Raw genomic sequence first — 57,019 nt, 5'->3', positions numbered from 1 at the left:
TGGTCGATGACGTGGATCTGCGTCATCTCTTTGCCTTCCTCCACCAGACCTACGGCCCCTTGCCAGGGCCAGCAAAAGACCCGGACATTCTCCAGCGCTTCCAGCAGACGATCCTGATGATCGCTGACCGGCTCTTTACCGCAGCAGGCACCGGCGCAGCGGCGCAGTGCCGAACGGAAGCAGCCTCGTCCCGCACTCAGCGCTTCCAGACCCAGCAGGCCATGACAGAGCTGATACTCATCTGCAAGCTGCTTCAGCCGTTCAAGGGCGGCAAAGCGACTGCGATAGAGGCCAAACAGGTTGGGAGACTGGCTGAAATCGAGATCTTTTGCGTAAACCACATTTGGTTTGCCATCGGTAATCTGCAGCGAACAGAGCTGCCGGTTTTTGCGCAGTCGCTTATTAAACAGCGGTTGCTGTGTTTTTATCATCTGCGCTTCCAGCAGCAGTGCGCCGAGATCGCCTGCGGTAGGGATCCAGCTAACACGCCGCGACTGACGCAGCATTTTCGCCTCGTCCGGGGTGCGAAAATGGGACATCACCCGTGAACGCAGATTCACACTTTTACCGATATAGAGCGGGAGTGACTCACTCTCGCCATGAAAGGTATAGACGCCAGGATGATTCGGCAGGCCTTCCAGCCATTCACGCAGGTGTTCAGGATATTGATAAATTGTATTCGCGTCGGGTTCGGGGCGAAGAATGGCAGTACGTCTGGCCAAAATGGACTCCACTTACTGGTTGTCCATACAGCATAACAGGCAGGTGAAATGATCGCCAGCCGTCTGGTTAAAGACGCCGTGTTGCCAGCCAGCAGATCAGCGAATCCAGGGTAATCATCGCGGCCCCCTGCCAGAAGGCCAGTGCCGGCGTCAGGCCGAGCCATAGCGACCCCTGCAGGGCCGACAGCACGGGTGTGAAATACGAGGCAGTGGCCAGCAGCGTCAGGTTGCCCTGCTGAATCCCATGGTTCCAGGCGGAGTAGGCGATGGCGGTAGAGAGGCCGACAAACAGCATCTCCAGCAGTGGTATCAGTGCAAATGTCATCGGCGCAGAATGACCGCTGAAGGCATATTTGATCCACAGCGCCAGCACGGTCAGAATAAAAAACAGCGTAACGCCGTTCGAGTCCCGGGCAAAGCGGCGGGTAACGTTGTTGTAGAGCGCCCAGGTCAGGGCGACAATAAAGGCGAGTGCATAGGCGACAGGATTACGCAGCATGTTCTGCCATAGCAGCGCAGGCGAGCTGCTGCCGCTACCTTTCATCACCCAGACGATCCCCAGCAGCGACAGTAGCAGTCCGGGCCAGAGCCAGACGCGGAAGCGTTGCTGATTAAATGGAATAGCCAGCACGATGGTGAGGCAGGGCCAGAGATAGTTAATCATTCCCAGCTCCAGCGACTGACTGCGATCGCTGGCCAGCCCGATAGCCAGCGCCAGAGAGATTTCGTAGCCCACGAAGAGAGTGCCGCTCAGCTATAAATAGATTGCAGGCATTGCGCCGGGCTTTGGCAGGCCGCGGGTCAGGCAGAGCAACATGGCGGTGGTGCTGTAGATCAGCGCCGCACCGCCAGTGGCACCAAAAGCTTCACTGACGCTGCGCAGCAGGCCAACGGTGGTGCTCCAGAGCAGAATGGCGATAAGCCCGATAAGGGTGGCGCGCGAAACGGTGGCAGGCATACAGCGATCAACATGGTGAGTGAGAGAAGCCTCCCTTGCCGGGGCAAAGGAGGCGCGGGATTACTTCCAGAAATCGTCAAATACCGTGATCGGCGGGCGACGTTTGTGCTCAGTTTTCAGATACCAGCCTTCGATGATGCGGGCGTTATCAGGATTGATGGTTTTCCCTTCCAGATAATCATCTATCATCTCGTAGGTGACACCCAGCGCCACTTCATCCTGCAGGCCGGGACGATCATCTTCCAGATCGGCAGTCGGCTTCTTCAGGTAGAGATGTTCCGGACAGCCAAGATGCTTCAGCAGCTGTTTGCCCTGACGCTTGTTCAGGCGAAACAGCGGGTTGATGTCAGTGCCGCCATCGCCATACTTGGTGAAGAATCCGGTGACCGCTTCCGCCGCGTGATCGGTCCCAACCACTACTCCTTTGGTCATGCCGGCGATGCTATATTGCGCTTTCATTCGCTCGCGCGCTTTTTCATTGCCGCGCACGAAGTCGGAAAGCGTGATACCCGCGTCTTTTAGCGCGCGCTCACTGGCCAGCACTGACTCTTTAATATTGACCACCAGCGAACGGTCAGGCTTGATGAAAGCCAGCGCGTCCTGACAATCCTGCTCATCCGCCTGCACACCATAGGGCAGACGCACGGCAATGAAGGTATAGTCGTTGTCACCGCTCTCCTGACGCAACTCGCTGATCGCCGTTTGCGCCAGCTTACCCGCCAGCGTTGAATCCTGACCGCCGCTGATCCCCAGTACCAGCGTTTTCAGTCCGCTGTGGCGTTTCAGGTAGGCTTTAAGAAAATCGACGCTGACACGCACTTCCTGGTCGGCGTCGATAGCGGGTTTCACACCCAGTGCTTCAATAATTTCCTGCTGCAGTGACATGAACTTCTCCTCAGGTCAGTGGCCTGTCGGCTCGATGCGAACGTTTTAATAAAGCTAACGTGCCTTCGTCAAAACAACAAGCTTAAGCGGCAACTGATTACGGCTTAACGTTGCGAAATCAGTGAGTTTTTACCTGCGGCAGCGGTTTTTTTGCCAGCAGGCTGAACATCAGAATTGCCATCATAAAGCAGCCGAAAATGGTGGCACACATGCTCAGTACCGAGGTGCCGCCGATGCCGGTGATCGGCACGGTAATCGCGCCCAGCGTGAACATGGTGACGCCAATCACTGCAGAGGCGCTGCCCGCGCGGTGGCCCTGACTCTGCATCGCCAGTGATGAGGCGGTGGTGGCGATCACGCCATTACTGGCGATGGTGAAGAACAGTGCGACCAGCAGCAGTGCCAGCGGTGCATGGAACAGCGCGGACAGCAGCAGCAGGCTGGAGGCGACAAAGGCCAGCGTCAGTCCGCCTTTCAGCACCCGATACTCGCCCCAAAGCGGACAGAGACGGGCGCTGGTCTGCGAGGCAATGATCAGACCAAATCCGTTGGCCGCAAAGCAGAAGCTGAAGGCCTGAGGTGACAGACCATAGAGCTGCTGCAGCACAAACGGTGAGGCACCGATGTAGGCGAACATCCCGGACATCATAAAGCCCTGCGTCAGGCAGAAGCCCATAAAGGGGCGATGGGTTATCACCTGACCCAGCGCGGCGTAAGCGGAGAAAATCGATCCTTTACTGCGCCGCTCTTCTGGCAGCGTTTCATGCAGCTTCCAGCGTGCCAGCAGGATCAGCAGAATGGCAATGCCGCCCAGAACCATAAAGATGCCGCGCCAGTTGACTATCGTCATCAGCACACCGCCCAGTACCGGTGCACCAATCGGGGCCAGACCGTTGACCAGCATCAGCAGCGCGAAGAAGCGCGTCAGTTCATGACCGCTATACATGTCACGCGCAATCGCCCGTGACAGCACGGCGCCGCCCGCACCCGCTAACCCTTCAAACAGTCGTGCCAGCAGCAGCTGGTTAATATCCTGCGCCAGCGCACAGCCCATCGAGGCGATAAACAGCAGCACCAGTGACAGGGTCAGCGGGCGCAGGCGACCAAATTTATCGCTCATCGGGCCAAACAGCAGCTGGCCAACGCCCAGACCCAACAGACCGGCGGTCAGACTCAGCTGCGCGGTTGCGGTTTCAGTGTGCAGGTCCTGTGCCATTTGTGGCAGTGCAGGCAGATAGAGGTCGATGCAAAGCGGGCCCAGTGCGGCCAGCAGGCCGAGCGTAATGGCGTAAACCAGGCGGTTAGAGTGTACAGGGGTCATTTATCCTCGAAGTCGTCAGCGGTGGGGTGAACAGAAAGCGGGCAAGGCAGTAAATTTCAGAGACCCGTAACACCGCTATCACACTGATCAACGCCCTGACTGATGAGGGCCGATGAGTCTGAAAACGAATCGCTACAGGGTGTCTGTTTTGCAGGGAAGTATACGTCTGCGTTGACAGCAAAACAGCCTTCTTTACGATATCCTGACATTTGCCATGCCACAAATTGTTGCTCATAAACTTGATAAATCAGCATTTATGTTCCAGGCTTGTTCCCACATGGACAATCAATGAGGAACAACAAGATGAATAAAGTGATGGGATGTATCGCTGCAGCGCTGACGCTGGCTGCACTGTCTGGTTGTACGACTTACGATCGTGCTGAAAGCTACGTGACTAAGCCAGTCGTTAAGGATGTTAAAAAAGGTATGACCCGCGATCAGGTTCGTCAGATCGCCGGTACGCCGTCTACTGAAATCACCATGGTTCACGCGCGCGGTACCTGCCAGACTTACGTACTGGGTCAGCGCGACGGTAAAGCACAGACTTACTTCGTGAGCTATAACGACACTGGCCGTGTCATGAACTACGGCTTCCAGAGCTGTGCGGAATATGACACCGATCCGCAGGTTCAGCAGTAATATGTAGCCCTCCTGAATAGCAAACGGCCCGTCTTCATGACGGGCCGTTTTTCGTTGCGGCGCGGACTACAATCCCGCCGGACGCGGCACCTCAACATAATCACCGTCTATCTGCCGCTGGTAGTAGTGGCCGTCCTGCACATAGAAACGTTTACCATTAAAGTCGAGTACGCGCATTTCACTGCTGACCCGCGACTCTGCTGGCGGCTCGACCACCACATACTCTTCGCCATGACGCTGATAATAACTGCCATTCAGCAGGTAGTAGGTCAGTCCGCCAATCAGCACCGCGGTAGCGGCTTCAGGTAGAAAACGCACCGGGCCAGGACCGCCCCAGTGGGGACCGGGTCCGCCATGTCGGCCCCATCCATCCGGGCCCCAGTCGCCAGGGTGGGCGAAAGCCAGCGCGGGCGTCAACAGCGCCAGCGTCAGAAGCGAGGCAATAATTTTTTTCATCGGATGTCCTCCTCATAAGACTGGATGCAGAATTCGCTTTTTACCGGGTAAAGACAAGCACTAAAGCGGCAATTTTTCGCCTGTTTACCATGCTTAACGCTTTCTTAACGGCGTCGCCATCAATGGGGCGGATTATGGAGAGGAAGGGCGGAAATAACCTGGCGCGGGCGCGCCAGGTTTACAGCAGATTAACGGTGCACCAGCTCGGGGTTGTTGTCACTTTCCAGTACGCGCTTATCGGTCAGACTTAACCAGCGGCTGGTCAGGGAACCGGCGGTCATGGAACCGTTGACGTTCAGTGCTGTACGACCCATATCAATCAGCGGCTCAATGGAGATCAGCAGCGCCACCAGGGTAACAGGCAGGCCCATCGCAGGCAGAACAATCAGGGCGGCAAAGGTGGCACCGCCGCCGACACCCGCCACACCTGCAGAGCTTAGCGTGACGATCCCGACCAGGGTTGCAATCCACAGCGGGTCAAACGGATTGATCCCGACGGTTGGCGCAACCATCACGGCCAGCATGGTCGGATAGAGACCGGCACAGCCGTTCTGACCAATAGTGGCACCAAAGGATGCCGCGAAGCTGGCAATCGACTCCGGCACGCCAAGACGACGGGTCTGCGTCTCTACGCTCAGCGGAATGCTCGCTGCGCTGGAGCGGCTGGTGAAGGCGAAGGTGATAACCGGCCACACTTTACGGAAGAAGCGCAGCGGGTTGATGCCATTCACCGACAGCAGCAGGGCATGAACACCGAACATGATGGCCAGACCGAGGTAAGAGGCGACCACAAAGCTGCCCAGCTTGATGATGTCCTGCAGGTTTGAACCGGCAACCACTTTGGTCATCAGCGCCAGCACACCATATGGCGTCAGTTTCATCACTAAACGCACCAGTTTCATAACCCACGACTGCAGCGTGTCGATTGCGACCAGCACGCGCTGACCTTTCACTTCATCATCTTTCAGCAACTGCAGGGCAGCCACACCCAGGAAGGCGGCAAAGATGACGACGCTGATAATTGAAGTTGGATTAGCGCCGGTCAGATCGGCAAACGGGTTTTTCGGGATAAAGGAGAGCACCAGCTGTGGCACGCTCAGGTCAGAGACCTTGCCAACATAGTTGCTCTGGATCGCACTCAGACGCGCGGTTTCCTGCACACCCTGTACCAGACCTTCCGCGCTCAGACCAAACAGGCCGGTCACGAAGACGCCGACCAGCGCGGAAATCGCGGTGGTAAACAGCAGTACGCCAATGGTCAATATACTGATTTTCCCCAGCGAAGAGGCGTTATGCAGACGGGCTACCGCACTCAGAATAGAAACGAATACCAGCGGCATCACCACCATCTGCAGCAACTGGACATAGCCATTACCGACGATGTTAAACCAGCTGATAGACTCTTTTACCACTGCGCTGTTTTCGCCGTAGATCAACTGCAAAACCAAGCCGAACAGCACGCCGATCACCAGACCGGTCAGCACTTTTTTCGACAGGCTCCAGTTCTGACGGCTGAAGCGAGAGAGCAATACCAGCAGCACCACAAAGGCCACGATATTGAGCGTAAGAGGAAGGTCCATACTGAAACTCCGGAGTAATGCGGCTTTCCCACCCGGGAAAGCCGCATAATGTTAATCACGAATTAAGGCAGCGGGAATGGTAACAGCAGGCGGAGAGGGTGCCTTATATCCAAATGGCATGGTTTATAACTTAATGGCGTTTTGTGCGGCTTTATTGCGCAGTATGACTGGAAATTAACCGTCCTACGCCATTTTGTAGCGTATCAAACAGTTGAGCCGGCCAGCCGTTTGCACCAAAAGATGGCATGCCGACCGGGAACCACAGCGCATAGCCTACCAGTCCCAGACACAATGCCCGCTCAAGCTGATTTCCTTTCTGACTGCGCAGAATCGGCAGACGGAAGCGCCAGCGGCATGGCCACAGCAGCGGAACACCGGCGGGCGTCAGCATATCGGCCACAATATGACTGAGGTAGCCTAGCGTCAGACCCTGCAGTACGTCTGCCGGTATCGGCGACGACTGGGGCAGGTTTAACTGAAAAAGCCATAAACCGGCCGCCACTGCCAGCAGACTATGGGTAAAGCCCCGATGGCCGAACGCGCGCGCAATAGGATGAGAAAGCCAGCATAATCGTTGTCCCAGCAGAGATTTAGGGTGATCGATATCGGGCAGAAGGCATGTCAGCAGGGCTGATGGAACGAGATGCCACCAGTCGGCCTGCGCCAGTACGGGTGTCAGCTCAGCACGTTTGGCAAAAATAGCGCTGGCAATGGCAAAAATGATGTGGCCTTCGCCCGTCATGATAGAACCTGGTTGCAAAGAAAGCTGTCGATGCATCCAGTATAGGGATTTATCCAGTAAATGAGAACATGTGACGCTGTAACGAAGCATGAATATTTTTAACAAGGCGAACAGCGTTGAAACACTCTCCGCCCCTGCTGCCAGAAGGATTAACGAGCCAGCCAGCCGCCATCTACCGCCAGCGTATAGCCATTGACGTAGTCAGACGCGGAAGAGGCCAGGAAAACCACCGGGCCCATCATGTCTTCCGGCACGCCCCAGCGTCCTGCCGGGATACGCCCCAGGATCTCATCGCTTCGGGCCTGGTCTTTACGCAGCTGTTCGGTGTTATTGGTAGCCATATAGCCTGGGGCAATTGCATTAACATTAACGCCATGCTGCGCCCACTCGTTCGCCATCAGTCGGGTTAAACCCATGACTGCGCTTTTTGACGCTGTATATGAAGGCACGCGGATGCCACCCTGGAACGACAGCATAGAGGCGATATTGATAATCTTGCCGCCGTTACCCTGAGCAATAAACTGCCGTGCTACCTGCTGTGACAGGAAAAAGACCGTTTTACTGTTGATGTTCATCACATCATCCCAGTCCTGCTCGCTGAAGTTCAGTGCATCTTCACGACGGATAATCCCGGCGTTGTTGACAAGAATATCAATTCTGCCCGCGGCTGCGACCGCCTGCTCAACAACCTGCGACGCAACTTCAGATTTCATCAGGTCAGCCGATATCGACCAGAAACGGCGGCCTAATGCTTCAACTTTACGCTGCGTTTCGTCAGGTTCGAAACGGTTAACGCCGACAATGTCGCAGCCAGCCTGAGCCAGCCCCAGAGCCATACCCTGACCCAGACCGGTATTACAACCGGTCACCATTGCCACTTTGCCTTTTAAATCAAACGTATTCAGTACCATTTATGCTTCTCCTCTGCTTAACGCAGTTCGCTGATTTTGACGTGGTCCATGTCATCAAAGACCTGATTCTCACCCACCATGCCCCAGATAAAGGTGTAACGCTGGGTGCCGACGCCGGCATGGATTGACCAGCTGGGTGAGATGACCGCCTGCTCGTTATGTACCAGCAGATGGCGGGTTTGCCGGGGTTCTCCCATCATGTGGAAGACCGCGCTCTCTTCGCTCATATCGAAGTAGAAATAGACTTCCATGCGCCGTTCATGGGTGTGACAGGGCATGGTGTTCCACAGGCTGCCTTCATCCAGTCGGGTTAAGCCCATGGTGAGCTGGCAGGTGGGCAGCACATCCGGCACGATAAATTTGTTAATGGTGCGACGATTGGCAGTAGCAGCATCACCCAGCGTGGCGGTTGCGGTTTCCTGTAACGTGATCTTCTTATCCGGGAAGGTGCAGTGTGCGGGTGCGCTGTTGTAATAGAATTTAGCGGGCTGGGCCGGGTTCAGGCTGCGGAACAGCAGGTTGCGCGCACCTTTGCCAGTATAAAGCGCCTCTTCATGACCGATCTCCCAGGCTTTACCGTCGACCTCAACCAGGCCCGGGCCGCCAATGTTGATCATGCCCAGCTCACGGCGTTCAAGAAAGTAACTGACGCCCAGCTGCTTTCCCATCTCATTACCGATAGTGACTGGCTTAGTAACCGGCATCACGCCGCCAATGATGATGCGGTCGGTGTGGCTGTAGGTCAGGGTGTAATTGTCAGCGGAAAAAATCGTCTCAATCAGAAAGTCGCGGCGCAGCGCGTCAGTGTCGAGCTGTTTAGCGTGATCGCTGTGAATGCTTTGGCGAACGTCCATCTCAGGCCTCTCTGCAGGTCAGGTTATTCATGCCCCGAATGGGGACGCTTCGGGCATCTTAGGCAGAGCGGGATGGGAATTCAATAAAAATGAAACGATGTTTTATTTTTATGCAGAATAGATCAATCGGCAGACGCAGCGGGCAAAAAAAAGCCCGCTATGTGCGGGCTGTTTATCATCCCTGCAGATGCTGCAGGCTAAGCTGGGTCAGATTGTCCAGCCGGACATCCGCCAGCGCCCAACGCGGGTCGTCGCGATGCTCAGCGGCGGGCACCACAATCGACCGCATGCGGGCCGCTTTGGTCGCGATCATGCCATTAAATGAGTCTTCCAGCGCGACGCAGTTGAGTGGATCAATCGACAGGCTGGCGGCGGCGTTAAGGTAGACCTGCGGATGGGGCTTGCTGTAGGGCAGTGATTCTGCTGAAGCCAGCACATCGAAATAGTGGCGCAGGTTGAAGATCTCCAGCACCTGTTCCAGCATCCTGAGCGGCGATGCAGAGGCCAGGCCGATTTTCATTCCCTGCTGCTGGCAGAGCTGCAGCGCCGTTTCCACGCCAGGCAGAAGCGGCCGCGTCTGATCCACCAGCGTCATGGCGCGCGCAATAATACGGTCAGTAACCTCCTGCTGAGAGGGGCCCTGCCAGGGCAGCGTTTCGTACCACATCCGCACAGTCTGGTCGATACGCAGGCCAAGGGTATCGGGCATTTCACGGCGTCGTGACAGGTCGACGTCCAGCGTTGAAAAGATATCCAGTTCAGCCTGATCCCACAGCGGTTCCGAATCGATCAGTAAGCCATCCATATCAAACAGGGCAGCAAGGACAGGGCGGTGCCAGGTCATCAGCGGTCTCCTTATCAATAAAGTCGGTTTAACCATAACATCATTCTCTGCTGAGGCATGCTTCATCCGATTGACCACGCTTTATTTGGGAAATTTCTTCGTTGGCAGGTAGACTGACGGCAAATTGGATTCCAGGTTCAGGAGATATTATGACCTATCAACAGGCTGGCCGTGTCGCCATCCTTAAGCGCGTGGTGGGCTGGGTGCTCTTTTTAGTGGCACTGCTGTCGACCATTATTTCGTTATTGAGCTTTATGTTTAAGCACAGCGAGAAGCAGCCGGGCATTGACGCCGTCATGCTTGATTTCGTCCATGTCATTGTCGATATGCTGCGCTTCAACACGCCATTCCTGAACGTTTTCTGGCATAACTCGCCGGTACCGGAATTTAATGGTCAGATGAACCTGGGTTTCTGGCTGATCTACATTCTGATTTTTGTCGGGCTGGCGCTGGAATCATCAGGCGCGCGGATGGGACGGCAGGCACGTCACGTCAAAGAGGGCATTGAAGATCAGATGATTCTGGAGCAGGCAAAGGGAAGTGAAGGACGCAGCCGTCAGCAACTGGAAGAGAAGGTGCGCGTTCCTCGTCACACCATCCTCCTGCAGATCTTCCCGCTTTATGTCCTGCCAGTGGTGATAGCGATAGCCGGATATTTTGCGCTGTCGCTGCTGGGCTTTATCTGACCGTGAGCCCCGTCAGGCCGGTCTGGCCTGACGGGTGCCGAGCGCATCCTCATCCAGCAACTGGCCAATAGCGAACTGCGCATCGCCAGGCCAGTGCCCGCCAAACACGTTAGCCCGGTTCAGCAGATAGTAGAGCTGGTAGACCGGCAGACGCTGCGAAAAACCATCCGGCAGGGGCCACACAGCCTGATAACCGTCATAAATCTGGCGGGGCAGGTCAGGGTACCAGCTCAGCATGGCTAAATCGCACTCACGGTCGCCCCAGTAGCAGGCGGGATCGAACAGCCAGGGGCCATTGTCACTGCTGGCGCAGTTAGCGGGCCAGAGATCGCCATGCAGCAGCGACGGCTGCGGATGATGTGACGCAAGCACCCGCTGCACGGAGGCGATAATCAGCTCGGTATCCCCGTACTGAATTCCCTTTTCGGCCGCCAGCTGCAGCTGCCAGCCAATGCGCTGTTCGGCAAAAAAGACCGACCAGCGTCGCAGCCAGCTATTGGGCTGGGGCGTGGTGGTGATGTTGTTGTCGAAATCGAGGCCGAACTGCGTCTGTTCGCTCCACTGGTGCAGGTGCGCCAGCTGCTGACCCAGCTGATATGCACTCTGCTCATCAAGCGGCTGTGGCCTGATGTATTCCAGCAACAGAAAGCTCTCCTCGCGATGATGACCCACACCATACACTTCTGGCACCCGAACCGTGCCGGTGCGCGCCAGCAAGGCGAGCTGGTCCGCTTCCCAGGTAAAAAGCGACAGCATCTCGCGGCTGTTACTTTTGACGAAGACATCGTGATCACCGTAGCGAATATGCCAGGTGGGATGGATATCACCCCCTGCAAGGGCGTGACGTTGAGTGATTTCGGCGTTGCCTAACTGCTCGCTTAACAGACGACTGATGGCTGACCACATAGGGCTATCCTCGTTGTTCGCTGCGTAAGTCCGATGCTGATGCCTGAATGCTCACCAAAACCAGCGTGATTGCACCTTTTATTCTGGCGCTGAGGTGGCGGGGCGATGACCGGCAGTGTCCCGCAGATACTCTTCAAAGGTCATGACAGTCACATCCGGTTTCTGACCCAGGGCGTTTTCACCGGCAGCCGCAACCTGCTGCCGCAGATTTTCAGCGTCCAGCGTACTGACAATGCCATAACTGTTCGTGCCCAGCTCATGGGTATGGCCATTTTCATCGGCCAGCGTGGTGGTGAAACCCGCGGCGGTCATCGCACTGGTCAGCTCCAGGATGTCACTTAATCCCGACTCCTGATAATGAAAGGTCACGACATAGCGGGTCAGGGCAGTGTTGCTCATAAGGCACCTCCGGGAAAGAGAAACTGAACTGAGCGTAGACTATGGTGAAAATTCAGGCGAATTATGAAAGAGATGCTGAGTGTCTGTCGTGACACATAGCGTAAATCAGTGTCAGGAGCCCTGCCCGTGACGTAAAAATCTTTCTGCTGTTACGTCTGGCTTTTCATCCGGGCAGCACTATAATGCGCGACGTTAATAAGATGAGTCCCAATTAACATGGGTTGTCAGGGTGATTCCAGGCATTTTGTGTAAGTTAATAATTTTTTACAAAACTTACCGTAAATTGCATTGAATGCCAGGCAAAACGCTTCAGACTCTCCTTTTTTTAAACAGTCGCACGGATCACATTTAATGAAAGCCTATAACAAGCTGTCTGCTGTTCTTTTACTCTCCGCCGGAGCGTTTTGTCACCAGGCACTGGCCGATAACGCGGTATTCACCTCAATGGATGACCCTTCCACGGCTAAAAAGCCATTTGAAGGTTCTGCTTCTGCGGGATACCTGGCGCAAACCGGTAACACCACCAGTTCATCGCTGACTGCTCAGACTAATATGACCTGGTATCAGTCATCTATGGCCTACAGCTTGTGGGGTAATGCAGCAAATACCTCGTCTAATGATGAGCGCTCTTCAGAGACGTACAACATCGGTGGTCGTTCACGCTATAACCTCAACTCCTATGACTACCTGTTTGGCCAGGCGAGCTGGTTAAGCGATCGTTTCAATGGTTACGATTCACGTGACGTGCTGACTGCCGGTTACGGTCGTCAGATCCTGAACGGTCCGGTGCACTCGCTGCGTGCGGAATTTGGTCCGGGTGTACGTTATGACGACTACCACGCTGGCGGTCATCAGACCAAGGCGCTGGGCTATGGCGCTGTGAGCTATCAGTGGCAGCTGACCGATACCACCAAATTTATTCAGGGCGTATCTGTGCTGAGCAGCTTTGGTGAAGACACCACAGTGAACTCCGAAACCGGCCTGCAGGTCGCTATTAATAGCCACTTCGCGCTGAAGCTGGCTTATAACGTCACCTGGAACAACAATCCGGCTGAGTCTGCGCCAGATCGCACCGATACCAAAACCTCAATCATGCTCTCTTACGCCATGTAAGCGCATTTTTACCTGCGGCATGCCCGGCGGTCTGACACTGTGTTTCAGGCCGCTTTTTTTTGTTCGCTCCATGGCTTAGCGAAAAGGGGATGGTTTTTCTCGTCGGCGAAAACTGCTATCATCTGCTCCGCACTGCGATCCTGGCGACATTCCGACAATGTGGGTCTGATATCACGCCAGGTCACTCATTTTACATTACGTTGCATGTAAGCTTTCGTGTGGCTTACCACTGCAAATAAGGACATGAAATGCCTGTAATTACGCTTCCTGATGGCAGCCAGCGCGTATTTGACCGCCCTGTCAGTGTCATGGATATTGCGCTGGACATCGGTCCAGGTCTGGCGAAAGCCTGTATCGCTGGCCGCGTTAACGGTGAACTGGTTGATGCTGTTGATCCCATTACTGACGATGCCGCCGTCGCGATCATTACCGCAAAAGATGAAGCGGGTCTGGAAATTATCCGTCACTCCTGTGCACACCTCCTGGGGCACGCGATTAAACAGCTGTGGCCGGATACCAAAATGGCAATCGGCCCGGTCATTGATAACGGCTTCTATTATGATGTCGACATCGATCGTACCCTGACCCAGGAAGATATCGACCTGCTGGAAAAACGCATGCATCAGTTGGCTGAAACCAATTACGATGTGGTGAAGAAAAAGGTCAGCTGGCAGGAAGCACGCGACGTCTTTGCGGCGCGCGGCGAAATCTACAAGACCACCATTCTTGATGAAAACATCAGTCATGACGATAAGCCTGGCCTGTATCATCACGAAGAATATGTCGACATGTGCCGCGGTCCGCACGTGCCGAACATGCGGTTCTGCCATCATTTTAAACTGCAGAAGATCTCCGGTGCCTACTGGCGCGGCGACAGCAGCAACAAAATGCTGCAGCGTATTTATGGCACCGCATGGGCTGACAAAAAGCAACTGGCAGCCTATCTGCAGCGTCTGGAAGAGGCGGCGAAGCGTGACCATCGTAAGATTGGTAAGCAGCTGGACCTCTACCATATGCAGGAAGAGGCACCTGGTATGGTCTTCTGGCATAATGACGGCTGGACCATCTTCCGCGAGCTGGAAGTGTTTGTCCGCAGCAAATTAAAAGAGTACCAGTACCAGGAAGTGAAAGGTCCGTTCATGATGGACCGCGTCCTGTGGGAAAAAACCGGGCACTGGGAAAACTATAAAGAAGCAATGTTCACCACCTCATCTGAGAACCGTGAATACTGCATCAAACCGATGAACTGTCCCGGACACGTTCAGATCTTTAATCAGGGTCTGAAATCCTACCGTGACCTGCCGCTGCGTATGGCAGAGTTTGGTAGCTGTCACCGTAATGAGCCATCAGGTGCGCTGCACGGTCTGATGCGCGTTCGCGGCTTTACCCAGGATGATGCACACGTCTTCTGTACAGAAGAGCAGGTGCGTGACGAAGTGAACAGCTGTATCCGCATGGTCTATGACATGTACAGCACCTTCGGCTTTGAAAAGATTGTGGTGAAGTTATCCACCCGTCCTGAGAAGCGTATCGGTACAGATGAGATGTGGGATCGCGCCGAGGAAGACCTGGCTGCTGCGCTGAACGAAAACAACATTGAGTTTGAGTTTCAGCCAGGTGAAGGTGCGTTCTACGGCCCTAAAATTGAGTTCACGTTGTACGATTGTCTTGATCGCGCCTGGCAGTGCGGAACAGTTCAGCTAGACTTCTCCCTGCCAAAACGCCTTGAAGCAACCTACGTGGGTGAAAACAACGACCGTCAGACGCCAGTGATGATTCACCGTGCGATTCTGGGATCGATGGAGCGCTTCATCGGTATTCTTACCGAAGAATTCGCCGGTTTCTTCCCAACCTGGCTGGCACCGCTGCAAGTTGTGGTAATGAATATTACTGACGGACAAGCGGAATATGTTGAGTCTTTGACGCGTAAGCTGCAGAATGCTGGCATTCGTGTGAAGGCAGACTTGAGAAATGAGAAGATAGGCTTTAAAATCCGCGAGCACACATTACGTCGCGTCCCTTATATGTTGGTCTGCGGTGATAAAGAGGTGGAATCTGGCAAAGTTGCCGTTCGCACCCGCCGTGGTAAAGACCTGGGGTCGATGGATGTCGATCTGTTTGTTGAGAAGTTGCAACAAGAGGTTCGCAGCCGAAATCTTCACCAATTGGAGGAATAAAGTATTAAAGGCGGAAAACGAGTACTACCGACGCGTCCGAACAAAATTAACAGTGAAATCCGCGCAACTGAAGTGCGCTTAACGGGCATGGATGGCGAGCCGATTGGCATTGTCACATTACGCGAGGCTCTGGAAAAAGCCGAGGAAGCGGGCGGCGACTTAGTCGAAATCAGCCCGAATGCCGAACCGCCGGTCTGCCGTATTATGGATTACGGCAAGTTCCTCTATGAAAAAAGCAAATCTTCTAAGGAACAGAAGAAGAAGCAAAAAGTTATTCAGGTTAAGGAAATCAAATTCCGTCCTGGAACCGATGATGGCGACTATCAGGTCAAACTACGCAACCTGATTCGCTTTCTGGAAGATGGCGATAAAGCCAAAATCACGCTCCGCTTCCGCGGTCGTGAGATGGCGCACCAGCAGATCGGTATGGAAGTGCTTAACCGCGTCCGTAAAGACCTGTGTGAAGATCTGGATTTGGCCATTGTCGAATCCTTCCCTTCGAAGATCGAAGGCCGCCAGATGATCATGGTGCTCGCTCCTAAGAAGAAACAGTAGGCTTTCAAGTAGCAATGACCGCGCAGCGCTCGCGCTTTGCGGTTATCTGTTCGCCTGTCTGGGTCATGTTATTAACAATGCGAAGTGGATATTTTTAAAATGCCAAAGATTAAAACTGTACGTGGCGCGGCTAAGCGCTTCAAGAAGACCGCTTCTGGCGGCTTCAAGCGTAAACACGCCAACCTGCGTCATATTCTGACTAAAAAATCTACTAAGCGTAAACGTCACCTGCGCCCTAAAGGCATGGTGTCAAAAGGCGATCTGGGTCTGGTTATTGCCTGCCTGCCGTACGCATAAGTAAATTTTTTTCATTCATTCAGAATATTAAACAGGAGAGCTAAATGGCTCGTGTAAAACGTGGTGTAGTTGCTCGCGCACGTCACAAAAAAATCTTAAAACAAGCTAAAGGCTATTACGGTGCACGTTCACGTGTTTACCGTGTTGCTTTCCAGGCTGTTATCAAAGCTGGTCAGTATGCTTACCGTGACCGTCGTCAGCGTAAGCGTCAGTTCCGTCAGCTGTGGATCGCGCGTATCAACGCAGCGGCGCGTCAGAACGGCATGTCTTACAGCCGTTTCATCAATGGTCTGAAAAAAGCAGCTATTGAGATCGACCGTAAGATCCTGGCCGACATCGCAGTATTCGACAAAGTGACATTCTCTGCACTGGTCGAAAAAGCGAAATCAGCCCTGGCGTAAGTCAGATGGAAAAGGGAGCTTGCTCCCTTTTTTATTGCCCGTAACTTACGCAAAAGATTGACATTTCCGTCGCTGAGCTTTTCAATAGACCCCCTGTATCGCATGACAAGGTAACCGCAAGCATGAATGCTGCTATTTTCCGTTTCTTTTTTTACTTTAGCGCCTGACATTTGGGGGCTTTTGCGCATAAGAGAAGAAACGAAAAATCGCGCTAAAAGCCTCCCTCGTGGAGGCTTTTTTGTTTCTGGCGCTAGCATATTGGACCGGCAGGTCCCAACGAGAACTGACCAGCCTGACTGGAAAAAGAGGAAACTATGTCCCAACTCGCAGAACTGGTGGCCAGCGCCACGGCGGCCATCGACGGGGCGACGGATATCGCCGCCCTTGACGCGGTGCGCGTCGAATACCTGGGTAAGAAAGGACATCTGACACTGCAGATGACGACGTTACGCGAGCTGCCAGCAGAAGAGCGCCCTGCAGCGGGTGCGGTAATCAATGAAGCGAAGCAGCAGGTCACCGATCGACTGAATGCCCGTAAAGATGCACTGGAAGCCGCGGTGCTGAATGCCCGTCTGGCTGAAGAGACCATTGATGTCTCTTTACCGGGTCGTCGTATTGAGAATGGCGGTCTGCATCCGGTCACCCGCACCATGGATCGCATTGAGACCTTCTTTGGCGAGTTAGGCTTTGGCGTGGTAACAGGGCCGGAAATTGAAGATGATTATCATAACTTCGATGCGCTGAACATTCCTGCGCACCACCCGGCACGTGCCGATCACGACACCTTCTGGTTCGACGCCACGCGTCTGCTGCGTACGCAGACCTCTGGCGTGCAGATCCGCACCATGCAGGCTCAGCAGCCGCCTATCCGCATTATTGCGCCAGGCCGCGTCTACCGAAATGATTACGACCAGACGCACACGCCGATGTTTCATCAGATGGAAGGGCTGATCGTGGATAAAAACATCAGCTTTACCAACCTGAAAGGCACGCTGCACGATTTCCTGAACAACTTCTTCGAAGAAGATTTGCAGATTCGTTTCCGTCCTTCTTATTTCCCGTTTACTGAGCCATCCGCAGAAGTGGATGTCATGGGTAAAAACGGTAAGTGGCTGGAAGTGCTGGGTTGCGGCATGGTGCACCCTAACGTGCTGCGCAACGTCGGCATCGATCCGGAAGTTTATTCCGGTTTCGCCTTTGGTATGGGCATGGAGCGTCTGACCATGTTGCGCTATGGCGTGACCGACCTGCGTGCTTTCTTCGAAAATGATTTACGTTTCCTCAAACAATTTAAGTAAGGGCAGGATATCCAATGAAATTCAGTGAACTCTGGTTACGCGAATGGGTAAATCCAGCCCTGGACAGCGCTGCGCTGTCTGAACAAATCACCATGGCCGGTCTGGAAGTGGATGGCGTTGATGCCGTCGCCGGTGCGTTCCACGGCGTTGTGGTCGGTGACGTCGTGGAGTGCGGTCAGCACCCGAATGCCGACAAGCTGCGTGTCACCAGAATCAACGTTGGTGGTGATCGCCTGCTGGATATCGTCTGTGGCGCGCCGAACTGCCGTCAGGGACTGAAAGTCGCCGTCGCGACCGTCGGTGCTGTGCTGCCAGGTGATTTCAAAATCAAAGCGGCCAAACTGCGTGGCGAGCCTTCTGAAGGGATGCTCTGCTCGTTCTCCGAGCTGGGTATTACCGACGATCACAACGGCATCATCGAACTGCCTTCTGACGCGCCCGTTGGCACCGATATTCGCGCTTATCTGCAGCTGGATGACAACACCATTGAAATCAGCGTCACGCCTAACCGCGCCGACTGTCTGGGTCTGATGGGTATCGCCCGTGATGTTGCCGTGCTCAACGGCCTGACCCTGAACGTGCCGGAGATGCAGCCGGTCGCGGCGACGCTTAACGACACGTTCCCGATTAAGGTTGACGCGCCAGAAGCCTGTCCGCGCTATCTGGGCCGTGTCGTGAAAGGGATTAACGTTAAGGCGGCGACGCCACTGTGGATGAAAGAGAAGCTGCGTCGCTGCGGTATTCGCTCTATCGATCCGGTCGTCGATATCACCAACTATGTCCTGCTGGAGCTGGGTCAGCCAATGCATGCCTTCGACCTTGACCGTATTGATGGCGGTATCGTGGTGCGCATGGCGGAAGAGGGCGAAAAGCTGACGCTGCTGGATGGCACTGAAGCCACCCTGCAGAGTGATACCTTAGTGATCGCCGATCATCAGAAAGCGCTGGCGATGGCCGGTATCTTTGGTGGTGAACATTCAGGTGTGAACGGCGAGACGCAGAACATCCTGTTTGAGTGTGCGTACTTCGATCCGCTCTCTATCACCGGCCGCGCCCGTCGTCACGGTCTGCATACCGACGCGTCTCATCGCTATGAGCGTGGCGTTGACCCGGCACTGCAACACGTTGCGCTGGAGCGTGCTACTCAGCTGCTGCTGTCTGTCTGCGGCGGTGAAGCGGGCCCGGTTATCGATCAGACTCATCAGTCCGCGCTGCCTGTACCCGCCACGATCACGCTGCGTCGCGAAAAGCTGGACCGTCTGATTGGTCACGTGATTGCGGATGAGCAGGTTACAGACATTCTGACGCGTCTCGGCTGTGACGTGACGGCAGGTGAAGGGCAGTGGCAGGCCGTCGCGCCGAGCTGGCGCTTCGATATGGCCATTGAAGAAGACCTTGTCGAAGAAGTGGCCCGTATTTATGGCTACAACAATATTCCTGATGTACCTGTTCAGGCCGGTCTGGTCATGACCCGTCACCGTGAAGCGAATCTGTCGCTGAAACGCGCGAAAAACCTGCTGGTGGATAAAGGTTATCAGGAAGCGATTACGTATAGTTTCGTCGATCCGAAAATCCAGCAGCTGCTGCATCCGGGTGAAGAGGCGTTGTTACTGCCAAGCCCGATCTCCAGTGATATGTCGACTATGCGTCTGTCACTCTGGACCGGTTTGCTCAGTGCGGTGGTCTACAACCAGAACCGTCAGCAAAGCCGTGTACGTCTGTTCGAGAGCGGCTTACGCTTTGTACCCGATACGCAGGCGGATTTAGGCATCCGTCAGGATCTTATGCTGGCTGGTGTCATCAGCGGCAACCGCGTTGAAGAGCACTGGGATCTGGCGCGTCAGACAGTTGACTTCTATGATTTGAAAGGCGATTTAGAGTCGCTGCTCGATTTAACTGGCAAACTGGATGAGATTAGCTTCCGGGCTGAGGCGAATCCGGCGTTGCATCCGGGACAGAGTGCGGCGATTTATTTGCGTGATGAACATATCGGATTTATCGGCGTTGTACATCCTGAGCTGGAACGTAAGCTTGATCTCAATGGCCGCACCTTAGTCTTTGAACTGCTTTGGAATAAGGTCGCAGACCGCGTCCTGCCTGACGCGCGCGAGATTTCTCGCTTCCCGGCGAACCGCCGTGATATTGCCGTTGTCGTGGCTGAAAACGTCCCTGCAGCAGATATCATTGCGGAGTGTAAGAAAGTTGGCGTAAATCAGGTAGTTGGCGTAAACTTGTTTGACGTGTACCGCGGTAAGGGCGTTTCTGAGGGCTACAAGAGCCTCGCAATCAGCCTGATTTTGCAGGATACCAGCCGGACACTCGAAGAAGAGGAGATTGCCGCGACCGTTGGCAAATGCGTTGCGGCATTAAAAGAGCGATTCCAGGCAACCTTGAGGGATTGAACCTATGGCGCTTACAAAAGCTGAGATGTCAGAGTACCTGTTTGAGAAACTCGGGCTGAGCAAACGCGATGCCAAAGAGTTAGTAGAGCTGTTTTTCGAGGAGGTACGTCGCGCTCTGGAAAATGGAGAACAGGTAAAACTGTCTGGGTTTGGTAATTTTGACCTGCGTGACAAGAACCAGCGTCCTGGCAGAAACCCGAAAACGGGTGAAGATATTCCGATTACTGCGCGTCGCGTAGTAACGTTCCGTCCAGGACAGAAGCTGAAAAGCCGCGTAGAGAACGCTACACCCAAAGAGACTGACTGAATTTCAGCGTTTCAAAAAGGCCGCGCAAGCGGCCTTTTTTCATGGTTTCAGTAAGCCGTTTTCAGAGTCTCAATGAACAGGGATTCTGCTTCCGGTCCCCGTCAATGTTCACGCCACCCCGGAGCTTACCGCCTCATCAGCCTTTCTTTTTTCATCAATCCCTCTACAATCAAATCACTGTTTTCTCAGCTAATCCCGCTTATGTCTCAGCTCGACACGTTCGCGCGCCAGGCCGATCAACGCGGCCAGAAATGGCTGATTGCGCTCGCCCTGATGCTCTCAGTACTGCTCTGTCTCAGCCTCTGTGCCGGAGACAGCTGGATCGCGCCCTCTGCGTGGTTCAGCGATAGCGGACAGCTCTTTGTCTGGCAGTTGCGGCTGCCCCGCAGTCTGGCGGTAGTCCTTGTAGGGGCGTCGCTGGCGGTATGCGGCGTGGTGATGCAGGCGCTGTTTACCAATCCGCTGGCGGAGCCAGGTCTGCTCGGCGTTTCGAACGGCGCGGGTATCGGGCTGGTGCTCGGCGTGCTGCTGGGCAGCGGCTCACTGTGGAGCCTGGGGCTGGCGGCGATGGCCGGTGCGCTGATTATTACGCTTATCCTGCTGTATTTTGCCCATCGTCAGCTCTCGGCCACCCGGCTGTTGCTGACCGGCGTGGCGCTGGGGATTATCTGCAGTGCCATCATGACCTGGGCGGTCTACTTCAGCACCAGTCTCGATCTGCGTCAGCTGATGTACTGGATGATGGGAGGATTCAGTGGCATTGACTGGCGCTATAGCTGGATGATGCTGGCACTGCTGTTGGTGATGCTCGCGCTGGGGGCGACCGGGCCGATTCTCAATCTGCTGGCTCTGGGCGAGACGTCCGCCCGTCAGCTTGGACTGTCACTTTTCTACTGGCGTAACCTGCTGGTGCTGGCGATGGGCTGGCTGGTCGGTATCAGCGTTGCGATGGCCGGTACCATTGGCTTTGTCGGACTGGTCATCCCGCATCTGCTGCGCCTGAGCGGTATCAGCGATCACCGCTATCTGTTGCCGGCATCGGCGCTGGCGGGCGCGGCGGTGCTTCTGGCCGCCGATATCGTGGCGCGTCTGGCCCTGACGTCAGCAGAGTTGCCGATAGGCGTCGTGACGGCGACACTGGGTGCGCCACTGTTTATTATTTTACTGGTGAAATCTTCGCGCTAGCTTCGGCTGGCTACTCTGCATCCACAACCGCATCCATTACAGGAAAAAGCATGAACATTTATCAGACTGAACTGGTTACGCTCGACGGGGAAAAAACCACGCTATCACAGTGGCAGGGCAACGTCCTGCTGGTCGTCAATGTTGCTTCGAAATGTGGTCTGACGCCGCAATATGAAGAGCTGGAGAATCTGCAGAAAGCCTGGCAGGATCAGGGCTTCAGCGTCCTCGGTTTCCCCTGCAATCAGTTTCTGGAGCAGGAGCCGGGCAGCAGTGAGGAGATCAAAACTTTCTGCAGTACCACCTATGGCGTGACGTTCCCGCTGTTTGCCAAAACCGAGGTTAATGGCCCGGCGCGTCATCCGCTCTATGCGCAGCTGATTGCGGCCCGGCCTGACGCGGTGCGTCCGGAAGGCAGCGGCTTTTACGAGCGTATGGAGAGTAAAGGACGCGCGCCGAAAGAGCAGGGCGACATCCTGTGGAACTTTGAAAAGTTCCTGATTGGCCGTGACGGCAGTGTAATCCAGCGTTTTGCACCTGACATGGCCCCGGAAGATCCCATCATACTGGAAACGATTAAACAGGCGCTGGCAAAATAGATGCTGTTGCGCGTGCAACAGGCCGCCGTCCCCGGACGGCTGCTGCCACTGACCGGCGAGCTTGCCGCCGGTCAGCTGCTGCACATTGCAGGCCCGAACGGAGCCGGTAAAAGCACCTTACTGAGTGTCATTGCGGGGCTGCAATCCGCCTCCGGCACGGTGTTGCTGGATGAACAGCCACTGAGTAACTGGAACGGCGCGGCACTGTCCAGGGTGCGCGGCTGGCTGCCACAGCAGCAGGCCCCACTGAGTCAGATGCCGGTCTGGCACTATCTGCGTCTGCACCTGAAGCCGGCGGGGCCACAGGCCGATGCCGGTCTCAGCATGCTGCTGCAGCGGCTTAAGCTGCAGGATAAGTTATCGCGTTCACTGACCCGGCTCTCCGGCGGGGAATGGCAGCGCGTCCGGCTGGCAGCCGTCTGTGCCCAGATCGATCCTGACATTAATCCCTGTGGGCGGCTGCTGATTCTTGATGAGCCGTTGACGGCGCTGGATATCGGCCAGCAAAAAGCGGTGGACGATCTGATTGCGGCACTGTGCGCGTCGGGTGTGAGTGTTGTCGCCAGCAGTCACGATCTTAACCACAGCCTGCAGCAGGCAGACAGGGTCTGGCTGATGGATAGCGGGCAGGTGATCGCGCAGGGCGAACCTTCAGAGGTTCTGACGCCACAGCGTCTGACACCGCTCTACCAGATTGCTTTCCGGCAGATTGAACTTGAAGGACGCACGCTGCTGACCGTCTTGCCCTGACACTTGCTACCTGGCGGGCTTTACCGCTACATTATGCCGGTTGCAACTTCTGATAAGGACATTTGGCGATGCGCCTGGGTTTGCTGATTTTAGTTCTGTTGCTGACGGGATGCAGTCATCACGCACCGCCGATTAATGGCCGTCTTTCCGATTCAATCACCGTGATAGCGGAACTGAACGATCAGCTCGGTCACTGGCGCGGTACACCTTATCGTTATGGCGGCATGAGTCGTAACGGCGTTGACTGCTCCGGCTTCGTCTATCTGACCTTTCGCGATAAATTTGCCCTGCAACTACCGCGCACCACTTCAGCCCAAAGCGATATTGGCACCCGCATCAGCAAAGATGAACTGCTGCCAGGCGATCTGGTCTTTTTCAAAACCGGACGCGGTGAAAATGGCCTGCATGTGGGCATCTATGATACCGATAACGCTTTTATCCACGCCTCGACCAGTCAGGGTGTCATTCGCTCCTCACTCGACAATGTCTACTGGCGAAAAGTGTTCTGGCAGGCTCGCCGTATTTAACAGCAGGCTTGCGAAATCAGACTTAAGTCCAATTTAAAATAGAGTTAAAACAAAGGATAAAAGTTTTATTTTAAATGAACGTTCAGGGCGAAGGTTTTAATAAAAAGAATAATGGCTGATTCGATTCCACTAATAACCGGTGTTTTATCACCTGTATTTGGCTTAAGCGTGATCGGCTGTTGCCAAACGGCAATGGAAGCGTAAAGAAGGTCGTCTCTTCAATGATTTGGCACTATTGCCTGCGGCTGACCATTACTATACGATATCAACATCGCCGCATATTCTGGCATTAAAATGAACATTCATCTTTCGGCCGACTATCAGTCGGAAATCTGGTTTTATCCTGTCTGTGATGTTGACGGACAGCTGACCGCTGTCGAGCTGGTTACGCAGTTTGTGCATGAAAGTGCGCCCATCACCCTGCCACAGGATCTGCTGCTTCCCCAGCTTGATGAGTCGCAGCAGTTGCGCCTGCTGCAAAGCCAGATTGGATTGCTGGAGCAGCATCGCGGATTATTTGAAGCGCATTCCGTGTCAGCCTTTATCCGTATTGATGAAGGCATGGCGCGGACACTGCTTGCCAGTGAATTAGTCATGCGAAAAATAAAACAGCTGCCCTTCATTCTGTTGAATATCACTGAAACGTTTCCGCATCTCAAACTGGGCAAAAATAATCCGCTGCTGGCGAGCCTGCATGCTGAATTTAATTTAGCGCTTTCACATTTTGGCGCGGGCAGAACACCCTCTAATGCGGTCTACGATAATTTATTCAGCTGCATCTGTCTGGATAAAGAGTTTATTCACTCCCTGGCAAAACGCGCTTCGTTTGTGCCATTTATTCAGAGCATTATCGATAATTTCCGCGCCCATTGTGACCGGCTGATTATTTGCGGCATTGATGACGAGGTGCTGTTCAGGAAAGTCAGCCAGCTGAGCGGTACCGAGTTTCAGGGTGCGCTCTTCCCGGTGGCAAAATCTGACGCACTGCATTCACTGCTCTGTGCCGACGAGCGCATGCCATCCTCTCAGCATCCCGGCTGACAGAACCTGTTAATCCCTGCTATCAGCGTTACACTAAAGGACTAACCTACGTATCGCTGAATATCGCATGGGAGAAACAATGTCCGCAGGCAAGGCCTCTTTTGACAACACCTGGTTCCGTGAGCTGACCGGGTGTTATACCGCGCTAAACCCCACGCCGCTGGCAGGCGGACGTCTGCTGTATTACAACGCACCGCTTGCAACCTCAATGGGGCTGGATAGCGCGCTCTTTGAAGGTCGCGGTCACGATGTCTGGCACGGTGCGGCACAGCTGCCCGGCATGCAGCCGCTGGCGCAGGTATACAGTGGTCATCAGTTTGGTGTCTGGGCGGGTCAGCTCGGTGACGGACGCGGTATCCTGCTGGGTGAACAGCGTCTGGATGATGGCAGCAAACTTGACTGGCATCTCAAGGGGGCAGGCCTGACGCCTTATTCCCGAATGGGCGATGGTCGTGCCGTAATCCGCTCCAGCGTCCGTGAGTTTCTCGCCTCGGAAGCGCTGCACCATCTGGGTATTCCCACCACGCGCGCACTCACTCTGTCGACAGGCGATGAGCCGGTCTACCGCGAAACCACTGAGCGTGGCGCGATGCTGATGCGCATTTCACCCAGCCACCTGCGTTTCGGCCATTTCGAGCATTTCTTTTACAGCCAGCAGCAGGAGAAAGTGCAGCAACTGGCTGACTACGCCATCCGCCATCACTGGCCGCATCTGGAAGGGGAGGCGGACCGCTATCAACAGTGGTTTACCGACATTGTGTTACGCACCGCGCGCCTGATTGCGTTGTGGCAGAGCGTGGGCTTTGCGCATGGCGTCATGAATACTGACAATATGTCGATTCTGGGCCTGACCATCGACTATGGCCCGTTCGGTTTTCTGGATGATTATCAGCCTGACTTTATCTGTAATCACAGCGACTATCAGGGGCGCTACAGTTTTGAAAATCAGCCGATGATTGGCATGTGGAATCTCAACCGTCTGGCACATGCGCTGTCGGGTCTTCTGACCACTGAGCAGTTGCGGATGGCGCTAAGCGCCTATGAACCTGAACTGATGCGGGTCTGGGGTGAAAGGATGCGGGCAAAACTTGGCCTGCTGACACAACAGAGCAGCGACAATCAGATTCTGACCGATCTGCTGGCGCTGATGACGCAGGAGCAGAGTGATTACACCCTGACGTTCCGGCTGCTGAGTGAAACCCAACAGGCTGAAAGCCGCTCACCGCTGCGCGACGAGTTCATCGATCGTGAGGCATTTGATGGCTGGTATCAGCGTTATTGCAATCGTCTCATGGATGAGCAGGTTAGTGATGAAGAACGGCAGGCTGTGATGAAGGCGGCAAATCCGGCTGTAATTCTGCGTAACTATCTGGCGCAGCAGGCGATTGAAGAGGCGGAGCGGGGAGAGCAGGGGACGCTGGCTCGTCTGCATCAGGCGTTACAGCAGCCCTTCAGTGATGAGACAGCCGCTGAGTATCGTCAGCGGCCGCCAGACTGGGGCAAAACCTTAGCGGTGAGCTGCTCCAGTTGATTCAGACTCAGAGGCGATGAGAAACCGCCTCGGCCAGCAGGGCGAGCACCTGTTCGCTCTCCTTCCAGCTGAGGCAGGGATCGGTAATTGACTGGCCGTAAACCAGCGGTTCACCGCTTACCACTTTCTGATTGCCTTCTTCCAGGAAGCTTTCAATCATCACACCGGCAACGGCCCGCGATCCTGCTTTAATCTGCTCTGCTACCTCTGCCGCCACATCCATCTGACGACGATGCTGCTTCAGACAGTTGCCGTGACTGAAGTCGATCACCAGCTGCTCGGGCAGATTAAACGCCGACAGACTCTCTGCGGCGGCGGCAACATCACTGGCATGATAGTTTGGCTGTTTACCGCCTCGAAGGATCACATGACCATGCGGGTTGCCACTGGTCTGATAAATAGTCATCTGGCCCAGTTTATCCGGCGACAGAAACATATGGCTGGCGCGAGCGGCGCGAATCGCATCCACCGCGATCTGCACGTTTCCATCGGTGCCGTTTTTAAAGCCGACCGGGCAGGAGAGGGCCGAGGCCATTTCGCGGTGGATCTGGCTTTCAGTGGTACGTGCGCCAATCGCGCCCCAGCTGATCAGATCGGCAATAAACTGGCCGATCACCATATCCAGAAATTCCGTGGCGGTGGGCAGGCCCAGCGCGTTAATATCAATCAGCAGCTTACGGGCGATGCCGATACCCCGGTTCACATCGTAGCTGCCATCCAGGTCCGGATCGGAGATTAACCCTTTCCAGCCTACGACGGTGCGAGGCTTCTCGAAGTAGGCACGCATCACAATCTCCAGCTGACCTTCATAGCGGCTGCGTAACGCGTTCAGACGCGCGGCATACTCCAGGGCTGCTTTCGGGTCGTGCAGCGAGCAGGGCCCGATCACTACCAGCAGGCGGGGATCCTCACCCGTCAATATACGGGCGATACGTTTACGGGCAGCGGTGACGTTGTCGGCAATCGCCGCGGAGACAGGATGTTCAGCCGCCAGACTGGCGGGGGTAATGAGACTACCAATGCGTGCAGTACGCAGTTCGTCAGTTTTGTTCATGAGTTTCTCGAAAACGGTTCTTCGCAGCGGTGAAATACCGGGAAGTGATGGTGGTCACAATAAACCATTAGTCTGCGAATTCAACCCGTGATTTGATAATGAAATCAAAACCCACGGCAGCGGCACTTTACATCTTCGACCCGATTCCCCATCAGTACATACGGCGCGTCAGGCCCATGATGTCGAGAATTTTGGTGGCAATCTCTTCGACCGAGTAGTTAGTGCTGTTGAGATAGCGGATCTGATGGGTGCGAAATAGCGCTTCAACTTCGCCTACTTCCAGCCGGCACTGACGCATTGAGGCGTAGCGGGTATTTTCCGCCCTTTCCTGCCGTATCGCTGCCAGCCGTTCCGGATCGATGGTCAGCCCGAACAGTTTATTCTGATGGGCACGCAGCGCGGGCGGCAGTTTAAGATTATCCATATCGTCGGCAATAAAGGGGTAGTTGGCGGCACGAATACCAAACTGCATCGCCAGATAGAGGCTGGTGGGTGTTTTGCCACAGCGCGAGACGCCCAAAAGAATGACCTGCGCATCTTCCAGCCCGCGCAGCGAGATGCCGTCATCATGCGCCAGGGCGTAATCGATCGCCGCAATACGTGCGTCATATTTCCCCAGATTACTGGCGTCCAGTCCGTGGGTGCGGTGTGCCACCGGCGCTGGCGATAAGCCCAGCTCCTGCTGAAGGGGAGCCACCAGCGCCTGCACGATATCCTGACAAAAACCCTCACTCTGAACGATAATGTCGCGCACCTCTGGCGTGACAATGGAGAAGAACACCAGTGGCCGTATACCGCTCTGCTGATAAAGCGCGTTAATCTGGGCTTTAACCGCCAGCGCCCGCTGGACGTTTTCTACAAATGGCAACGTCAGGCTGGTGATATTGACCGGAAACTGCGACAGCACCGCATGGCCCAGGACTTCAGCCGTAATCGCTGTACCATCGGAGATATAAAAAACGCTTCTGTCAGTTGTCATAATGAATTCTGCCTCGCCAGGAGTGAGTCATCAGCATGAGCGATGCGACTCAATAAATCATCTCTGATTTCAATTTCTGGAATGCCTGTCCGGATTATTTGTCTGCATTTTCATCACGCTAATAAAAATGAAAAAGAGTTTCGATGCGCCGGAATTCTTTTAAACGGCAATCGGGCCATAAATCGCCCTGCGTCTGTTGCGCAACAAAACAGAGTGTTTAAGTAGCTGAAAATCTGCCATTTCCTGCCGCATCAATCAGTTAGGGGAAAATAGCGACGTTGCGCAACTGCAAAATAATCCGCTCACAATTCCGAAACTGCGGCTGAAATTCTGCTTTAACGATTCAACAGATCGTTATTGATGGGGTGATATGCCAGGCTAAAACAGCTCACTTTCTGTGTCCATTCATTGATAATTGATTAAGGATAAGCGCGATGTCCACTCAGGAACAGCCACTGGTGCTCTGGTATAACCAGCTTGGTATGCATGATGTTGATCGGGTAGGCGGCAAAAACGCCTCCTTAGGTGAAATGATAACGAATCTTTCGTCGCTGGGCGTTTCCGTGCCCAATGGTTTTGCGACCACGTCGTACGCCTTTAACCTGTTCCTCGATCAAAGCGGGCTGAACCAGCGAATTTATGCGCTGCTGGATGAGACGGATATTGATGATGTTGATGCGCTGGCAAAAGCGGGTAAACAGATTCGTCAGTGGGTGGTGGAAACGCCGTTTCTGCCGGAACTGGAATCCGCCATTCTGGACGCTTATCAGCAACTCTCTGCCGATGATGCGGCCGCGTCGTTTGCCGTCCGCTCCTCTGCCACCGCCGAAGATATGCCCGACGCCTCCTTTGCCGGCCAGCAGGAAACCTTCCTGAATGTGCAGGGTATCGACGCCGTTATGGTAGCGGTTAAGCATGTCTTTGCTTCACTGTTTAATGACCGTGCTATCTCCTACCGCGTGCATCAGGGCTACGACCATCGTGGCGTAGCGCTCTCTGCGGGCATACAGCGTATGGTGCGTTCGGACCTGGCCTCGTCAGGTGTGATGTTCACCATTGATACCGAGTCCGGCTTTGATCAGGTGGTCTTCATCACTGCCGCCCTGGGACTGGGTGAGATGGTGGTGCAGGGCGCTGTTAACCCGGATGAGTTCTATGTTCACAAGCCAACGCTGGCGGCCGATCGTCCCTCAATCGTGCGTCGGAACATGGGTTCGAAAAAGGTACGTATGGTGTATGCCGATTCTCAGGCGCATGGTGAACAGGTACGCATCGAAGATGTGCCTGAGGCCGAACGCGACCGATTCTGCCTGAACGATGAGGAAGTGCAGGCGCTGGCGAAGCAGGCAGTGTTGATTGAACAGCACTATCAGCGGCCGATGGATATTGAGTGGGCCAAAGATGGACACACCGGTAAGCTGTTTATTGTTCAGGCGCGTCCTGAAACCGTGCGCTCAAATGGCCAGGTGATGGAGCGTTATACGCTGCAGGGTCAGGGCAGCGTCGTCGTTGAAGGGCGTGCTATCGGTCATCGTATCGGCGCTGGCGTGGTGAAGGTCATTCACGATATCAGCGAAATGAACCGCATTGAAAAAGGCGATGTGCTGGTGACGGATATGACCGACCCGGACTGGGAACCGATCATGAAAAAAGCATCAGCAATTGTCACTAATCGCGGTGGACGAACATGCCATGCGGCGATCATCGCGCGTGAGCTGGGTATTCCGGCGGTAGTAGGCTGTGGCGACGCCACCGATCGGCTGAGAGAGGGCCATCAGGTCACCGTCTCCTGCGCCGAGGGCGACACCGGCTACGTCTATGATCAGCTGCTCGACTTCGACGTCACCAGTTCGCAGGTCGATTCGCTGCCTGAACTGCCGCTGAAGATTATGATGAACGTGGGTAACCCCGACCGTGCTTTTGATTTTGCCTGTCTGCCGAACGAAGGTGTTGGCCTGGCGCGGCTGGAATTTATTATTAACCGAATGATTGGCGTCCACCCGAAAGCGCTGCTTGAATTTGATCAGCAGACGCCGGAATTGCAGCAGCAGATCCGTAAAATGATGAAAGGATTTGATAATCCGGTGGAGTTTTACATCGCTCGCCTGACAGAGGGAATTGCCACGCTTGGTGCGGCATTTGCACCGAAACGCGTAATTGTCCGACTTTCCGATTTTAAAACCAATGAATATGCCAACCTCGTTGGCGGTGAACGCTATGAGCCGGAAGAAGAAAACCCGATGCTCGGATTCCGTGGCGCAGGTCGCTATGTAGCGGATAACTTCCGCGACTGCTTTGCGCTGGAGTGTGAAGCGGTAAAACGCGTTCGCAACGATATGGGCCTTACCAACGTCGAAATCATGGTTCCGTTTGTGCGCACTGTGGATCAGGCGCAGGCCGTGGTGGAAGAGCTGGCCCGTCAGGGGCTGAAGCGCGGTGAGAACGGGCTGAAGATCGTCATGATGTGCGAGATCCCGTCAAATGCACTGCTGGCAGAGCAGTTCCTTCAACACTTTGATGGTTTCTCAATTGGCTCCAACGACATGACCCAGCTGACGCTGGGGCTGGATCGCGATTCCGGCGTCGTCTCCGCGCTGTTTGACGAGCGTAACGAAGCCGTAAAAGCACTCCTCTCCATGGCGATCAGGGCCGCGAAGCAACAGGGTAAATATGTCGGAATCTGTGGTCAGGGGCCGTCCGATCATCAGGATTTTGCCGCATGGCTGATGGAAGAGGGCATTGATAGCCTGTCGCTGAACCCGGACACCGTAGTGGAAACGTGGGTGAGTCTGGCACAGTTAAACAAAACCGCCTGACAACGCTTACAGAAATGATGAAAGGCCCGCACTGCGGGCTTTTTTTTGTTTATAGCGGGTCATATTCAGGCAAAAAAAAAGCCCATCACAGGGGATGGGCAAAGACTACACACAGCAATTCTTTACTCTACTCAGGGGAATCAGGTTGTCTGAAAATCAATAGCTTGATTTCGAACATAGGAAACATGTTATTCATACCACTGGCTGGCGTCTTTAAGAATCCTCTTATTAGTTTAAAGCCGATAATCTTTTGTCACCTTTACTTCGCCGTTTGACTTAAGAAACAGTGCAGAAAGTAATCTTTTTTAGGCCGGAAAGGGCAAATAAAGGCCAAAGATGGCTTTTTTCTTAAAAATCGCTAATGGAAAACAAAATCTGACGAGTCTCTGAGTAAGGGTGCGGTTAATCATCATTAACCGCACTAATCAATGCTCACAGGATAGAGTGACACAGCGTGTCATTGCTGTGAATCAGACGGCTGGCGGGGTACCCTCATGATCGGCCAGGGCCTCCGCCACGGCCAGTGGGTCATTATCGGGAGCTGGCGCTTCATGAACCCAGACGGAAACCAGACGGTAGGAAACAGCCAGCACCACCGGCCCAATAAACAGACCAATCATGCCGAAGGCAAACAGGCCACCTATTACGCCAGAGAGAATCAGGATCATCGGCAGATCGGCGCCCATTCGGATTAACATCGGACGCAGGACGTTATCCATCGTGCCCACCACACAACTCCAGACCAGCAGCACGGTTCCCCAGGTGGTATCGCCGCTCCAGTAGAGATAGATAATGGCCGGAACCAGCACCAGCAGCGGGCCGAGCTGAACCAGACAGCAGAAGATCATCAGCACCGTTAACAGCGTGGCATAGGGAATGCCAGAGATCGCCAGACCGATACCGCCCAGCACGCCCTGCACCAGTGCCGTCACCACCACGCCAAGCGCCACGGCACGAATAGACTGTGCCGCCAGCAGCACGGCGGCATCACCGCGTCGTCCCGCCATGCGGAAAGCAAAGTGACGGATGCCCTGGGCAGCCTGTTCGCCACGCCAGTAAAGCAGCACACTGAACAGCAACATCACGCCCAGATGGATCATAAAGCGGCCGAAATGACCGGCCTGCGCGACAAAAAAGCCGGTAGTGCGGCCAATGTAGGGCTGGATTTTGGCCATGATGCCGGCCCCGCCACTCGCCACCAGCGTGTCATAACTGACATAAAGCTTTTTGCCGACCATCGGCACATCCCTGAGCCACAGCAACTGCGGCATCGTATGTCCCTGGGTAACCCAGGCGATGACCGGGGCACTGTTATCGATCAGGCTGCTGACCAGCAGTGCGATAGGAATGATAAACAGCAGCAACAGCAGCATTGTCATCACGATCACCGCCAGCGAACGGCGTCCCCACAACAGGCGCTGGAATTTCAGCATCAATGGCCAGGTCGCAATTACCACCATACTGGCCCAGGCAAAGCCCAGAATAAACGGCTGCACCACCCATAAACAGGCGACAATCAGCAGCAAAATGAACATCAGGGTGAAGAGTATTTGCGGTAAATCCATATCCCGGTACTGGCTTTTCATCATTGACTCATAACCTCGTCTTAATCCTTCATTTCAGGGCATTCGGATGCCCGTTTTTATCATGATCTATTTGACAGGGTTTAAACAGCGTCGCGGAGAAAGGTTTTTGTCTTTTCTGAAAAAAGGGCAGCCGCAGAAAAAATATGATAAAACGAGAAATCGCTCACGTATAAACGCAAACGTTTACAACACCTTCGGTCAGACAATCATGATCCCACAGATTTCGCAGGCACCAGGCCTCGTTCAACTGGTGCTGACGTTCCTTGAGTCGCTGAAAGAGCAGGGTTTTACCGGCGACATGGCGACCAGCTATGCCGATCGTCTTTCACTCTCCACCGATAACAGCATCTATCAATTGTTGCCCGACGCGGCGCTCTTTCCGCGTTCGACGGCCGACGTTGCGCTGCTCGCTCGCGTGGCCGGAGAAGCACGCTTTACCAGCCTGGTATTTACCCCGCGCGGCGGCGGCACTGGCACTAACGGTCAGTCGCTGAATCAGGGCATTGTGGTGGACATGTCGCGCTACATGAACCGCATTCTGGAGATCAATACCGATGAGGGCTGGGTGCGGGTCGAAGCCGGCGTCATCAAAGATCAGCTGAATGCCTGGCTGAAGCCTTTCGGCTTTTTCTTTTCACCTGAACTGTCCACCAGTAACCGCGCTACGCTGGGCGGCATGATCAATACCGACGCGTCGGGTCAGGGCTCGCTGGTTTATGGCAAAACCTCAGATCATGTACTGGGCCTGCGCGCCGTGCTGCTGGGCGGCGATATGCTTGATACGCGACCAATGGCCACCGCGCTGGCTGAAACGCTGGCACAGACGGCAACCCCCGAAGGCCGTATTTATCAGCAGGTGCTGACGCGCTGCCGTGAGCACCGGGATCTGATTCTGGAAAAGTTTCCCAGGCTGAATCGCTTCCTGACCGGGTATGACCTGCGCCACGTTTTTAGCGACGATATGCAAACCTTTGATCTGACGCGCCTGCTATGTGGCGCTGAGGGCACGCTGGCTTTTGTCACTGAGGCGCGTCTCGATATCACCCCGCTGCCGAAAGTGCGACGGCTGGTGAACATTAAATATGACTCCTTCGATTCTGCCCTGCGTAACGCGCCTTTAATGGTAGAAGCGCAGGCGCTGTCGGTTGAGACCGTTGACTCCAAAGTGCTGAACCTGGCGCGGGAAGATATCGTGTGGCACTCGGTGCGCGAATTGATTGCTGACGTACCCGATAAAGAGATGCTGGGTCTGAACATCGTTGAGTTCGCCGGTGACAACCCCGCAATCATCGATCAGCAGATCGAAAAACTGTGTGCCCGGCTTGATGCGCTGATGCAGCAGCAGCAGGGCGGCGTAATTGGCTATCAGTTTTGTAACGATCTGGCGGGCATTGAGCGCATTTATAACATGCGTAAAAAAGCGGTAGGTCTGCTGGGAAATGCTAAAGGCCGGGCTAAACCGATTCCGTTTGTCGAAGATACCGCCGTTCCGCCGGAAAAACTGGCGGACTACATTGTCGAGTTTCGCGCGCTGCTCGACAGCCACGGCCTGAGCTACGGCATGTTTGGTCACGTCGATGCAGGCGTCCTGCACGTGCGTCCGGCGCTGGATATGTGCGATCCGCAGCAGGAGATGATGATGAAACAGATCTCCGACGAAGTGGTGGCGCTGACCGCGCGCTATGGCGGCCTGCTGTGGGGCGAACATGGTAAAGGGTTCCGTGCCCAGTACAGTCCGGCATTCTTCGGCGAGACGCTTTTTAATGAGTTGCGTCGCATCAAAGCGGCCTTTGACCCGCTTAATCGTCTGAATCCTGGCAAAATCTGTACGCCCTTTAACAGCAACGACGAAATGATGCAGGTTGATGCTGTGAAGCGTGGAACATACGATCGGCAGATTCCGTTAACGGTCCGTGATGATTGGCGTGGAGCGATGGAGTGTAATGGCAACGGGTTATGTTTCAATTTTGATGCCCGCAGCCCGATGTGCCCGTCAATGAAGATCACCCGCAACCGTATTCACTCGCCAAAAGGGCGGGCAACGCTGACGCGGGAGTGGCTGCGGCTGCTGGCCGGGCAGGGCGTCGATCCGCTGGCACTCGAAAAGCAGCTGCCGGAAAACAGCCTGTCGCTACGCGGGCTGATCGCCCGTACCCGCAACAGCTGGCACGCCAGTAAAGGGGAGTATGACTTCTCGCACGAGGTGAAAGAGGCGATGTCGGGTTGCCTGGCCTGTAAAGCCTGCTCCACCCAGTGTCCGATTAAAATTGACGTGCCTGCATTCCGCTCGCGCTTCCTGCAGCTCTACCACACCCGTTATCTGCGCCCGCTCAGCGATCACCTGGTGGCGGGGGTCGAAGGGTATGCGCCTCTGATGGCGAAGGTGCCAAAAGTATTTAACTTCTTCCTGCGCCAGCCGTGGGTGAAAGAGTTAAGCAAAACGCATATCGGCATGGTCGATCTGCCGCTGCTTTCTTCCCCTAACCTGAAACAGCAGCTCAGTGGCCATCCCGCCATGAACATGACGCTGGAACAGCTGGAAGGACTGTCAGCCACGGAGCGCGCCAGCTATGTGCTGGTGGTACAGGATCCCTTTACCAGCTTCTATGAGGCACAGCTGGTTAACGATTTTGTCAGGCTGATTGAGAAGCTGGGTTATCGCCCGGTGCTGCTGCCTTTCTCGCCAAACGGTAAAGCGCAGCACGTGAAAGGCTTCCTGCAACGTTTCGCCCGCACGGCAGCCCGTACCGCTGATTTTCTTAATCGGGTCGCAAAACTGGAACTGCCGATGGTCGGCGTTGATCCGGCTACCGTGCTCTGTTATCGCGATGAGTATCATCATACGCTGGGTGAATCGCGCGGCGATTTCAACGTATTGCTGGTGCATGAATGGTTAGAGCGTGCCCTGGCAGAACGTGAGGTGCAGGCCACGGGCGGGGAGTCCTGGTATCTGTTTGCGCACTGCACTGAGGTAACAGCACTGCCTTCAGCGCCCAACCAGTGGCAGGCGATTTTCTCCCGTTTTGGCGCAAAACTGGAGAACATCAATGTAGGTTGCTGTGGCATGGCGGGCACGTATGGCCACGAAAGTCAGAATCTCGAAAACTCGCTGGGGATCTATGCGCTCTCCTGGCATCCGCAGCTTCAGCGACTGCCGCGTCAGCGCTGTCTGGCCACTGGCTATTCATGCCGCAGCCAGGTCAAGCGTGTGGAAGGCAACGGCATGCGCCATCCGCTTCAGGCATTGTTAACGCTAATGTAAAAAAATTGTGCGCGACGTCACGTCGTGGCTGGATTAGAATATCCAGCCTGCGTGGCGCACGAAGTCACTTTGCAGCACGGTGGCTTTGTTCCACTCTCCGACCATGGCCAGTTGATGGCAGAGGCGGGTCAGAGACAATCGCGCCAGTTGGTAGGCCTGAAGGCGAAACAGCCGATCGCGATCGTTGTTTCCCATCTCATGCACCAGCCGGTGATGCAGTTTACCCATCGCATGAAGGTAACTCTGGTCGTCACCGTTCAACTGGCAGACTTCTGCCATATCCTGACAGGCATCGTTAAACTGACGTAGCTGATGAATCGTGCAGTCGGCCCGGTCGAGTTTTGCCTGCGCCATATAAAAGTCGACGGTGATATCACGCACCGAAAACTGGTATTCGTCGATTTTATGCTGCAGCCAGGCGGAGACAGAAAGCATTATGGCGTCATCCTGAATGTTAATGATAATAATTATCATATTCATCTATGACGGGATTGCAATTGCGGGACAGAAAAATTTATCGATTTATCCTGCCTGTCGGTATAATCGGAAATAACAATCTGTTTACATCAGAGAAAGGCGTAACCTATCAATAAGCATTTTTGTCAAAAATGGTTATTTCAAATAGAGTGATTTATTAATAGGTTATCACTGGCTTATTGAGGCTGACTCTGTTCATACAGGATGAACGAAAGCAACTATGCTTAATAATTGAGCGAATAAAACAGCACAAGATGATTATCCCTGCAAAACAAGAGGTTGAAGTGATGGGTCAGATCACTACCATAGGGGGATAGCCTGAAAAGGTCCGGACTCAAGAGGTATCAACATGGCATCTGTTAATACAGACTCTTTCTCACCCGACGATTTTGTCTGGAAAGGTCTGACGCTGACTGAAACCGCAGCGCAACAAATTCTCAATCTGGCCACTCAGGACCCTGAAGTCAAGGGACTGCGTCTGGGCGTAAAACAATCCGGCTGCGCCGGATTCGGCTACGTCATGGATCTGGTGAAAGAACCCGTCGAAGACGATCTGCAGTTCTCATTCCACGGCGCAACGCTGTTTGTGCCGCTACAGGCGATGCCATTCGTTGATGGCACTGAACTGGATTACGTTCGTGAAGGCCTGAATCAGATTTTTAAATTCAATAACCCTAAAGCTCAGCACGCCTGCGGGTGCGGTGAGAGCTTTGGCGTCGAGTAAGTGAAATATGTCACGACACAGCGAAACATCTGACGATGTACAAATCTGGGAAGGTAAGCTCAACTACAAAGAGGGCTTCTTTACCCAACTGCAGACCGAAGAATTTGCCAACGGCATCAATGAAGATGTGGTGCGGGCGATCTCGGCCAAGCGTAACGAGCCAGAGTGGATGCTGGAGTTTCGTCTTAAAGCGTTTCGTGCCTGGCTTGAAATGGAAGAGCCGCACTGGCTAAAAGCGCACTACGAAAAACTCGACTACCAGGATTACAGCTACTACTCCGCGCCCTCCTGCGGTAACTGCGATGACACCTGTGCCTCAGAGCCGGGTGTGACCCAGGCTTCAGGCAGCGCGCCAGCCAGCGACTACCTGACGCAGGAAGTAGAGAGCGCCTTTAATCAGCTGGGTGTGCCGGTGCGTGAAGGGCGGGAAGTGGCGGTTGACGCCATTTTTGACTCCGTTTCTGTGGCGACCACCTATCGTGGCAAGCTGGCGGAGCAGGGGATTATCTTCTGTTCATTCGGCGAAGCGATTCAGGAACACCCGGAGCTGGTGAAGCAGTATCTTGGCACAGTGGTCCCGGCTAACGATAACTTCTTTGCGGCGCTGAACTCGGCGGTGGCCTCTGACGGCACCTTCGTTTATATCCCGAAAGGAGTTCGCTGCCCGATGGAGCTGTCGACCTATTTCCGCATCAACGCGGCGAAAACCGGTCAGTTCGAACGCACCATCCTGATTGCCGATGAAGACAGCTACGTCAGCTATATCGAAGGTTGTTCAGCCCCTGTGCGTGACAGCTATCAGCTGCATGCCGCCGTGGTGGAAGTGATCATCCATAAAAATGCTGAAGTGAAATATTCGACCGTTCAGAACTGGTTCCCTGGCGGCGAAGGCGAGGGCGGTATCCTCAACTTCGTGACCAAGCGTGCGCTGTGTGAAGGTGACCACAGCAAGATGTCCTGGACCCAGTCTGAAACCGGTTCAGCGATCACGTGGAAATACCCGAGCTGCATTCTGCGCGGGGACTACTCGGTGGGTGAGTTCTACTCAGTCGCCCTGACCAGCGGTCGTCAGCAGGCCGATACTGGCACCAAGATGATCCACATTGGTAAGAACACTAAATCGACCATTATCTCTAAAGGAATTTCGGCCGGTAAAAGTCAGAACACCTATCGCGGCCTGGTGAAAATTATGCCAACCGCCACCAATGCCCGTAACTTTACGCAGTGTGACTCAATGCTGATTGGCCCTGATTGCGGCGCACATACGTTCCCGTATGTCGAAACCCGCAACAATACCGCCCAGCTTGAGCATGAAGCCACAACTTCACGTATCGGCGAAGATCAGATGTTCTACTGTCTGCAACGCGGTATCAGTGAAGAAGACGCCATCTCGATGATCGTGAACGGCTTCTGTAAAGACGTATTCTCGGAGCTGCCACTGGAATTTGCCGTGGAAGCCCAGAAATTGTTAGCCATCAGCCTTGAGCACAGTGTGGGCTGATGCCGTCACACGCCTTGCCGGAAGCAATGTGAAGGAATAAGAATGTTAAGCATTAAAGATTTGCAGGTCAGTGTTGAAGATAAAGCCATTCTGCGTGGCCTGAATCTCGAAATTAAACCGGGCGAAGTGCATGCCATCATGGGGCCAAACGGCTCCGGTAAAAGTACGCTGTCAGCGACGCTGGCTGGCCGTGAAGATTATGAAGTGACCGGCGGTTCAGTCAGCTTTAAAGGTAAGGATCTGCTGGAACTGGCCCCTGAAGAGCGTGCCGGTGAAGGCATCTTTATGGCCTTTCAGTATCCGGTAGAGATTCCGGGCGTCAGCAACCAGTTCTTCCTGCAAACCTCGGTTAACGCGGTGCGTAAATATCGTCAGCAGGATGAACTGGATCGCTTCGATTTCCAGGACTTCATAGAAGAAAAAATTCATCTGTTGAAGATGCCGGAAGATCTGCTGACCCGTTCCGTTAACGTTGGCTTCTCCGGTGGTGAGAAGAAGCGTAACGACATTCTGCAGATGGCGGCGCTGGAGCCGGAGCTCTGCATTCTCGATGAAACCGACTCCGGTCTGGATATCGATGCACTGAAAATCGTCGCGAATGGCGTTAACAGCCTGCGTGATGAGAAACGTGCCTTTATTATCGTGACCCACTACCAGCGTATTCTGGATTACATCAAGCCAGACTTCGTTCATGTTTTGTATCAGGGTAAAATCGTGAAATCTGGCGACTTCTCGCTGGTGAAACAGCTGGAGGAGCAAGGTTATGGCTGGCTTACCGACGAAGAGTGATTCTGCGCTGCAACAGTGGCATCATCTGTTTGAATCGCGCGGCGACGTGCGTTCTCTGCAGGCACAGCAGCACTGGCAGCAACTGATGCGTGTTGGTCTGCCAACCCGCAAGCATGAAAACTGGAAGTACACGCCGCTGGACACCCTGCTGTCCCAGCAGTTTGTGCTGCCCGATGCGCCGCAGACCCTGAGCGCTGAACAGGTTGATTCACTGGCGCTGCCGCTGGACGCGATCCGTCTGGTTTACGTTGACGGTCAGTTCCAGCCCGCCTTCAGCAGCCGCGACGTCGAACTGTTTGAGGTCCAGCACAGCGTGGCCGCCGAGCGCCGTCCGCTGCCCGCTGCGGTTCAGCCGGAAGTCTTCCTGCACCTGACAGAGAGCCTGGCAGAAGAGGTAACGACCCTGCGTCTGGCACGCGGTAAAGCCGCTGCCCGTCCGGTCTATCTGCTGCATATCACCAGCGGTCAGCAGACGGGCATGAACACGGTTCATTACCGCCATCACCTGCAGCTGGAAGAGAGTGCTGAAGCGGAAATCATTGAGCACTACGTCTCTCTGGATGAGCGCGCCCATTTCACCGGCACGCGCTTTACCTTTGCGATCGGTGACAATGCGAAACTGACTCACACCAAGCTCGCTTTTGAAAGCAGCGCCAGCTATCACTTTGCGCATAACGATCTGGTGGTTGGAAACGATGGCCAGGTCAGCAGCACCAGCTTCCTGCTGGGTGCCGGCCTGTCGCGTCACAACACCAGTACTCAGTTGAATGGCGAAAATACCACGCTGGCAATTAATAGCCTGGTACTGCCGGTGAAACAGGAAGTAGCGGATACCCGTACTTACCTGGAGCACAACAAAGGCCACTGTATCAGCCGCCAGATGCATAAAACCGTCGTGCGTGACAAAGGGCGTGCTGTGTTTAACGGTCACATCAAAGTGGCACAGCATGCGCTGAAGACCGACGGGCAGATGACCAATAACAACTTGTTACTGGGCAAGCTTTCTGAAGTCGATACCAAACCGCAGCTCGAAATTTACGCGGATGACGTTAAATGCAGCCACGGTGCTACCATTGGTCGTATCGATGATGAGCAAATGTTCTATCTGCGTTCTCGCGGTATTGAGCAGGATGCGGCGCAGACCATGATTATTCATGCGTTTGCAGCCGAACTTACCGAGACACTTGAAAATGAAGTGATGCGTCAGGCCGTACTGCAGCGTATCGCACAACGTTTTCCCGGAGGCGACGTATGATGAACTTCGATCTCGAACGCATCAGGGCTGATTTTCCTATCCTGAAGCGTGAGGTCAACGGTCATCCGCTGGCCTATCTTGACAGTGCAGCCAGCGCACAGCGTCCCCTGTCGGTGATTAACGCCGAGAGTCATTTCTATCAGCACGGCTATGCGGCCGTGCATCGTGGTATCCATACGCTGAGCCAGCAGGCGACAAGCGATATGGAGAACGTGCGCGATCAGGCTGCCCGTTTCATCAATGCCGGGTCCCAGGAAGAGATTATCTTCGTTAAAGGCACCACCGAAGGCATCAACCTGGTGGCGAATACCTGGGGCAGCAGTAACCTCAGGTCTGGCGACAACCTGATCATCACGGAGATGGAGCATCACGCCAATATCGTGCCGTGGCAGATGCTGGCGCAGCGTACCGGCGCAGAAGTGCGTGTCCTGCCCTTAAATGACAACGGTGAACTGGCGCTGGAGCAACTGGCGGGGTTGATTGACAGCCGCACGCGTTTGCTGGCCGTGACGCATGTGTCAAACGTGCTCGGCACCGTTAACCCGGTTAAAGCCATCGTTGCCCAGGCAAAAGCCGCTGGTGTAATTACGCTGGTGGATGGCGCGCAGGCCGTGATGCATGACAAAGTGGATGTGCAGGATATCGGCTGCGACTTCTACGTCTTCTCCAGCCATAAACTCTACGGTCCGAATGGCGTCGGTATTCTCTATGGGCGCAAAGCGCTGCTGGATGAGATGCCACCGTGGGAAGGCGGCGGTTCGATGATTGGTCAGGTCATGCTGCCCACCGGCACCACCTGGAACAGTGCACCATGGCGTTTTGAAGCAGGTACCCCGAACACCGGGGGCATTATCGGCTTTGGCGCGGCGATGGCCTATGTGCAGTCGCTGGGACTGGATACCATTCATCAGCGCGAGACAGCACTGATGAACTATGCGCTCGATAAGCTGGGCACCGTTCCGGATATTCAGATCTACGGCCCGCAGTCACGTGCCGGTGTTATTGCCTTCAACCTGGGCAAACATCATGCCTTTGATGTCGGCAGTTTCCTGGATCAATACGGTATTGCCATTCGCACCGGACATCACTGTGCGATGCCGCTGATGCAGCACTACAATGTCCCGGCGATGTGCCGTGCCTCCTTCACCTTCTATAACAGTGAAGAGGAAGTGGATCGTCTGGCTGCTGGTTTGACGCGTATTCATCGTCTGCTGGGCGGCTGAACAGTTTTTACGGAGTCACTGATGGCGAATTTGCCTGAAAAAGAGAAACTGGTTCGCAACTTCAACCGTTGTGCTAACTGGGAAGAGAAGTACCTCTACATTATCGAACTGGGTTCAAAGCTTCCGGAATCTTCTGAAACGTTGCACCAGCCGGAAAACGCGATTTCGGGTTGTCAAAGTCAGGTGTGGATCAGAATGACCCCGCAGGCAGATGGCACCATCGCATTTGAAGGTGACAGCGATGCTGCTATTGTTAAAGGTCTGATTGCAATTGTCTTTAGTCTCTATCAGAACCTGCCGCCCGCCGAAATTCTGGCGCTGGATGTGCGCCACTGGTTTGGCGAACTGGCCCTGGTGCAGCACCTTACGCCCACCCGTTCGCAGGGGCTGGAGGCGATGATTCGGTCTATTCGCCATACCGCTCAGAACCTCAGCTAAGTTACACTCGACAGACGCCATCCGGCGTCTGTTTTTTTTATCTGACGAGAAAATTGCATGAAACCTGCTTTACGTTTAGCCGGTGCATTGCTGCTGACCTGCTTTGGGCTCTCTGCACCCGCATTCGCCACTGAATACCCGCTGCCACCGCCTGACAGTCGCCTGATTGGCGAAAACGTGCTGACTCAGGTTCCTGATGATAAACAACCCCTGGAATCAATCGCGGCCCGCTACCAGGTCGGGCTACTGGGCATGCTGGAGGCGAATCCCGGCACCGATCCCTGGCTGCCCAAAGCAGGTACCCAGCTGACGGTGCCGCTGCAGATGATCCTGCCTGATACGCCGCGCGAAGGGATTGTGGTGAATCTGGCCGAACTGCGTCTCTACTACTATCCCAAAGGGGAAGATAAGGTCATCGTCTATCCCATCGGCATTGGTCAGCTGGGGGCGGCAACGCCGGTGATGGTGACCCAGATCAGCCAGAAAATCCCGAATCCCACCTGGACGCCCACCCCGAACATCCGCAAGCGTTACGCCAAAGAGGGCATTACGTTACCTGGCGTGGTGCCCGCGGGCCCGGATAACCCGATGGGGCAGTTTGCCATGCGTCTGGCGCGTGGCACTGGCCAGTATCTGATCCACGGCACTAATGCGAAATTTGGCATCGGCATGCGGGTCAGTTCAGGCTGCATCCGTCTGCGTTCAGAGGACATAGAAGCGCTGTTTAATGCAGCCCCCAAAGGAACGCGTGTTCAGATCATCAATCAGCCGGTTAAGTACGCGGTGGAACCTGATGGAAAACGCTATGTGGAAGTGCATCAGCCACTGTCGCGTAATGATAAAGACGATCCGCAGACCATGCCCATTGCGATCGGCAGTGACCTGAAGAAATTCGTGAAGAGTGAGAAGAGTGATAGCGCGCTGATTAAAGCCAGCTTAACGCGACGCTCAGGCATGCCTGTACTGGTCAGCAGTGGCGAACCAGTGCAGAGTGATACCGTGCCGCCTGCGGGGGTGGAGAGTGCCTCTGCGGACGCGAATAGCCCGGATGTGCAGGCCGAAGGTAAAGCTGCGCAGCCCTGAACGGATGAGTGCCTGAAAGGGCACTGAATTCCGGGCAAAAAAAATGGCGCCTTAAAGGCGCCATTTTTAAACCAGAACTCTTACTTACGGTAAGAGTGAGCCTGGTTGTCCAGACGCTGGTTAGCGCGAGCTGCGTCATCTTTAGCAGCCTGAACGTCTGAACGCACTGCGTTCACGTCGTTGCTCAGCTGGTCAACTTTAGCGTTCAGAGTCTGAACGTCTGAAGACAGCTGGTCGATTTTAGCGTTGCTTGAGCAACCAGCCAGCAGAGTTGAAGCCAGAACTACCGCGCCCAGTACCAGTTTAGTACGATTCATTATTTATACCCTCTAGATTGAGTTAATCTCCATGTAGCGTTACAAGTATTACACAAAGCTTTTTAAGTTGAGAATAAATTTTTGATGAGAAGATGCTTAAATTTGATCGTTCGCTCAAAGAAGCAGCGAATCCCAGAATATGATAAAAAAATTTAGCGAAAACAGAGGGATTTAATCGGATTAACCTTAATATTAAGAGTATTTGAATAGTTATTTTCGATTGGAATTTTTTGGGATTTGGGTTAAGCAGAAATAAAAAAAGCGCCTCATTGAGGCGCTTTAAAATAAGGGCAAAAAAGAGTTTTACAGTACGTGTACAGAGGCGGTGTTAGTGGTTCCGCTTGGTACTAATGCTCCTGATACCAGCACCACAACATCACCTTTCTGGCCATAACCACTTTCCAGCGCCGCTTCTTTACCCAGACGATAGAAATCATCGGTTGAGGCGATTTCATTGACCAGACGCGTCTCAATCCCTTTGCTCAGGATCAGCTGACGTGCTGTGGTCTGATTGGTAGTCAGTGCAAGAATGGTGGCGTTAGGGAAATATTTACGAACGGCTTTAGCAGACTTACCGCCTTCGGTCGCGACCACAATCAGTGGCGCTTCCAGCTTCTCAGCCGTCTCTACAGCACCCCGGCAGACTGCTTCGGTGATACGCAGTTTGCGGGTATCGTTCTGGCTGTCGATGCGTGATTTCATGACGCGGTCGGTACGCTCACAGATGGTTGCCATGATGGTGACCGACTCCAGCGGATAACGACCCTTAGCGCTCTCACCAGACAGCATGACTGCATCGGTACCGTCGAGGATGGCGTTCGCCACGTCACCGGCTTCTGCACGGGTAGGGCGCGGGTTCTTGATCATTGAATCAAGCATCTGCGTCGCGGTGATAACGACTTTGCGTGCTTTATTACATTTTTTAATCATCATCTTCTGCGCGAAGATAACTTCTTCGACCGGGATCTCAACACCCAGGTCACCACGCGCAACCATGATGCCGTCTGACGCTTCGAGGATTTCGTCGAAGTTATTCAGGCCTTCCTGGTTTTCGATTTTAGAGATGATCTGGATATGCTCGCCGCCGTGCTGTTTCAGGTGCTCACGAATTTCCAGTACGTCTGAACGCTTGCGGATGAAAGAAGCGGCGACAAAGTCTACACCCTGCTCACAACCAAAAATCAGGTCGCGCTTGTCTTTTTCAGCCAGTGCTGGCAGCTGGATGGAAACGCCTGGCAGGTTAACGCCTTTGTTCTCACCCAGATCGCCATTGTTCAGGACTTTACACACGACAGTATTTTCAGTGACCTCGGTCACTTCCATGCCAATCAGACCATCGTCGACCAGTACGGTGTTACCAATTTTCAGGTCGGCTGTGAAACCCGGGTAGGTCACCGCAACGCGCTCACTGTTGCCGATCACACTCTGGTCGGTGGTGAAGGTAAAGGTCTGGCCCGCTTTCAGCGCTGCATCGTTGCCGCCTTCCAGTTTCATGGTGCGGATTTCAGGGCCTTTGGTGTCCAGCAGAATAGCCGCCTGACGACCGGTTTTTTGGATGACGGCACGCATATTAGTAATGCGTTGACCATGCTCAGCATAGTCGCCGTGAGAGAAGTTAAGACGCATAACATTCATGCCCGCTTCAAGCAGTTGAGTCAGCATCTCTTCGGATTCGGTTTTCGGGCCGATTGTACAAACGATTTTAGTCTTTTTCATGACGGATTTTCTGTAAGTTGTGATGGATGAATAAGGGCGAAATCCGATGGCAGCGCATCGAAGTGAAAATTCTGATTGAGACTGAAATGGGCAGTACTGAGTAAGAATAGGTGACGAAGGCCAGGCGTGCAGGGAAGTTGTGCGGTTACGGTTGGTAACCACGCTGTTGTTGCGCAAATCATTTGAGTTATCGCAGTAAGCACGTGATCGCTGAAACCTTTCAAGTAAGCAACGCGGGACAGTATAGACGCTAAGTATGCGAAAACCAATCAAAAAGCAGAGGGGGAAGCGATGCAGATCAATAAATGGGAGAGTTGCGCAAGCTGAAGAAATTCTGAAAGTGGTGCGCTCTAATGGACTCGAACCATCGACCCCCACCATGTCAAGGTGGTGCTCTAACCAACTGAGCTAAGAGCGCATACTGAATAGTGGTGCGTCCGAGTGGACTCGAACCACCGACCCCCACCATGTCAAGGTGGTGCTCTAACCAACTGAGCTACGGACGCACTTGGTGCGCTCTAATGGACTCGAACCATCGACCCCCACCATGTCAAGGTGGTGCTCTAACCAACTGAGCTAAGAGCGCAACATGCTGTCAGGGCGACAGCGGGGACGAATATTAACGGCAGTGCAGAAGCCTGGCAAGGGGAAAATAGTTTTTTCGCCATGACTGAGCAGCAACTGTGCTAACCGTCGTTTTTTTCGTCATTGCGGGCCATAAATAGCCCGCTTTTGTGGTTATCGCGCCGCGCGCGCCAGGATGATTTCCGCAGGTGACCGCTGTAAGCGTCTGATGCGCCAGATCATCATGACTGCCGCCGAGGTCAGACCGATAATAAAGCCGCACCAGAAGCCCGCAGGCCCCATCCGGGGCACCAGCCAGTCGGTCAGCGCCAGCAGATACCCGGCGGGCAGTCCCAGCAGCCAGTAAGCGATAAAGGTAATAAAGAAAATGGACCTGGTGTCTTTATATCCACGCAGGATCCCGCTGCCAATCACCTGTATCGAGTCCGAGAACTGATAAATCGCTGCCAGCAGCATCAGCTGCGCCGCCAGTGTGACCACTTCGGGGTTGTCGTTATAGAGCAGGGCAATCTGATGACGAAACGTCACGGTAAAAATCGCGGTCAGCGCTGCCATGCTGATGCCTACACCCTGGGCGGTCCAGGCGGCGACTCTTGCCTGCTCGGTAGAGCCCTGGCCCAGACGATAACCGACGCGGATGGTGGTCGCGACGCCCAGCGACAGGGGTAATACAAACATCAGTGAACTGAAATTCAGCGCAATCTGGTGACCGGCCACGTTCACAATCCCCAGTGGCGAAACCAGCAGGGCCACAACGGCAAACAGCGTGACCTCAAAGAACAGCGCCAGTGCTACCGGCAATCCCAGCGTCATGAGACGGCTCAGAATCGGACGCGAAGGCGGCGACCAGCGACTCTCCATCCGGATATCGCGCATGCTGCCCATCCGACGCACCCAGAAGCGCATGCAGATAAACATCACCCAGTAGACCGATGCCGTTGCCACACCGCAGCCGATACCGCCCAACGCGGGCATGCCGAAGTGGCCGTAGATAAAGACATAGTTCAGCGGGATGTTAAACATCAGGCCCAGAAAGCCCAGCACCATGCCGGGTTTGGTTTTCGACAGCCCCTCGCACTGATTTCGCAGCACCTGAAAGAAGAGATAGCCTGGCGCGCCGAACAGCAGGGCATGCAGATAGCCCTCGGCTTTAAACGCCAGCGCGGGATCGATGTCATGCATCGCCCGGATAAGATAACCGGCGTGCCACAGCAGCACCATAATCAGCAGCGAGACAAAAAAGGCGAGCCAGTAGCCCTGGCGGATCTGTTCGCCGATGCGTTCGCGGCGGCCTGAACCGTTGAGTTGCGCAACGGTGGGCGTCAATGCAAGCAGAAGACCATGACCAAACAGGATGGCCGGAAGCCAGACAGAGGTGCCGACAGCAACGGCGGCCATATCCGTGGCGCTGACTGCGCCGGCCATAATGGTATCCACAAATCCCATTGCGGTTTGGGCCACCTGAGCAAGGATGACCGGAATCGCAAGGGCCAGCAATTGACGCGCTTCTGTTAAATACTTCTGCACGTTAACACCTGACTTATTGAATGAATTAAAAGGGCAGAAAAGCCCGGGGAATTGCGCGAACCAGTGTAACCGGGGTAACAGAATTCGCCAATCTTTGTCACACAATGCGTTTTGAACCCTATTAAAGGGGTGAGGTGGGGTGAAATCTATCAGCCGTCCGGAGCTGTGATAAACTAGCGTAAACTTCGCAGAGGCAAAGACTATGTTTACCGGTATTGTGCAGGGCACCGCAGAAATCGTGTCCATTGAAGAAAAAGAACTGTTTCGTACCCATACTGTCCGATTGCCGGAAGAGCTCCTGCCGGGTCTGGCGCTGGGCGCATCCGTAGCCCATAACGGATGCTGCCTGACTGTGACGGCAATCGAAGGTGATCGCGTCAGTTTTGATTTAATTAAAGAGACATTGCGCGTGACTAACCTTGGCGATTTACGCCAGGGCGATGTGGTGAATATTGAGCGTGCAGCGAAATTCAGCGACGAAATAGGCGGTCATCTGATGTCAGGTCATATTATGACCACCGCTAAAATCTGCAAAATTATCCAGTCAGAACACAATCGCGAAGTCTGGTTTAAAATACAGGATCCGATGCAGATGAAATATATTCTGCATAAAGGTTTCGTCGGCATCGACGGCATCAGCCTGACGGTAGGTGATGTGACGAAGACCAAATTCTGCGTCTATCTGATTCCTGAAACGCTGGAGCGCACGACTCTGGGCGCGAAGACCTTTGGCGACCGGGTCAACATTGAGATCGATCCGCACACACAGGCGATTGTAGAGACCGTTGAACGGGTGTTAGCGCAGCGCGATGCCGCGGCGGCGATGAGTATGCTGACCGGCCAGCCTGCCTCTGAAAGTTGATACAGGGCGTGTAAGCGCCGCTGGCAGCCAAACCGGTTTTAATCTGTGAGAATTATAAGAGCTCAGGGCGCAGGGTATTGGGTCAGAAGAGGAAAGCGTCCCGCCGCCCGGATAAAACGCCGGGAGCGTTTTTGAACAACGCAACGCGTTGGCCCGTTTAAGTGTGCACTTCAGGTATGACGTGCGTAATCACGCGGGCCGGGCATGTCAGGGATGACGGGTTTTGCGATTTTCCGATCTGCCCCCGTTCCTTGCGCAACGCTCCCTGTTAAAGCAAAACAGGCCCTTTGTTTCAGGTCCTGGGCCGGAGGAGCTTCGTAATTACCCGCGAGTTAACTCCCTACCGCGCCACCCGTAATCCACCCTCAACACCGCGACTGAATACAATCTGCCACAGCTGTATATCGCGCGCCCGGAAGGCGCCGGCGCAGGCATTCAGATAATAGGAGAACATTCGCTTAAAGCGTTCGCCGTAGTTATCTGCCAGCTCCGGCCAGGCCTGCAAAAAGCGCTCATGCCAGGCCATCAGCGTTTTGTCGTAATCAGCCCCGAGGTTATGCCAGTCTTCCAGAATAAAATGCGGCTCGCTGGCATCTGCCACGTGACGCACTGAAGGCAGGCAGCCGTTGGGGAAGATATATTTGTCGATCCAGGGATCGACGCTCATATCGGTTTTAATCGCGCCAATGGTGTGAAGCAGAAAAATTCCGTCAGGCTTTAAATTACGATCGACCACATCAAAATAGGTGGCGTAATTCTTCGGCCCGACATGCTCGAACATGCCGACTGAAACGATGCGATCAAACTGCTCATTCAGATCGCGATAATCCTGCAACAGAATCGTGACGTCTAATCCGCTACAGCGCTGCTGCGCCAGTTTCTGTTGTTCGGCGGAAATCGTCACGCCATGCACGTTAACGCCATAATGACGTGCGGCAAATTCCGCGAGTCCGCCCCAGCCACAGCCGATATCCAGCAGCGACATGCCAGGTTCCAGCGCTAATTTACGGCAAATCATATCCAGCTTGGCTTCCTGCGCTGTAACCAGGGTCGTAGCTTCTTTCCAGTAACCACAGGAGTATTGCATATAGGGGTCGAGCATCAGTGAAAAGAGATCGTTACCCAGGTCGTAGTGCTCTTTACCGACAATCCAGGCCCGCTTTTTCGACTGCAGATTGGTTAAGCGGGCAGCGGCAATGCGCAGCGTATCTTTAAAGTGGTACGGGAGTTGCTGTTCGAGCTTATGTTTCAGCACCTGATGGAAAAAAATATCCAGCCGATCGCAATCCCACCAACCATCCATATAGCTCTCACCGAGCCCAAGCGATCCCTCCTGCAGAACACGCTTAAAAAAGCCGGGATGATTGATATGAATATCCCAGGGACGTGAACCGTTAATTTCAATGTTCGCTTTTTCCAGCATTTCGTGGACGATGCGATACCAATGGTTTTCTTCAGGGCTCACTGCTTCTGCATAAGATGAACTCATAGCTTTTCCACCACCTGTCCAATCTGAACCTGAACAAAGAGTAGTCAATTTCGTCAGGCATTGAGAAACGGTACGGATGACTCCGCACACCGGTTGACTGTGTGATACAGAGGACTGGAATAGCCTGCAGCAGGTCGGACAGAGTAAGAATAACGCGCACGAATACCGTCCCGGCAACAGGGTGCCAATCAGATTATTACGTTGTTATATTGTTGATTTATTACAGATTTGTTGACCCGAAAGAGTATATGCTCACTCGGGTCAATATTCAATGACTTATTGTTAGGAAGCTAACTAAAAAGTCAGTGTGTCAGTGATTATCCTGGCAGGCAGGTTGCGCAGAGGCAACAACAGTTTGTGCGCTTGCGGTACGCTGCATGGCATAACCCATCAGCGCCAGCAGAATCGTCACCGTCATCATCAGCGTAGTGGTAAACAGTGCATGCGTTAATCCGGCAGAAACTGCCAGGCTTGCTGCGAAGCAGAGTCCTAGCTGCAATGTGTTCTGCAATGCGGCCGCTTTACCGGTGGCATGCGGGAAGGGCGTCAGTGCACTGGAAACCACAATTGGATAAATTGCGCCGTTAGCCAGCGCCATACCGCAGAACGGCACCATGAGGCTCACCAGCGTGCTACCGCCTGACAGCGCGACGGCGAACAGCGCCAGAATGCTCAGGCTGTAAATGCCCAGCAACCACGGTAACAGCTGAGCGCCATTAAAGCGGTTAAGAAGGGCGCGACAGCCGAATCCGCCAATCAAAAAGGCGAGCGTCTGGGGCACATAACTCAGACCGATATCGGCGGGTGAAAGGCCCATATCCGCCAGAATAAAAGGCGAGCCGGTCAGCCAGGCAAAAAAACTGGCTGAACAGGCGGAGTAGATCAGCACGTTGCCGCTGTAAACCCGTGATTTCAGCAGGGTGAAAAAGCCAGGCTGGGCTCCCTTTTTGCGTGTTTCCTGGCGTACGGTGGGCAGACGCAGTGTGGTCAGAATTAATGCCACCGCAATCAGCGTCAGCACCAGGAAAATCGAACGCCAGTGGAAATGGCCGATCAGCCAGGCACCCAGCAACGGGGCCAGCGCCGGGGAGAGCGCAACCAGCGGCATAATCGTTGCAAAGACTTTGTTAGCGCGCGCGGCAGGATAGCGATCCACCACCAGCGCCTGCCAGCTCACGGCCGCAGCACAGACGCCAATCGCCTGCACAAAGCGCAGCGCCAGCATCAGATAGATATCATTCACCCACAGCATGCCCGCACAGCCGATGCCAAACATGGCCAGTCCGGCCAGCAGCACCGGTTTACGGCCAATACGATCGGAAAGTGGTCCCCAGAAGAGCTGTCCACAGGCGAAACCCGCCAGGAAGAGACTCATACTGGCGCTGATCAGGCCCGGTGAGGTATTAAACGTTTGCTGCATCGCACCAAAGGCGGGCAGATACATGTCAGTAGCTAAAAAGCCGAGCATGCTCAGCAGGGCAAGGTAGGGCATAAATCCTTTATTCGACAGCATCTCATTCTCATTTTTGCAGGATAAACGCGGCAGAGTGTAAAAGGTGCGTTTGCCGCTGTGAAACGGTAATATTTGCCGGTTGCTGTTAAAATTTTTGAAGGCAGATTATGTGGTCAGAATATGCATTAGAGGTCGTTGACGCGGTCGCTCGTGGAGGTAGTTTCAGCGCCGCCGCGCAGGAGTTGCATCGGGTACCTTCTGCTATCAGCTACACGGTGCGTCAGCTGGAGAACTGGCTGGCAGTGCCGCTGTTCGAACGCCAGCATCGCGAAGTGGTGCTGACGCCAGCAGGTGAACATTTCGTCCGGGAGGGGCGCAGCATCATCAAAAAAATGCTTGCCACCCGGCGGCAGTGTCAGCAACTGGCCAACGGCTGGCGCGGGCAGCTCAGCATTGCCGTTGACTGTATCGCTAAACCTCAGCGCACCCGACAGCTGGTTAAAGATTTCTATCGCCACTTTCCTGATATGGAACTGATCATCAGCTATGAAGTCTTTAACGGTGTCTGGGATGCACTGGCCGACGGTCGGGTGGAAGTCGCGATTGGGGCTACCCAGGCGATTCCGGTAGGCGGACGGTTTGCGTTCCGCGATATGGGTAGGCTTAACTGGCGCTGCGTGGTCGCGCCCGATCATCCTCTGACGCAGGCGAACCAGATCGATGATGACACGCTGCGTAGCTGGCCGTCACTGGTGCTGGAAGATACATCACGCGCACTGCCGCGTCGTATGACATGGACGCTGGATAACCAGCGCAGGCTGGTGGTGCCGGAGTGGCAAACCGGACTGGAATGCGTGCAGGCAGGCTTGTGTGTGGCGATGGTACCGGGTCATCTGGCCAGGCCATTGCTTGACAGCGGCGAGCTGGTCGAACTGACGCTGCCGGTAGCATTTCCGGATAGTCCCTGTTGCGTCAGCTGGGCAGAAGATCGCGCATCACCCGCGACAGGCTGGTTGCTCAGCTATCTGGGTGATGCGCAAACGCTTAATAAGGAGTGGTTAAGCGAGGATTAGCGCCGATAGTCGCGGAACGGACCATCTGCCACTGAACGGCGCTCAATCAGCGTCGGATGGACTTCAATCGTTTGTGACACTTCGCGCTTACTGGTGATGCGGTCAAGCAGCATATCCAGCGCTTTCTCACCAAGCTGAGCTTTTGGCTGATGCACCGTGGTCAGAGCAGGGGCGAAATAGCGGGCGTTGCGCACATTATCATAGCCGATGACCGAAATATCCTGCGGCACGCGCAGACCCATCTCGTCGGCGGCGCAAATGGCCCCCATCGCCATGATGTCACCGCCGCAGAACACCGCCGTAGGGCGTTGTTTCTGTGACAAAATCTGCTGCATCGCCTGATAGCCCGACTCCGGCTCAAAGTCACCCTGTACAATCCACTCCGCGCGCGGCTGAATACCCGCTTCTTCCAGCGCCTTCAAAAAACCGGCATGCCGTCCGCCACCGGTGTTACGCTCCATCTGACCGGGGATGGCTCCAATATCACGGTGTCCACGTTCAATCAGATAGCGTCCCGCCAGATAGCCCCCCTGGAAAGCATTATCCAGCACCGTGTCAGTGAAGTCGGCGCGCGATTCGCCCCAGTCCATCACCACCATCGGGATATTGCGGTTCTCTTCCAGCATCTGCAGCAGATCGTCCGGATATTCAGAGCACATCACCAGCAGACCATCGACGCGCTTCTGCGCCATCATGCTGAGGTAGGCGCGTTGTTTTTGCAGGTCGTTATGCGCATTACCCAGAATCAGCGTATAGCCTTTATCAAAACAGTGATTTTCAACCGCTTCAATAATTTCAGCGAAATAGGGCGCTTCGCTGGAGGTGGCAAGCAGGCCCAGCGTTTTGGTGTGGTTTACTTTCAGGCTGCGCGCCACAGCACTTGGCGAGTAGTGCAATTCTTTAATTGCCTGCCAGACCGCCTCGCGTGTTTCTTCAGCGACAAAGCGAGTTTTATTGATGACATGCGAAACGGTAGTCGTTGAGACGCCAGCACGTTTCGCCACATCTTTGATTGTTGCCATGAAAATCGGACTCCGGTGCTTACCTAACTCTATGATAAGCTTAATGTTAAACGTTTGCGTCTGCTCAGGGTTTTTTCCGCACAAATGCGGCTTTTCTGGCCGGTAAACAGGCGACTGGCTGAGAAAAAACGCCTGAAAAGATGCGCAAACGGAATCAGGGTTGCGCGCGTTGCGCAACAAAGGCGAGATTCTAACAAGGCTCAACGGATAAAACGAGATTTTTACCGGACCCTGTGGGAAAATGCCATATCCCTGCAAAGTGTGTGACTAAGGAGCAAGCAATGAGTACCGATTTGAAACTGGCTTTGATGACCACTGTCGGCTGTCTGCTGATGATTGTGGCCTTTAGTTTTACTGCCATTCTGCACTAATAAAAAAGCCGGGACTATCCCGGCTTCTTTCGGACTATAGTGCTGCTCAGCGAATGGTTTTCGGCGTCATCACCCGACGTGCACCAATATAGTGACGCTGCCAGTAATCTTCCCCTAATGCACTGATCTGAATATCTTTTCCGGTACGTGGCGACTGAATAAACTTGCCATCGCCCAGGTAAACGCCGACGTGGTCCGCAGTGCCGCGGCCATTAATACGAAAGAAGACCAGATCGCCTTTCTCCAGCGACTCACGCTTGATCGGCGCGGCATCACGCAGGTGATACATCTCATTAGCGGTACGCGGGATCTTAAATTTCACCAGATCTTTATAGGCATACCAGACGAGGCCGCTGCAATCGAAACCGGTATGTGGAGAGGTGCCGCCCCACTGATAGGGTTTACCCAACTGCCCCATCAGCTTAGTCATTGCGGTCTCACGCGCCTTCTGATAGCGCTGACGGTGGGATTTGCTCATTTTAATCGTGCCTGGCTCGCTGGTGGTGACCTCAGCGGTTTTCAGCTGGCGCTGATGCCCATAGCGTTTCTTCTCTTTATTTTTTTCTTTGGTTTTGCTGATACGGGCAGTTTTGAGCGAGGTCTTCTTAGCAGGCGTCTGTTTAGCAGTGAGTTCGACTTTTTTCAGTTTTTTCGTTTTAAGTTTTTGATCAGGGCTGAGACGAGTTTTTTTCGTCACCGTTTTTACCGGGCGACGCTTGCGGCGTTCATCGTCGCGCGCACTCTTTTTCTCTGTTTTATGCGTACTGACGTTCACCGGCGCGTGAGGTGACGCAGCGGCGATGTTGAAAAACAGTTGCGCAAAGGCCAGCATAAAAAGCGTAATGATTAAACGCATAGTCCATTAATGAGTTAAGTTGTCAGGGCCACTACGCACCGCGACAAAGTTGAGATTAATCTGATCCGGGATCAGTGCCCAGGCCATTCTAGTCCAGTTCGCTTAAAAACTGTAATGCCTTTTAATGTTAATCTTTGCAGCCCGCGTAATTGCACTGAAAATGAACATTTTCAGCATCTTATACAAACGTAATTATTACGAATTATTAAACTGTTACCAGCTGTTAATACCTGAAGTTAAATGTCCTGCGCGCGGGACTTAACAATGATGGTCATTTAATCGGGCAGCGAGCAAAATCTCATTTTCAGTCACGTCGCGAAGTCGCTACAATAAACAAACACGAAGTAACGAATTAAGGAAGGCAATTATGAGTACTGTAGAAAAAATTCAGCGCCAGATCGCAGAAAACCCGATCCTGCTGTACATGAAAGGTTCCCCGAAACTGCCAAGCTGCGGTTTCTCTGCACAGGCGGTGCAGGCACTGTCAGCCTGTGGTGAGCGTTTTGCTTACGTGGATATTCTGCAGAACCCGGACATTCGTGCTGAGCTGCCGAAATACGCTAACTGGCCGACCTTCCCACAGCTCTGGGTGGATGGTGAGCTGGTTGGTGGATGCGACATCATCGTCGAGATGTTGCAGCGTGGTGAACTGCAGTCGCTGATCAAAGAGACCGCAGAAAAATTTAAAGAAGCAGAATAAAAAAAGGCCGACATCATGTCGGCCTCTTTCATTGTGGCATCCCTTATGCGGATGTCGTGGCTTCTGCGTCGCCCCCGGCGAAGGGCAGAGGCCAGCCACCTAACCGTTTCCAGCGGTTTACCAGCTCGCAGAACAGTGTCGCCGTCTGCTGAGTATCATAGAGCGCTGAATGCGCCTGAGTACTGTCAAACTCCATTCCCGCCGCAATACAGGCTTTCGCCAGCACCGTCTGACCCAGTACCAGTCCGCTCAGCGCTGCGGTATCAAAGGTGGCAAATGGATGAAACGGATTGCGCTTCAGGCTGGCACGTTCTGCTGCCGCTGACATAAAGTTCAGGTCAAACGTGGCATTGTGCGCCACCATAATGGCGCGATTGCAGCCACTGTCTTTAATGCCCTTGCGCACCATTTTGAAAATGGCGTGCAGCGCCTCATATTCACTCACCGCGCCGCGCAACGGATTACTCGGATCGATACCGGTAAAGGCCAGCGCTTCCGGATGCAAAAGCGAGCCGACAAAGGGTTCGACGTTGAAATGCAGCGTCTGGTCAATCTGAATCCATCCCTCTTCATCCATTTTCAGCGTGATAGCAGCAATCTCCAGTAACGCATCGGTTTGCGCATTGAAACCGGCGGTTTCAACGTCGATCACCACCGGATAGAAGCCACGGAAACGTTGATTGAGTGCATTAGGGGAATTCGATTCAGACATCAGGATCTCGTTGCAGAAAAAGGGCAGCGCGTATTATGGCAAAAAAAGGGGCCGGGTGCAGCAGATGAAGCGCAGAGAAGGGGATTCAGCCCACCGGGTCAGGCGGGCTGAGAGGCAGGTTTAGTTGCCCAGGCCGTTACCGGCATCTTTGTTTTCGATCAGCTCGATTTTGTAGCCATCGGGATCTTCAACAAAGGCAATAATGGTAGAGCCGCCTTTAACCGGGCCTGCTTCACGGGTCACGTTGCCGCCATCTTTGCGGATACGTTCGCAGGCTGCTGCTGCGTCATCGACGCCCAGCGCGATGTGACCATAAGCATCGCCGAGGTCATATTTATCAACGCCCCAGTTGTAAGTCAGCTCGATCACCGCACCTTCGCTTTCGTCGGTATAGCCTACGAACGCCAGGGTATATTTATATTCGGTGTTTTCGCTCTGACGCAGCACGCGCATGCCCAGCACACGTGTGTAGAAATCGATTGAACGTTGCAGATCGCCAACGCGCAGCATGGTATGAAGTAAACGCATAACATCCTCTTTTAAATAAAACGCCATCGCCGGATGACCCAGGCGCTAAGTATAGCGACGAAAATCGCCATTGAATAATGGCTGCCGTCATCGTCCCAAACGGCAGCCCAAACGGATTACAGTGTCGGGTAGTCGATATAACCTTCCGCGCCGCCGCCGTAGAAGCTTTCCGGACGCTGAGGGTTAAGTGGGGCGTCCTGCTGCAGACGCTCAACCAGATCCGGGTTAGCAATGTAATCACGACCAAACGCAACCGCATCGATCAGACCGCGACCAATCAAATCATCCGCTTTCTCAACGGTGTAAGCACCGGCACCAATGATGGCACCCGGGAAGAGATCGCGCACTTTCTGACGGAATGCGTCGGTGTAAGGCTTGCCGCCGGCCCAGTCTGGCTCAGAGAGATGCAGATAGGCGATGTTGCGTTTTGCCAGCTCACCGATGTACCACAGCGCCGCTTCTTCTTCATCCGGACCGTTGTCCAGATTCTGGAAGCTGCCGACAGGCGAGACGCGGATACCAATGCGATCGGCTGACC

General features: G+C 54.2%; 55 protein-coding genes, 3 tRNA genes, 1 other RNA gene, 1 pseudogene and 1 other annotated feature (2 of these 61 cut by a window edge). Of the genes and pseudogenes, 30 read left to right on the top strand and 30 right to left on the bottom strand.

What is annotated here, in order from left to right:
• The 4 genes and pseudogenes from cho to QSK07_RS15485 all read right to left on the bottom strand — a co-directional run.
• Positions 1-722: the 5' portion of an excinuclease Cho gene (gene cho, locus QSK07_RS15500; RefSeq protein ID WP_098050768.1), read on the bottom strand. Its footprint begins 139 nt before the window's first position; only the first 722 of its 861 coding nucleotides appear in the window; its start codon is at positions 720-722; its stop codon lies off the left edge, out of view.
• 67 nt (positions 723-789) lie between these two features.
• Positions 790-1,680, bottom strand: a pseudogene (yddG, locus tag QSK07_RS15495) (aromatic amino acid DMT transporter YddG).
• Positions 1,681-1,740: 60 nt separating this feature from the next.
• Positions 1,741-2,565 carry an NAD(+) synthase gene (gene nadE, locus QSK07_RS15490; RefSeq protein WP_013357668.1) on the bottom strand — a complete coding sequence of 275 codons (825 nt, stop codon included), beginning with the start codon at positions 2,563-2,565 and terminating at the stop codon, positions 1,741-1,743.
• Between the two features lie 118 nt (positions 2,566-2,683).
• Entirely contained in the window at positions 2,684-3,886 is a 1,203-nt protein-coding gene (locus tag QSK07_RS15485) for a multidrug effflux MFS transporter (protein ID WP_098050766.1), read from the bottom strand.
• Between the two features lie 303 nt (positions 3,887-4,189).
• Here QSK07_RS15485 and osmE point away from each other — a divergent pair, with 303 nt between their 5' ends.
• Positions 4,190-4,525, top strand: coding sequence for an osmotically-inducible lipoprotein OsmE (gene osmE / locus QSK07_RS15480; RefSeq protein ID WP_010245718.1), 336 nt, complete (start codon positions 4,190-4,192; stop codon positions 4,523-4,525).
• A gap of 66 nt (positions 4,526-4,591) precedes the next feature.
• Here osmE and QSK07_RS15475 read toward each other — a convergent pair whose 3' ends face one another.
• The 6 genes from QSK07_RS15475 to hxpB all read right to left on the bottom strand — a co-directional run bounded on the left by QSK07_RS15475 (position 4,592) and on the right by hxpB (position 9,912).
• On the bottom strand, positions 4,592-4,981 hold the full coding sequence (locus QSK07_RS15475; RefSeq protein WP_285721891.1) for a DUF6515 family protein: 390 nt from the start codon (positions 4,979-4,981) through the stop codon (positions 4,592-4,594).
• 188 nt (positions 4,982-5,169) lie between these two features.
• Positions 5,170-6,561: an L-cystine transporter gene (locus QSK07_RS15470; RefSeq protein WP_285721890.1), complete on the bottom strand. Its 1,392-nt coding sequence runs from the start codon at positions 6,559-6,561 to the stop codon at positions 5,170-5,172.
• A gap of 151 nt (positions 6,562-6,712) precedes the next feature.
• Complete coding sequence (locus QSK07_RS15465) at positions 6,713-7,303, bottom strand: metal-dependent hydrolase (RefSeq protein WP_098050763.1); 591 nt, start codon at positions 7,301-7,303, stop codon at positions 6,713-6,715.
• A 149-nt stretch (positions 7,304-7,452) separates the two neighbouring features.
• Complete coding sequence (kduD, locus tag QSK07_RS15460; protein WP_275219557.1) at positions 7,453-8,214, bottom strand: 2-dehydro-3-deoxy-D-gluconate 5-dehydrogenase KduD; 762 nt, start codon at positions 8,212-8,214, stop codon at positions 7,453-7,455.
• 17 nt (positions 8,215-8,231) lie between these two features.
• Positions 8,232-9,068 carry a 5-dehydro-4-deoxy-D-glucuronate isomerase gene (kduI, locus tag QSK07_RS15455; RefSeq protein ID WP_285721889.1) on the bottom strand — a complete coding sequence of 279 codons (837 nt, stop codon included), beginning with the start codon at positions 9,066-9,068 and terminating at the stop codon, positions 8,232-8,234.
• A 175-nt stretch (positions 9,069-9,243) separates the two neighbouring features.
• Complete coding sequence (hxpB, locus tag QSK07_RS15450) at positions 9,244-9,912, bottom strand: hexitol phosphatase HxpB (RefSeq protein ID WP_275219555.1); 669 nt, start codon at positions 9,910-9,912, stop codon at positions 9,244-9,246.
• A gap of 149 nt (positions 9,913-10,061) precedes the next feature.
• Between hxpB and QSK07_RS15445 the strand changes: the two genes are divergently transcribed.
• On the top strand, positions 10,062-10,598 hold the full coding sequence (locus tag QSK07_RS15445) for a YniB family protein (RefSeq protein WP_098050759.1): 537 nt from the start codon (positions 10,062-10,064) through the stop codon (positions 10,596-10,598).
• A gap of 12 nt (positions 10,599-10,610) precedes the next feature.
• Here the strand turns inward: QSK07_RS15445 and QSK07_RS15440 are convergent, their stop codons facing one another.
• Both QSK07_RS15440 and ghoS read right to left on the bottom strand, forming a co-directional pair.
• Positions 10,611-11,504: a fructosamine kinase family protein gene (locus QSK07_RS15440; protein WP_013357677.1), complete on the bottom strand. Its 894-nt coding sequence runs from the start codon at positions 11,502-11,504 to the stop codon at positions 10,611-10,613.
• A 78-nt stretch (positions 11,505-11,582) separates the two neighbouring features.
• On the bottom strand, positions 11,583-11,903 hold the full coding sequence (gene ghoS, locus QSK07_RS15435; protein WP_098050758.1) for a type V toxin-antitoxin system endoribonuclease antitoxin GhoS: 321 nt from the start codon (positions 11,901-11,903) through the stop codon (positions 11,583-11,585).
• A 351-nt stretch (positions 11,904-12,254) separates the two neighbouring features.
• On the opposite strand from ghoS, the gene QSK07_RS15430 reads away from it, so the two are divergent.
• The 15 genes from QSK07_RS15430 (at position 12,255) to QSK07_RS15360 (ending at position 26,083) form a co-directional block, all read left to right on the top strand.
• Positions 12,255-13,016 (top strand): DUF481 domain-containing protein, encoded by a 762-nt coding sequence (locus QSK07_RS15430; protein WP_013357679.1) that lies wholly within the window; start codon positions 12,255-12,257, stop codon positions 13,014-13,016.
• 248 nt (positions 13,017-13,264) lie between these two features.
• Positions 13,265-15,193, top strand: coding sequence for a threonine--tRNA ligase (thrS, locus tag QSK07_RS15425; protein WP_098050757.1), 1,929 nt, complete (start codon positions 13,265-13,267; stop codon positions 15,191-15,193).
• A 3-nt stretch (positions 15,194-15,196) separates the two neighbouring features.
• On the top strand, positions 15,197-15,748 hold the full coding sequence (infC, locus tag QSK07_RS15420) for a translation initiation factor IF-3 (protein WP_033732471.1): 552 nt from the start codon (positions 15,197-15,199) through the stop codon (positions 15,746-15,748).
• Positions 15,749-15,847: 99 nt separating this feature from the next.
• The gene (gene rpmI / locus QSK07_RS15415; protein ID WP_004157374.1) at positions 15,848-16,045 is read left to right on the top strand and encodes a 50S ribosomal protein L35; all 198 of its coding nucleotides are present in this window, start codon (positions 15,848-15,850) and stop codon (positions 16,043-16,045) included.
• Between the two features lie 44 nt (positions 16,046-16,089).
• Positions 16,090-16,446 carry a 50S ribosomal protein L20 gene (gene rplT / locus QSK07_RS15410; protein ID WP_098050756.1) on the top strand — a complete coding sequence of 119 codons (357 nt, stop codon included), beginning with the start codon at positions 16,090-16,092 and terminating at the stop codon, positions 16,444-16,446.
• Positions 16,447-16,563: 117 nt separating this feature from the next.
• Positions 16,564-16,689: a sequence feature (Phe leader region), on the top strand.
• Positions 16,569-16,613 carry a pheST operon leader peptide PheM gene (gene pheM, locus QSK07_RS15405; protein ID WP_106120997.1) on the top strand — a complete coding sequence of 15 codons (45 nt, stop codon included), beginning with the start codon at positions 16,569-16,571 and terminating at the stop codon, positions 16,611-16,613. (Overlaps the previous feature by 45 nt.)
• Before the next feature lie 71 nt (positions 16,690-16,760).
• Positions 16,761-17,744: a phenylalanine--tRNA ligase subunit alpha gene (gene pheS / locus QSK07_RS15400; protein ID WP_033732472.1), complete on the top strand. Its 984-nt coding sequence runs from the start codon at positions 16,761-16,763 to the stop codon at positions 17,742-17,744.
• A 14-nt stretch (positions 17,745-17,758) separates the two neighbouring features.
• Entirely contained in the window at positions 17,759-20,146 is a 2,388-nt protein-coding gene (gene pheT, locus QSK07_RS15395; protein ID WP_285721888.1) for a phenylalanine--tRNA ligase subunit beta, read from the top strand.
• A gap of 4 nt (positions 20,147-20,150) precedes the next feature.
• A complete protein-coding gene (gene ihfA, locus QSK07_RS15390; RefSeq protein ID WP_003853259.1) occupies positions 20,151-20,453 on the top strand; it encodes an integration host factor subunit alpha in 303 nt (100 codons plus the stop codon).
• A 201-nt stretch (positions 20,454-20,654) separates the two neighbouring features.
• Positions 20,655-21,638 (top strand): vitamin B12 ABC transporter permease BtuC, encoded by a 984-nt coding sequence (gene btuC / locus QSK07_RS15385; RefSeq protein ID WP_285721887.1) that lies wholly within the window; start codon positions 20,655-20,657, stop codon positions 21,636-21,638.
• 50 nt (positions 21,639-21,688) lie between these two features.
• Positions 21,689-22,234 carry a glutathione peroxidase gene (locus tag QSK07_RS15380; protein WP_275219550.1) on the top strand — a complete coding sequence of 182 codons (546 nt, stop codon included), beginning with the start codon at positions 21,689-21,691 and terminating at the stop codon, positions 22,232-22,234.
• Complete coding sequence (btuD, locus tag QSK07_RS15375; RefSeq protein ID WP_285721886.1) at positions 22,235-22,984, top strand: vitamin B12 ABC transporter ATP-binding protein BtuD; 750 nt, start codon at positions 22,235-22,237, stop codon at positions 22,982-22,984.
• A gap of 68 nt (positions 22,985-23,052) precedes the next feature.
• On the top strand, positions 23,053-23,511 hold the full coding sequence (locus tag QSK07_RS15370; RefSeq protein WP_013357687.1) for a C40 family peptidase: 459 nt from the start codon (positions 23,053-23,055) through the stop codon (positions 23,509-23,511).
• A gap of 294 nt (positions 23,512-23,805) precedes the next feature.
• A complete protein-coding gene (locus QSK07_RS15365) occupies positions 23,806-24,552 on the top strand; it encodes an EAL domain-containing protein (RefSeq protein WP_285721885.1) in 747 nt (248 codons plus the stop codon).
• Between the two features lie 79 nt (positions 24,553-24,631).
• Positions 24,632-26,083 carry a protein adenylyltransferase SelO gene (locus QSK07_RS15360; protein WP_285721884.1) on the top strand — a complete coding sequence of 484 codons (1,452 nt, stop codon included), beginning with the start codon at positions 24,632-24,634 and terminating at the stop codon, positions 26,081-26,083.
• 7 nt (positions 26,084-26,090) lie between these two features.
• Here QSK07_RS15360 and QSK07_RS15355 read toward each other — a convergent pair whose 3' ends face one another.
• Together QSK07_RS15355 and ppsR are read right to left on the bottom strand one after the other, a co-directional pair.
• Entirely contained in the window at positions 26,091-27,137 is a 1,047-nt protein-coding gene (locus QSK07_RS15355) for a 3-deoxy-7-phosphoheptulonate synthase (protein ID WP_285721883.1), read from the bottom strand.
• Positions 27,138-27,288: 151 nt separating this feature from the next.
• Complete coding sequence (gene ppsR, locus QSK07_RS15350; protein ID WP_098050748.1) at positions 27,289-28,116, bottom strand: posphoenolpyruvate synthetase regulatory kinase/phosphorylase PpsR; 828 nt, start codon at positions 28,114-28,116, stop codon at positions 27,289-27,291.
• Between the two features lie 434 nt (positions 28,117-28,550).
• On the opposite strand from ppsR, the gene ppsA reads away from it, so the two are divergent.
• Positions 28,551-30,932, top strand: coding sequence for a phosphoenolpyruvate synthase (gene ppsA, locus QSK07_RS15345; protein ID WP_098050747.1), 2,382 nt, complete (start codon positions 28,551-28,553; stop codon positions 30,930-30,932).
• Between the two features lie 70 nt (positions 30,933-31,002).
• On the opposite strand, the gene rprA is transcribed toward ppsA, so the two are convergent.
• Together rprA and ydiK are read right to left on the bottom strand one after the other, a co-directional pair.
• Positions 31,003-31,110, bottom strand: an RNA gene (rprA, locus tag QSK07_RS15340) — antisense sRNA RprA.
• Positions 31,111-31,402: 292 nt separating this feature from the next.
• Positions 31,403-32,521: an AI-2E family transporter YdiK gene (ydiK, locus tag QSK07_RS15335; protein ID WP_502921722.1), complete on the bottom strand. Its 1,119-nt coding sequence runs from the start codon at positions 32,519-32,521 to the stop codon at positions 31,403-31,405.
• Positions 32,522-32,726: 205 nt separating this feature from the next.
• On the opposite strand from ydiK, the gene ydiJ reads away from it, so the two are divergent.
• Positions 32,727-35,780: a D-2-hydroxyglutarate dehydrogenase YdiJ gene (gene ydiJ, locus QSK07_RS15330; protein ID WP_285721882.1), complete on the top strand. Its 3,054-nt coding sequence runs from the start codon at positions 32,727-32,729 to the stop codon at positions 35,778-35,780.
• 33 nt (positions 35,781-35,813) lie between these two features.
• Here ydiJ and QSK07_RS15325 read toward each other — a convergent pair whose 3' ends face one another.
• Complete coding sequence (locus QSK07_RS15325) at positions 35,814-36,218, bottom strand: hypothetical protein (protein ID WP_285722007.1); 405 nt, start codon at positions 36,216-36,218, stop codon at positions 35,814-35,816.
• Positions 36,219-36,606: 388 nt separating this feature from the next.
• Between QSK07_RS15325 and sufA the strand changes: the two genes are divergently transcribed.
• Genes sufA through QSK07_RS15290 form a run of 7 tightly spaced genes read left to right on the top strand, consistent with a single transcriptional unit; the run spans position 36,607 to position 43,270 of the window.
• A complete protein-coding gene (sufA, locus tag QSK07_RS15320; RefSeq protein WP_285721881.1) occupies positions 36,607-36,981 on the top strand; it encodes a Fe-S cluster assembly scaffold SufA in 375 nt (124 codons plus the stop codon).
• A 7-nt stretch (positions 36,982-36,988) separates the two neighbouring features.
• Positions 36,989-38,482 (top strand): Fe-S cluster assembly protein SufB, encoded by a 1,494-nt coding sequence (sufB, locus tag QSK07_RS15315; RefSeq protein ID WP_285721880.1) that lies wholly within the window; start codon positions 36,989-36,991, stop codon positions 38,480-38,482.
• Positions 38,483-38,524: 42 nt separating this feature from the next.
• Positions 38,525-39,271 carry a Fe-S cluster assembly ATPase SufC gene (sufC, locus tag QSK07_RS15310; protein WP_013357697.1) on the top strand — a complete coding sequence of 249 codons (747 nt, stop codon included), beginning with the start codon at positions 38,525-38,527 and terminating at the stop codon, positions 39,269-39,271.
• Positions 39,246-40,526, top strand: coding sequence for a Fe-S cluster assembly protein SufD (sufD, locus tag QSK07_RS15305; protein ID WP_285721879.1), 1,281 nt, complete (start codon positions 39,246-39,248; stop codon positions 40,524-40,526). Before sufC ends, sufD begins: the two co-directional genes overlap by 26 nt.
• The gene (gene sufS, locus QSK07_RS15300) at positions 40,526-41,749 is read left to right on the top strand and encodes a cysteine desulfurase SufS (protein ID WP_098053047.1); all 1,224 of its coding nucleotides are present in this window, start codon (positions 40,526-40,528) and stop codon (positions 41,747-41,749) included. Before sufD ends, sufS begins: the two co-directional genes overlap by 1 nt.
• 21 nt (positions 41,750-41,770) lie before the next feature.
• Positions 41,771-42,187 (top strand): cysteine desulfuration protein SufE, encoded by a 417-nt coding sequence (gene sufE / locus QSK07_RS15295; RefSeq protein WP_033732484.1) that lies wholly within the window; start codon positions 41,771-41,773, stop codon positions 42,185-42,187.
• 57 nt (positions 42,188-42,244) lie between these two features.
• On the top strand, positions 42,245-43,270 hold the full coding sequence (locus tag QSK07_RS15290) for a L,D-transpeptidase family protein (RefSeq protein ID WP_098050742.1): 1,026 nt from the start codon (positions 42,245-42,247) through the stop codon (positions 43,268-43,270).
• Between the two features lie 80 nt (positions 43,271-43,350).
• On the opposite strand, the gene QSK07_RS15285 is transcribed toward QSK07_RS15290, so the two are convergent.
• From QSK07_RS15285 to QSK07_RS15260, 6 genes are all read right to left on the bottom strand, one after another.
• The gene (locus QSK07_RS15285) at positions 43,351-43,587 is read right to left on the bottom strand and encodes a major outer membrane lipoprotein (protein ID WP_009090492.1); all 237 of its coding nucleotides are present in this window, start codon (positions 43,585-43,587) and stop codon (positions 43,351-43,353) included.
• A 303-nt stretch (positions 43,588-43,890) separates the two neighbouring features.
• Positions 43,891-45,303: a pyruvate kinase PykF gene (gene pykF, locus QSK07_RS15280; protein ID WP_098050741.1), complete on the bottom strand. Its 1,413-nt coding sequence runs from the start codon at positions 45,301-45,303 to the stop codon at positions 43,891-43,893.
• Positions 45,304-45,644: 341 nt separating this feature from the next.
• Positions 45,645-45,721: transfer RNA gene (locus QSK07_RS15275), tRNA-Val, on the bottom strand.
• Between the two features lie 11 nt (positions 45,722-45,732).
• Positions 45,733-45,809: transfer RNA gene (locus tag QSK07_RS15270), tRNA-Val, on the bottom strand.
• Positions 45,810-45,812: 3 nt separating this feature from the next.
• Positions 45,813-45,889, bottom strand: a tRNA-Val gene (locus QSK07_RS15265).
• 152 nt (positions 45,890-46,041) lie between these two features.
• Entirely contained in the window at positions 46,042-47,415 is a 1,374-nt protein-coding gene (locus tag QSK07_RS15260) for an MATE family efflux transporter (protein WP_098050740.1), read from the bottom strand.
• Between the two features lie 202 nt (positions 47,416-47,617).
• Between QSK07_RS15260 and QSK07_RS15255 the strand changes: the two genes are divergently transcribed.
• Positions 47,618-48,277, top strand: coding sequence for a riboflavin synthase subunit alpha (locus QSK07_RS15255; protein ID WP_285721878.1), 660 nt, complete (start codon positions 47,618-47,620; stop codon positions 48,275-48,277).
• A gap of 340 nt (positions 48,278-48,617) precedes the next feature.
• Here QSK07_RS15255 and cfa read toward each other — a convergent pair whose 3' ends face one another.
• Complete coding sequence (cfa, locus tag QSK07_RS15250) at positions 48,618-49,766, bottom strand: cyclopropane fatty acyl phospholipid synthase (RefSeq protein ID WP_285721877.1); 1,149 nt, start codon at positions 49,764-49,766, stop codon at positions 48,618-48,620.
• A 310-nt stretch (positions 49,767-50,076) separates the two neighbouring features.
• Complete coding sequence (punC, locus tag QSK07_RS15245) at positions 50,077-51,279, bottom strand: purine nucleoside transporter PunC (RefSeq protein ID WP_285721876.1); 1,203 nt, start codon at positions 51,277-51,279, stop codon at positions 50,077-50,079.
• 107 nt (positions 51,280-51,386) lie between these two features.
• On the opposite strand from punC, the gene punR reads away from it, so the two are divergent.
• On the top strand, positions 51,387-52,292 hold the full coding sequence (punR, locus tag QSK07_RS15240; RefSeq protein ID WP_285721875.1) for a DNA-binding transcriptional activator PunR: 906 nt from the start codon (positions 51,387-51,389) through the stop codon (positions 52,290-52,292).
• Here punR and purR read toward each other — a convergent pair.
• Positions 52,289-53,314: an HTH-type transcriptional repressor PurR gene (gene purR, locus QSK07_RS15235; RefSeq protein ID WP_013357708.1), complete on the bottom strand. Its 1,026-nt coding sequence runs from the start codon at positions 53,312-53,314 to the stop codon at positions 52,289-52,291. The genes punR and purR overlap by 4 nt on opposite strands.
• A gap of 281 nt (positions 53,315-53,595) precedes the next feature.
• Here purR and cydH point away from each other — a divergent pair, with 281 nt between their 5' ends.
• Positions 53,596-53,685: a cytochrome bd-I oxidase subunit CydH gene (gene cydH, locus QSK07_RS15230; protein WP_095707274.1), complete on the top strand. Its 90-nt coding sequence runs from the start codon at positions 53,596-53,598 to the stop codon at positions 53,683-53,685.
• A 46-nt stretch (positions 53,686-53,731) separates the two neighbouring features.
• On the opposite strand, the gene QSK07_RS15225 is transcribed toward cydH, so the two are convergent.
• Positions 53,732-54,541, bottom strand: coding sequence for a C40 family peptidase (locus QSK07_RS15225; protein WP_285721874.1), 810 nt, complete (start codon positions 54,539-54,541; stop codon positions 53,732-53,734).
• A gap of 364 nt (positions 54,542-54,905) precedes the next feature.
• On the opposite strand from QSK07_RS15225, the gene QSK07_RS15220 reads away from it, so the two are divergent.
• Positions 54,906-55,241, top strand: a complete 336-nt coding sequence (locus tag QSK07_RS15220; RefSeq protein ID WP_179291196.1) for a Grx4 family monothiol glutaredoxin — start codon at positions 54,906-54,908, stop codon at positions 55,239-55,241.
• A 43-nt stretch (positions 55,242-55,284) separates the two neighbouring features.
• Here the strand turns inward: QSK07_RS15220 and rnt are convergent, their stop codons facing one another.
• The 3 genes from rnt to QSK07_RS15205 all read right to left on the bottom strand — a co-directional run.
• Positions 55,285-55,953, bottom strand: a complete 669-nt coding sequence (gene rnt, locus QSK07_RS15215; protein ID WP_098050735.1) for a ribonuclease T — start codon at positions 55,951-55,953, stop codon at positions 55,285-55,287.
• 120 nt (positions 55,954-56,073) lie between these two features.
• Positions 56,074-56,481, bottom strand: a complete 408-nt coding sequence (gloA, locus tag QSK07_RS15210) for a lactoylglutathione lyase (protein ID WP_010245580.1) — start codon at positions 56,479-56,481, stop codon at positions 56,074-56,076.
• Between the two features lie 116 nt (positions 56,482-56,597).
• Positions 56,598-57,019 carry the final stretch of an alkene reductase gene (locus QSK07_RS15205; RefSeq protein WP_098050734.1) on the bottom strand. The gene runs 676 nt beyond the window's last position, so the window shows 422 of its 1,098 coding nt (coding positions 677-1,098); the start codon falls outside the window, past its right edge; it ends in the stop codon at positions 56,598-56,600.

The organism is Pantoea sp. QMID4, from assembly GCF_030270445.1.
In the GTDB taxonomy this organism is placed as follows: domain Bacteria; phylum Pseudomonadota; class Gammaproteobacteria; order Enterobacterales; family Enterobacteriaceae; genus Pantoea; species Pantoea vagans.
Note: the sequence above shows the minus strand (reverse complement) of the source record. Positions and strands in the feature narration are given on the sequence as shown.

Excerpts from the sequence above, each read along its gene's own strand:
- sufD (WP_285721879.1), top strand. The coding sequence starts at position 39,246 with ATGGCTGGCTTACCGACGAAGAGTGATTCTGCGCTGCAACAGTGGCAT.
- QSK07_RS15380 (WP_275219550.1), top strand. The coding sequence starts at position 21,689 with ATGAACATTTATCAGACTGAACTGGTTACGCTCGACGGGGAAAAAACC.
- sufS (WP_098053047.1), top strand. The coding sequence starts at position 40,526 with ATGAACTTCGATCTCGAACGCATCAGGGCTGATTTTCCTATCCTGAAG.
- cydH (WP_095707274.1), top strand. The coding sequence starts at position 53,596 with ATGAGTACCGATTTGAAACTGGCTTTGATGACCACTGTCGGCTGTCTG.
- sufA (WP_285721881.1), top strand. The coding sequence starts at position 36,607 with ATGGCATCTGTTAATACAGACTCTTTCTCACCCGACGATTTTGTCTGG.
- kduI (WP_285721889.1), bottom strand. The coding sequence starts at position 9,068 with ATGGACGTTCGCCAAAGCATTCACAGCGATCACGCTAAACAGCTCGAC.
- QSK07_RS15225 (WP_285721874.1), bottom strand. The coding sequence starts at position 54,541 with ATGCGTTTAATCATTACGCTTTTTATGCTGGCCTTTGCGCAACTGTTT.
- QSK07_RS15355 (WP_285721883.1), bottom strand. The coding sequence starts at position 27,137 with ATGAACAAAACTGACGAACTGCGTACTGCACGCATTGGTAGTCTCATT.
- btuD (WP_285721886.1), top strand. The coding sequence starts at position 22,235 with ATGCTGTTGCGCGTGCAACAGGCCGCCGTCCCCGGACGGCTGCTGCCA.
- cfa (WP_285721877.1), bottom strand. The coding sequence starts at position 49,766 with ATGAGTTCATCTTATGCAGAAGCAGTGAGCCCTGAAGAAAACCATTGG.
- ihfA (WP_003853259.1), top strand. The coding sequence starts at position 20,151 with ATGGCGCTTACAAAAGCTGAGATGTCAGAGTACCTGTTTGAGAAACTC.
- QSK07_RS15365 (WP_285721885.1), top strand. The coding sequence starts at position 23,806 with ATGAACATTCATCTTTCGGCCGACTATCAGTCGGAAATCTGGTTTTAT.
- QSK07_RS15430 (WP_013357679.1), top strand. The coding sequence starts at position 12,255 with ATGAAAGCCTATAACAAGCTGTCTGCTGTTCTTTTACTCTCCGCCGGA.
- QSK07_RS15255 (WP_285721878.1), top strand. The coding sequence starts at position 47,618 with ATGTTTACCGGTATTGTGCAGGGCACCGCAGAAATCGTGTCCATTGAA.
- sufC (WP_013357697.1), top strand. The coding sequence starts at position 38,525 with ATGTTAAGCATTAAAGATTTGCAGGTCAGTGTTGAAGATAAAGCCATT.
- ppsA (WP_098050747.1), top strand. The coding sequence starts at position 28,551 with ATGTCCACTCAGGAACAGCCACTGGTGCTCTGGTATAACCAGCTTGGT.
- QSK07_RS15290 (WP_098050742.1), top strand. The coding sequence starts at position 42,245 with ATGAAACCTGCTTTACGTTTAGCCGGTGCATTGCTGCTGACCTGCTTT.
- osmE (WP_010245718.1), top strand. The coding sequence starts at position 4,190 with ATGAATAAAGTGATGGGATGTATCGCTGCAGCGCTGACGCTGGCTGCA.
- rnt (WP_098050735.1), bottom strand. The coding sequence starts at position 55,953 with ATGTCTGAATCGAATTCCCCTAATGCACTCAATCAACGTTTCCGTGGC.
- rplT (WP_098050756.1), top strand. The coding sequence starts at position 16,090 with ATGGCTCGTGTAAAACGTGGTGTAGTTGCTCGCGCACGTCACAAAAAA.
- btuC (WP_285721887.1), top strand. The coding sequence starts at position 20,655 with ATGTCTCAGCTCGACACGTTCGCGCGCCAGGCCGATCAACGCGGCCAG.
- punC (WP_285721876.1), bottom strand. The coding sequence starts at position 51,279 with ATGCTGTCGAATAAAGGATTTATGCCCTACCTTGCCCTGCTGAGCATG.
- ydiK (WP_502921722.1), bottom strand. The coding sequence starts at position 32,521 with ATGATGAAAAGCCAGTACCGGGATATGGATTTACCGCAAATACTCTTC.
- nadE (WP_013357668.1), bottom strand. The coding sequence starts at position 2,565 with ATGTCACTGCAGCAGGAAATTATTGAAGCACTGGGTGTGAAACCCGCT.
- ydiJ (WP_285721882.1), top strand. The coding sequence starts at position 32,727 with ATGATCCCACAGATTTCGCAGGCACCAGGCCTCGTTCAACTGGTGCTG.
- purR (WP_013357708.1), bottom strand. The coding sequence starts at position 53,314 with ATGGCAACAATCAAAGATGTGGCGAAACGTGCTGGCGTCTCAACGACT.
- QSK07_RS15470 (WP_285721890.1), bottom strand. The coding sequence starts at position 6,561 with ATGGACCTTCCTCTTACGCTCAATATCGTGGCCTTTGTGGTGCTGCTG.
- QSK07_RS15285 (WP_009090492.1), bottom strand. The coding sequence starts at position 43,587 with ATGAATCGTACTAAACTGGTACTGGGCGCGGTAGTTCTGGCTTCAACT.
- QSK07_RS15370 (WP_013357687.1), top strand. The coding sequence starts at position 23,053 with ATGCGCCTGGGTTTGCTGATTTTAGTTCTGTTGCTGACGGGATGCAGT.
- hxpB (WP_275219555.1), bottom strand. The coding sequence starts at position 9,912 with ATGACCTGGCACCGCCCTGTCCTTGCTGCCCTGTTTGATATGGATGGC.
- punR (WP_285721875.1), top strand. The coding sequence starts at position 51,387 with ATGTGGTCAGAATATGCATTAGAGGTCGTTGACGCGGTCGCTCGTGGA.
- QSK07_RS15485 (WP_098050766.1), bottom strand. The coding sequence starts at position 3,886 with ATGACCCCTGTACACTCTAACCGCCTGGTTTACGCCATTACGCTCGGC.
- QSK07_RS15445 (WP_098050759.1), top strand. The coding sequence starts at position 10,062 with ATGACCTATCAACAGGCTGGCCGTGTCGCCATCCTTAAGCGCGTGGTG.
- QSK07_RS15475 (WP_285721891.1), bottom strand. The coding sequence starts at position 4,981 with ATGAAAAAAATTATTGCCTCGCTTCTGACGCTGGCGCTGTTGACGCCC.
- QSK07_RS15440 (WP_013357677.1), bottom strand. The coding sequence starts at position 11,504 with ATGTGGTCAGCCATCAGTCGTCTGTTAAGCGAGCAGTTAGGCAACGCC.
- sufB (WP_285721880.1), top strand. The coding sequence starts at position 36,989 with ATGTCACGACACAGCGAAACATCTGACGATGTACAAATCTGGGAAGGT.
- QSK07_RS15360 (WP_285721884.1), top strand. The coding sequence starts at position 24,632 with ATGTCCGCAGGCAAGGCCTCTTTTGACAACACCTGGTTCCGTGAGCTG.
- pheS (WP_033732472.1), top strand. The coding sequence starts at position 16,761 with ATGTCCCAACTCGCAGAACTGGTGGCCAGCGCCACGGCGGCCATCGAC.
- pheT (WP_285721888.1), top strand. The coding sequence starts at position 17,759 with ATGAAATTCAGTGAACTCTGGTTACGCGAATGGGTAAATCCAGCCCTG.
- thrS (WP_098050757.1), top strand. The coding sequence starts at position 13,265 with ATGCCTGTAATTACGCTTCCTGATGGCAGCCAGCGCGTATTTGACCGC.
- sufE (WP_033732484.1), top strand. The coding sequence starts at position 41,771 with ATGGCGAATTTGCCTGAAAAAGAGAAACTGGTTCGCAACTTCAACCGT.
- ppsR (WP_098050748.1), bottom strand. The coding sequence starts at position 28,116 with ATGACAACTGACAGAAGCGTTTTTTATATCTCCGATGGTACAGCGATT.
- gloA (WP_010245580.1), bottom strand. The coding sequence starts at position 56,481 with ATGCGTTTACTTCATACCATGCTGCGCGTTGGCGATCTGCAACGTTCA.
- kduD (WP_275219557.1), bottom strand. The coding sequence starts at position 8,214 with ATGGTACTGAATACGTTTGATTTAAAAGGCAAAGTGGCAATGGTGACC.
- ghoS (WP_098050758.1), bottom strand. The coding sequence starts at position 11,903 with ATGAGCAACACTGCCCTGACCCGCTATGTCGTGACCTTTCATTATCAG.
- QSK07_RS15465 (WP_098050763.1), bottom strand. The coding sequence starts at position 7,303 with ATGACGGGCGAAGGCCACATCATTTTTGCCATTGCCAGCGCTATTTTT.
- pykF (WP_098050741.1), bottom strand. The coding sequence starts at position 45,303 with ATGAAAAAGACTAAAATCGTTTGTACAATCGGCCCGAAAACCGAATCC.
- rpmI (WP_004157374.1), top strand. The coding sequence starts at position 15,848 with ATGCCAAAGATTAAAACTGTACGTGGCGCGGCTAAGCGCTTCAAGAAG.